The organism is Acinetobacter apis (assembly GCF_900197575.1).
GTDB classification, from domain to species: domain Bacteria; phylum Pseudomonadota; class Gammaproteobacteria; order Pseudomonadales; family Moraxellaceae; genus Acinetobacter; species Acinetobacter apis.
The window spans coordinates 288,357-338,539 of the sequence record NZ_FZLN01000002.1; the positions used below are offsets into that span (position 1 = coordinate 288,357).

At 38.0% G+C, this 50,183-nt stretch carries 53 protein-coding genes and 1 rRNA gene (1 of these 54 only partly in view); 29 read left to right on the forward strand and 25 right to left on the reverse strand.

The features are described 5' to 3' along the window. Positions 1-713 carry the 3' portion of a 4-aminobutyrate--2-oxoglutarate transaminase gene (gene gabT / locus CFY84_RS07885; protein WP_088823669.1) on the forward strand. It extends 547 nt beyond the left edge of the window, so the window shows 713 of its 1,260 coding nt (coding positions 548-1,260); the start codon falls outside the window, past its left edge; its stop codon occupies positions 711-713. Positions 714-759: 46 nt separating this feature from the next. Then, positions 760-2,211 carry an NAD-dependent succinate-semialdehyde dehydrogenase gene (locus CFY84_RS07890; RefSeq protein ID WP_088823670.1) on the forward strand — a complete coding sequence of 484 codons (1,452 nt, stop codon included), beginning with the start codon at positions 760-762 and terminating at the stop codon, positions 2,209-2,211. A gap of 46 nt (positions 2,212-2,257) precedes the next feature. Here the strand turns inward: CFY84_RS07890 and CFY84_RS07895 are convergent, their stop codons facing one another. Together CFY84_RS07895 and CFY84_RS07900 are read right to left on the reverse strand one after the other, a co-directional pair. After that, positions 2,258-2,617: a hypothetical protein gene (locus CFY84_RS07895; protein ID WP_088823671.1), complete on the reverse strand. Its 360-nt coding sequence runs from the start codon at positions 2,615-2,617 to the stop codon at positions 2,258-2,260. A gap of 509 nt (positions 2,618-3,126) precedes the next feature. Then, positions 3,127-3,948, reverse strand: coding sequence for a hypothetical protein (locus CFY84_RS07900; protein ID WP_088823672.1), 822 nt, complete (start codon positions 3,946-3,948; stop codon positions 3,127-3,129). 78 nt (positions 3,949-4,026) lie between these two features. Between CFY84_RS07900 and CFY84_RS07905 the strand changes: the two genes are divergently transcribed. Beyond that, the gene (locus CFY84_RS07905) at positions 4,027-4,578 is read left to right on the forward strand and encodes a TetR/AcrR family transcriptional regulator (protein ID WP_088823673.1); all 552 of its coding nucleotides are present in this window, start codon (positions 4,027-4,029) and stop codon (positions 4,576-4,578) included. A gap of 98 nt (positions 4,579-4,676) precedes the next feature. Then, positions 4,677-5,228 carry a YqcI/YcgG family protein gene (locus tag CFY84_RS07910; RefSeq protein WP_088823674.1) on the forward strand — a complete coding sequence of 184 codons (552 nt, stop codon included), beginning with the start codon at positions 4,677-4,679 and terminating at the stop codon, positions 5,226-5,228. Positions 5,229-5,268: 40 nt separating this feature from the next. Here the strand turns inward: CFY84_RS07910 and pncA are convergent, their stop codons facing one another. Next, positions 5,269-5,901 (reverse strand): bifunctional nicotinamidase/pyrazinamidase, encoded by a 633-nt coding sequence (gene pncA / locus CFY84_RS07915; RefSeq protein WP_088823675.1) that lies wholly within the window; start codon positions 5,899-5,901, stop codon positions 5,269-5,271. Between the two features lie 298 nt (positions 5,902-6,199). Between pncA and dapA the strand changes: the two genes are divergently transcribed. The 4 genes from dapA (at position 6,200) to CFY84_RS07935 (ending at position 9,467) form a co-directional block, all read left to right on the forward strand. Continuing rightward, positions 6,200-7,093 carry a 4-hydroxy-tetrahydrodipicolinate synthase gene (gene dapA / locus CFY84_RS07920; protein ID WP_088823676.1) on the forward strand — a complete coding sequence of 298 codons (894 nt, stop codon included), beginning with the start codon at positions 6,200-6,202 and terminating at the stop codon, positions 7,091-7,093. 12 nt (positions 7,094-7,105) lie between these two features. After that, positions 7,106-7,717, forward strand: a complete 612-nt coding sequence (locus CFY84_RS07925; protein WP_088823677.1) for a lipoprotein-34 precursor (NlpB) — start codon at positions 7,106-7,108, stop codon at positions 7,715-7,717. 34 nt (positions 7,718-7,751) lie between these two features. Then, positions 7,752-8,471, forward strand: coding sequence for a phosphoribosylaminoimidazolesuccinocarboxamide synthase (gene purC, locus CFY84_RS07930; RefSeq protein ID WP_088823678.1), 720 nt, complete (start codon positions 7,752-7,754; stop codon positions 8,469-8,471). 81 nt (positions 8,472-8,552) lie between these two features. Next, positions 8,553-9,467 carry an alpha/beta hydrolase gene (locus CFY84_RS07935; protein ID WP_088823679.1) on the forward strand — a complete coding sequence of 305 codons (915 nt, stop codon included), beginning with the start codon at positions 8,553-8,555 and terminating at the stop codon, positions 9,465-9,467. A gap of 41 nt (positions 9,468-9,508) precedes the next feature. Here CFY84_RS07935 and CFY84_RS07940 read toward each other — a convergent pair whose 3' ends face one another. Further along, positions 9,509-10,795: a replication-associated recombination protein A gene (locus tag CFY84_RS07940; protein WP_088823680.1), complete on the reverse strand. Its 1,287-nt coding sequence runs from the start codon at positions 10,793-10,795 to the stop codon at positions 9,509-9,511. Between the two features lie 79 nt (positions 10,796-10,874). Next, on the reverse strand, positions 10,875-11,315 hold the full coding sequence (locus tag CFY84_RS07945; protein WP_088823681.1) for a MerR family transcriptional regulator: 441 nt from the start codon (positions 11,313-11,315) through the stop codon (positions 10,875-10,877). A gap of 70 nt (positions 11,316-11,385) precedes the next feature. Between CFY84_RS07945 and CFY84_RS07950 the strand changes: the two genes are divergently transcribed. Further along, entirely contained in the window at positions 11,386-12,021 is a 636-nt protein-coding gene (locus CFY84_RS07950) for a cation transporter (RefSeq protein WP_088823682.1), read from the forward strand. Positions 12,022-12,036: 15 nt separating this feature from the next. On the opposite strand, the gene CFY84_RS07955 is transcribed toward CFY84_RS07950, so the two are convergent. After that, the gene (locus CFY84_RS07955) at positions 12,037-12,486 is read right to left on the reverse strand and encodes a YcgN family cysteine cluster protein (protein WP_088823683.1); all 450 of its coding nucleotides are present in this window, start codon (positions 12,484-12,486) and stop codon (positions 12,037-12,039) included. Between the two features lie 200 nt (positions 12,487-12,686). On the opposite strand from CFY84_RS07955, the gene CFY84_RS07960 reads away from it, so the two are divergent. From CFY84_RS07960 to CFY84_RS07990, 7 genes are all read left to right on the forward strand, one after another. After that, complete coding sequence (locus tag CFY84_RS07960) at positions 12,687-12,842, forward strand: DUF1328 family protein (RefSeq protein WP_088823684.1); 156 nt, start codon at positions 12,687-12,689, stop codon at positions 12,840-12,842. 89 nt (positions 12,843-12,931) lie between these two features. After that, the gene (locus CFY84_RS07965) at positions 12,932-13,666 is read left to right on the forward strand and encodes a dienelactone hydrolase family protein (RefSeq protein ID WP_088823685.1); all 735 of its coding nucleotides are present in this window, start codon (positions 12,932-12,934) and stop codon (positions 13,664-13,666) included. A 143-nt stretch (positions 13,667-13,809) separates the two neighbouring features. Then, positions 13,810-14,865, forward strand: coding sequence for an A/G-specific adenine glycosylase (gene mutY, locus CFY84_RS07970; RefSeq protein ID WP_088823686.1), 1,056 nt, complete (start codon positions 13,810-13,812; stop codon positions 14,863-14,865). Positions 14,866-14,927: 62 nt separating this feature from the next. Beyond that, complete coding sequence (locus CFY84_RS07975) at positions 14,928-15,437, forward strand: M23 family metallopeptidase (protein WP_088823687.1); 510 nt, start codon at positions 14,928-14,930, stop codon at positions 15,435-15,437. Then, entirely contained in the window at positions 15,437-15,682 is a 246-nt protein-coding gene (locus CFY84_RS07980; RefSeq protein WP_088823688.1) for a hypothetical protein, read from the forward strand. The genes CFY84_RS07975 and CFY84_RS07980 overlap by 1 nt, the downstream gene beginning before the upstream one ends. A gap of 18 nt (positions 15,683-15,700) precedes the next feature. Continuing rightward, entirely contained in the window at positions 15,701-16,261 is a 561-nt protein-coding gene (locus tag CFY84_RS07985; RefSeq protein ID WP_088823689.1) for a DNA-3-methyladenine glycosylase I, read from the forward strand. A 72-nt stretch (positions 16,262-16,333) separates the two neighbouring features. Beyond that, entirely contained in the window at positions 16,334-16,789 is a 456-nt protein-coding gene (locus CFY84_RS07990) for a GNAT family N-acetyltransferase (RefSeq protein ID WP_088823690.1), read from the forward strand. A gap of 31 nt (positions 16,790-16,820) precedes the next feature. Here the strand turns inward: CFY84_RS07990 and CFY84_RS07995 are convergent, their stop codons facing one another. The 4 genes from CFY84_RS07995 to CFY84_RS08010 form a co-directional block, all read right to left on the reverse strand. After that, a complete protein-coding gene (locus tag CFY84_RS07995) occupies positions 16,821-17,348 on the reverse strand; it encodes a GNAT family N-acetyltransferase (RefSeq protein ID WP_088823691.1) in 528 nt (175 codons plus the stop codon). A gap of 165 nt (positions 17,349-17,513) precedes the next feature. Beyond that, positions 17,514-18,329 carry a 4-hydroxy-tetrahydrodipicolinate reductase gene (gene dapB / locus CFY84_RS08000; RefSeq protein ID WP_088823692.1) on the reverse strand — a complete coding sequence of 272 codons (816 nt, stop codon included), beginning with the start codon at positions 18,327-18,329 and terminating at the stop codon, positions 17,514-17,516. 113 nt (positions 18,330-18,442) lie between these two features. Beyond that, positions 18,443-19,558 carry a molecular chaperone DnaJ gene (dnaJ, locus tag CFY84_RS08005; RefSeq protein ID WP_088823693.1) on the reverse strand — a complete coding sequence of 372 codons (1,116 nt, stop codon included), beginning with the start codon at positions 19,556-19,558 and terminating at the stop codon, positions 18,443-18,445. Positions 19,559-19,661: 103 nt separating this feature from the next. Beyond that, the gene (locus tag CFY84_RS08010) at positions 19,662-20,039 is read right to left on the reverse strand and encodes a hypothetical protein (RefSeq protein ID WP_088823694.1); all 378 of its coding nucleotides are present in this window, start codon (positions 20,037-20,039) and stop codon (positions 19,662-19,664) included. A gap of 372 nt (positions 20,040-20,411) precedes the next feature. On the opposite strand from CFY84_RS08010, the gene ppc reads away from it, so the two are divergent. Then, a complete protein-coding gene (gene ppc / locus CFY84_RS08015) occupies positions 20,412-23,102 on the forward strand; it encodes a phosphoenolpyruvate carboxylase (RefSeq protein ID WP_088823695.1) in 2,691 nt (896 codons plus the stop codon). A gap of 40 nt (positions 23,103-23,142) precedes the next feature. Here the strand turns inward: ppc and CFY84_RS08020 are convergent, their stop codons facing one another. Further along, positions 23,143-23,409, reverse strand: a complete 267-nt coding sequence (locus tag CFY84_RS08020) for a metal/formaldehyde-sensitive transcriptional repressor (protein WP_088823696.1) — start codon at positions 23,407-23,409, stop codon at positions 23,143-23,145. Between the two features lie 62 nt (positions 23,410-23,471). On the opposite strand from CFY84_RS08020, the gene dmeF reads away from it, so the two are divergent. From dmeF to CFY84_RS08035, 3 genes are all read left to right on the forward strand, one after another. Further along, positions 23,472-24,434 carry a CDF family Co(II)/Ni(II) efflux transporter DmeF gene (dmeF, locus tag CFY84_RS08025; protein WP_088823697.1) on the forward strand — a complete coding sequence of 321 codons (963 nt, stop codon included), beginning with the start codon at positions 23,472-23,474 and terminating at the stop codon, positions 24,432-24,434. A 557-nt stretch (positions 24,435-24,991) separates the two neighbouring features. Next, the gene (locus tag CFY84_RS08030) at positions 24,992-26,494 is read left to right on the forward strand and encodes a catalase (protein WP_407640203.1); all 1,503 of its coding nucleotides are present in this window, start codon (positions 24,992-24,994) and stop codon (positions 26,492-26,494) included. A 59-nt stretch (positions 26,495-26,553) separates the two neighbouring features. Next, a complete protein-coding gene (locus CFY84_RS08035; protein ID WP_213062826.1) occupies positions 26,554-27,120 on the forward strand; it encodes an ankyrin repeat domain-containing protein in 567 nt (188 codons plus the stop codon). A gap of 5 nt (positions 27,121-27,125) precedes the next feature. On the opposite strand, the gene CFY84_RS08040 is transcribed toward CFY84_RS08035, so the two are convergent. Then, complete coding sequence (locus CFY84_RS08040; RefSeq protein WP_088823698.1) at positions 27,126-28,409, reverse strand: hypothetical protein; 1,284 nt, start codon at positions 28,407-28,409, stop codon at positions 27,126-27,128. Positions 28,410-28,612: 203 nt separating this feature from the next. Then, entirely contained in the window at positions 28,613-30,445 is a 1,833-nt protein-coding gene (gene ilvD / locus CFY84_RS08045) for a dihydroxy-acid dehydratase (protein WP_088823699.1), read from the reverse strand. A gap of 575 nt (positions 30,446-31,020) precedes the next feature. Here ilvD and CFY84_RS11370 point away from each other — a divergent pair. Further along, a complete protein-coding gene (locus tag CFY84_RS11370) occupies positions 31,021-31,146 on the forward strand; it encodes a VOC family protein (RefSeq protein ID WP_265734648.1) in 126 nt (41 codons plus the stop codon). 752 nt (positions 31,147-31,898) lie between these two features. Here the strand turns inward: CFY84_RS11370 and gap are convergent. From gap to tsx, 4 genes are all read right to left on the reverse strand, one after another. Then, complete coding sequence (gene gap, locus CFY84_RS08055) at positions 31,899-32,900, reverse strand: type I glyceraldehyde-3-phosphate dehydrogenase (RefSeq protein WP_088823700.1); 1,002 nt, start codon at positions 32,898-32,900, stop codon at positions 31,899-31,901. 66 nt (positions 32,901-32,966) lie between these two features. Continuing rightward, the gene (locus CFY84_RS08060; RefSeq protein ID WP_088823701.1) at positions 32,967-33,257 is read right to left on the reverse strand and encodes a hypothetical protein; all 291 of its coding nucleotides are present in this window, start codon (positions 33,255-33,257) and stop codon (positions 32,967-32,969) included. Positions 33,258-33,818: 561 nt separating this feature from the next. Beyond that, entirely contained in the window at positions 33,819-34,535 is a 717-nt protein-coding gene (gene rph, locus CFY84_RS08065) for a ribonuclease PH (RefSeq protein WP_088823702.1), read from the reverse strand. 161 nt (positions 34,536-34,696) lie between these two features. Beyond that, a complete protein-coding gene (gene tsx, locus CFY84_RS08070; protein WP_088823703.1) occupies positions 34,697-35,578 on the reverse strand; it encodes a nucleoside-specific channel-forming protein Tsx in 882 nt (293 codons plus the stop codon). 287 nt (positions 35,579-35,865) lie between these two features. Here tsx and CFY84_RS08075 point away from each other — a divergent pair, with 287 nt between their 5' ends. The 3 genes from CFY84_RS08075 (at position 35,866) to CFY84_RS08085 (ending at position 38,403) form a co-directional block, all read left to right on the forward strand. Beyond that, the gene (locus CFY84_RS08075) at positions 35,866-36,765 is read left to right on the forward strand and encodes a 5'-methylthioadenosine/S-adenosylhomocysteine nucleosidase (protein WP_088823704.1); all 900 of its coding nucleotides are present in this window, start codon (positions 35,866-35,868) and stop codon (positions 36,763-36,765) included. 17 nt (positions 36,766-36,782) lie between these two features. Continuing rightward, positions 36,783-37,622, forward strand: a complete 840-nt coding sequence (locus tag CFY84_RS08080; RefSeq protein ID WP_228149625.1) for a 5'-methylthioadenosine/S-adenosylhomocysteine nucleosidase — start codon at positions 36,783-36,785, stop codon at positions 37,620-37,622. 130 nt (positions 37,623-37,752) lie between these two features. Then, positions 37,753-38,403, forward strand: coding sequence for a TetR family transcriptional regulator (locus tag CFY84_RS08085; RefSeq protein ID WP_171289062.1), 651 nt, complete (start codon positions 37,753-37,755; stop codon positions 38,401-38,403). An 8-nt stretch (positions 38,404-38,411) separates the two neighbouring features. Here the strand turns inward: CFY84_RS08085 and CFY84_RS08090 are convergent, their stop codons facing one another. Next, the gene (locus CFY84_RS08090) at positions 38,412-39,032 is read right to left on the reverse strand and encodes a thiol:disulfide interchange protein DsbA/DsbL (protein ID WP_088823707.1); all 621 of its coding nucleotides are present in this window, start codon (positions 39,030-39,032) and stop codon (positions 38,412-38,414) included. Positions 39,033-39,214: 182 nt separating this feature from the next. Here CFY84_RS08090 and ubiG point away from each other — a divergent pair, with 182 nt between their 5' ends. The 4 genes from ubiG to CFY84_RS08110 all read left to right on the forward strand — a co-directional run bounded on the left by ubiG (position 39,215) and on the right by CFY84_RS08110 (position 41,996). Then, a complete protein-coding gene (gene ubiG / locus CFY84_RS08095; protein WP_088823708.1) occupies positions 39,215-39,931 on the forward strand; it encodes a bifunctional 2-polyprenyl-6-hydroxyphenol methylase/3-demethylubiquinol 3-O-methyltransferase UbiG in 717 nt (238 codons plus the stop codon). Continuing rightward, positions 39,928-40,599, forward strand: a complete 672-nt coding sequence (locus CFY84_RS08100) for an HAD family hydrolase (protein ID WP_088823709.1) — start codon at positions 39,928-39,930, stop codon at positions 40,597-40,599. Before ubiG ends, CFY84_RS08100 begins: the two co-directional genes overlap by 4 nt. Before the next feature lie 32 nt (positions 40,600-40,631). Beyond that, entirely contained in the window at positions 40,632-41,375 is a 744-nt protein-coding gene (locus CFY84_RS08105) for a YciK family oxidoreductase (RefSeq protein ID WP_088823710.1), read from the forward strand. A gap of 207 nt (positions 41,376-41,582) precedes the next feature. Beyond that, complete coding sequence (locus CFY84_RS08110; protein WP_228149621.1) at positions 41,583-41,996, forward strand: RcnB family protein; 414 nt, start codon at positions 41,583-41,585, stop codon at positions 41,994-41,996. A gap of 34 nt (positions 41,997-42,030) precedes the next feature. On the opposite strand, the gene CFY84_RS08115 is transcribed toward CFY84_RS08110, so the two are convergent. The 6 genes from CFY84_RS08115 to argA all read right to left on the reverse strand — a co-directional run bounded on the left by CFY84_RS08115 (position 42,031) and on the right by argA (position 49,171). Further along, the gene (locus CFY84_RS08115; protein ID WP_088823711.1) at positions 42,031-42,513 is read right to left on the reverse strand and encodes an FKBP-type peptidyl-prolyl cis-trans isomerase; all 483 of its coding nucleotides are present in this window, start codon (positions 42,511-42,513) and stop codon (positions 42,031-42,033) included. A 6-nt stretch (positions 42,514-42,519) separates the two neighbouring features. Beyond that, positions 42,520-43,041, reverse strand: a complete 522-nt coding sequence (gene lspA / locus CFY84_RS08120; RefSeq protein WP_088823712.1) for a signal peptidase II — start codon at positions 43,039-43,041, stop codon at positions 42,520-42,522. Continuing rightward, a complete protein-coding gene (gene ileS, locus CFY84_RS08125; protein ID WP_088823713.1) occupies positions 43,034-45,871 on the reverse strand; it encodes an isoleucine--tRNA ligase in 2,838 nt (945 codons plus the stop codon). Before ileS ends, lspA begins: the two co-directional genes overlap by 8 nt. A 61-nt stretch (positions 45,872-45,932) precedes the next feature. After that, on the reverse strand, positions 45,933-46,931 hold the full coding sequence (gene ribF, locus CFY84_RS08130) for a riboflavin biosynthesis protein RibF (RefSeq protein ID WP_088823714.1): 999 nt from the start codon (positions 46,929-46,931) through the stop codon (positions 45,933-45,935). 143 nt (positions 46,932-47,074) lie between these two features. Beyond that, a complete protein-coding gene (locus CFY84_RS08135; RefSeq protein WP_088823715.1) occupies positions 47,075-47,686 on the reverse strand; it encodes a TetR/AcrR family transcriptional regulator in 612 nt (203 codons plus the stop codon). A 132-nt stretch (positions 47,687-47,818) separates the two neighbouring features. After that, positions 47,819-49,171, reverse strand: a complete 1,353-nt coding sequence (gene argA, locus CFY84_RS08140; protein ID WP_088823716.1) for an amino-acid N-acetyltransferase — start codon at positions 49,169-49,171, stop codon at positions 47,819-47,821. Positions 49,172-49,334: 163 nt separating this feature from the next. Between argA and CFY84_RS08145 the strand changes: the two genes are divergently transcribed. Beyond that, positions 49,335-50,006, forward strand: a complete 672-nt coding sequence (locus CFY84_RS08145) for a DUF1345 domain-containing protein (protein WP_088823717.1) — start codon at positions 49,335-49,337, stop codon at positions 50,004-50,006. 90 nt (positions 50,007-50,096) lie between these two features. On the opposite strand, the gene rrf is transcribed toward CFY84_RS08145, so the two are convergent. Further along, positions 50,097-50,183 (reverse strand): 5S ribosomal RNA (gene rrf, locus CFY84_RS08150); the annotation flags it as partial.

Here is a 50,183-nt window from a genome sequence, read left to right on the forward strand (position 1 = left end):
CGGCAATTAATAGTATTCATGACATTTTCAATGAAGATGTTGCTGCACACGATGTGGCTGCGATTGTATTAGAACCTGTACAAGGTGAAGGCGGTTTTCATATTGTTCCTGATGCATTTTTTGTTGAATTACGAAAAATTTGTGATGAGCACGGTATTGTCTTAATTGCAGATGAAGTGCAATCTGGTTTTGCACGTACAGGTAAACTGTTTGCAATGGATCATTATTCAGTTGAACCTGATTTAATCACTATGGCAAAAAGCTTGGCAGGTGGTTTTCCATTGTCAGGTGTTGTTGGTCGTGCAGACATCATGGATGCGCCAAATCCAGGCGGACTTGGTGGGACTTATGCAGGTAATCCAATCTCAATTGCAGCAGCACATGCCGTCTTAGATGCGATCGAAGAAGAGCAATTATGTGAGCGTGCGAATACGCTTGGTAAAGAACTGTTAACGACTTTAACTGATTTAAAATCAAGCCATTCCGATGTGATTACCGATATACGTGCGATTGGCTCAATGATTGCTGTTGAAGTGCAACATGCAGATTTTGCGAAAGCTATACAAAACGAAGCAATGCGACATGGTCTGTTGATACTGACCTGTGGTAAACATGGTAATGTAATTCGCTTCTTGTATCCGTTAACCATTCCTGCGGATCAATTTAAAGAAGGTTTACACATCTTAAAACAAAGTTTTGAAGTACTAAACTAACCATGAATACCGACAACAGCAGACAAAGAAATTCGGAGCAATTCGCATGATTTCAAAGCACCTTCAACACTTATTAGAACATAAAGATATTAGTTTTGAGAAACCACAAAACCCAGACGACTATATTGAAGTCAATGATGCATCTACACAAGAAAGCTTAGGATGGGTAAAAAAGCACGAAAAGGCATCAGTTTTAGAAGTTATTGACCGTTCTGAAAAAGCACAAGCGTCTTGGAAAAATAAAACTGCCCTAGAACGTGCTGATGTTTTATTGGCTTGGTATAAACTGATCCTAGAAAACAAAAAAGACCTTGCTGAAATCCTAACTGCTGAACAAGGGAAACCTGTTGTTGAAGCACAAGGTGAAATTGAATATGCAGCATCATTCTTACGTTGGTTTGCTGAACAAGCGCGCCGTATTGATGGTGACATCATTCCAACAACGCAAAAAGACCAGCGTTTCTTGGTGTTAAAGCAGCCAATTGGTGTAACTGCAGCAATTACGCCATGGAATTTTCCAGCAGCTATGATTACACGTAAAGCAGGCCCTGCAATTGCTGCAGGCTGTTCAATGATTGTAAAACCTGCTGAATTAACGCCACTTTCAGCATATGCGCTTGAAGTATTGGCACGTCGCGCAGGGTTACCTGATGACTTGCTGATTAACATCAGTGGCGCATCATCTGATGTTGGTAAAGTATTGTGTGAAAGCGATACTATTCGTAAGCTGACATTTACAGGTTCAACTGAAATTGGTCGTATCTTAATGCAACAATCAGCACCAACGATTAAAAAATTATCGTTAGAGCTAGGTGGTAATGCACCTGTGATCGTTTTTGATGATGCTGATGTCGACCAAGCAGTTGCAGGAATTATTTCAAGTAAATTCCGTAACAGTGGCCAAACATGTGTATGTCCAAACCGCATTTATGTTCAAGAAGGCGTATATGACGAAGTAAGCAAAAAGCTTGTTGAAGCTGTGTCTAAATTGAAAGTAGGTGATGGTCGTGAAGCAGGCGTAACACAAGGTCCGCTAATCGAGCAAGCAGCTGTAGATAAAGTACTTGAGCATATCAATGATGCAACTAGCAAAGGCGCGAAAGTTGCTGTTGGTGGTAAATCATCAGACAAAGGTAGTGTGTTCTTTGAAGCAACAGTACTGACACATGTAACGCAAGACATGCAAATTGCTAAAGAAGAAACATTTGGCCCAATCGCAGCTTTATTCTCATTTAAAGAAGAAAGCCAAGCTATTGAATATGCCAACGACACAATCTATGGTCTAGCTGCTTATATCTTCACCCAAAGTGTAGGTCGCCAATGGCGTGTTGGTGAAGCATTAGAGTATGGTATGGTCGGTGTGAACACAGGCTCAATCTCAAATGAAGTTGGTCCATTCGGTGGGATTAAGCAATCAGGTCTTGGCCGTGAAGGTTCACAGATCGGTATTGATGACTATTTAGAAACTAAATTCTTAATTGTTGACGTGTCTAAATAATTTAGACTCATCAAAAAAATCGGCTTTCAATGAAAGCCGATTTTTTTTATTTCGTTACAGTCGCCGCTAACTTGAAGCGATGCCCGCATTTTTGACACTGACAATCTAAAAAAATATTACGGTCAATCATTGACCCTGCCCGCTTCCCAAAACGCTTTCCAAAAATTCCGCCGGTTACCCCAACACTAATTGCACCAACAAATGTTCCAATGGTTGCACCTGTAATGATCCCTAACGGCCCCGCTAAAGTACCAATAGCAGCGCCTGTAGATGCGCCTGCGGCTGCCCCACCTACAGCACCAGCTGCAACGCCTGCAGAGCCTAACACTACGCCACCCATGGTATTTAATATTTGATCATGATTACGTGATTTAATCACAGAAGATTGACATTGAGGACAATTCATTTTTCCAACCCAATTGGATGATGTATTCCTCAAATAGTAATAGATTTTAATGATAAGTCTTGTAGCAAAAAATGCCATGTAATGATGTTTATTGCAACATATCTTAAAATTTAGAAGAAAATTTAGACAACCCCTTGAAAAAACAAATGAAAAAATGATTTTTTTACCTTTATTTTTGTTTTTCATTCACTAGACATTAATAATTTTTATTGGAAAAATATATTAAAAGATAACAAATTTTATTTTAAATATTAAAAAAAACTTATTTTAAAAAAGAACACATATTCACTTTAAAATAAATTTATTAAAATAAAATAGTTATTAATTTATTTCCTCATACTATTAAATAAAATACTCCAATCATTTAATACTACTATTTAACAATAATAACATTCATTTAAATTTTTATTATTAAAGATGTAAAAATACAAAACATAAATTCATTTATTTTTATAGATATCACAAAATAAAAAAAGGGAGAATTCTCCCTTTTTTTATTTGATTATGCGTTATGCAGTTTCGTCCATTTTATTCCAAAATGCATTCCATAGATCGCAATAATCAAATGCAATTTGACTGATTTCTTCAAAATCATAAAAATGTAAAGCCTGTGTTAATAGCAACCATAAATCTTGCTCATGAAGATCATCAGCAGCTTCTGTTGTGCCATCATCTGTTGTACCGTGGACATTGTAATAGCCTCTATTTACAGCGATATCCAAGTTAGCAACTGATTCTCTTAATGGTGGAGAGAAGGTAATTACTTGCTGTTCTGCAATTGCGAGTGCTAAAACCACTTTAATATAATCAGAGTAAGTACTTTCTAAAAAGTTTCTTAAGTTGATTGCCTCTTTAGAAAATACAAATGTATCTTGTGTTTCTTTAGAAATGCTTAAGTCATCTAAAACTTTTTTAAATAAACAAAAATGTGAATTTAATGGTGTGTCTTTATAACTATTATGGTCTGAAGATAAACCAAACTCATCATTAATATTAAATGCAATTAAAAAACGAGGATACATTTTAACAGAAGAGAATATTTTATTATCTAACTGCTTTGCTTGGAATTGAGACATTAATAATGCATCAGTAAATATTTCAACAATACTGTGCTGATATTCTAAATGAATACTTTGTATTTTATTTAGAGAAAATGATTTATTTTTAAGACGTGTTATAATATTATGCTCAAACAATGGGTGCTTTAACACTTGTTCTTTGAGCAAATCTAACTTTCTTTGATTCTCGTCCCAGTTTTCTTTTGGAATAGATTGCTTTAACAAGTCTATTGTCGTTTGTCTTGCAGTTTGGTTTTGTGTTGCATTACACATGTGAGCCCCCTTAAGTGATATTTTTTACAGACTAGTCTGTATACCAGTATAATAGTAGAATTATCAAGAGATTTGTAGATGTCAAAAAAGCAAAAAGATATTCTTTATAAAGCAATTGAGCTTTTTAATGAATTCGGCTATTCAAGTGTGGGAATAGATCGCATTATTGCCGAGTCCAAAGTAGCCAAGATGACATTTTATAAGTACTTTCCATCAAAAGATTTTTTGATTACCGAATGTTTAAAAGAGCGTGATCAACTCATTCGAGAAAGCATTTTATTGTCATTAGAACCTATTTCTAAAGAGAATGGTTTTGAACGTTTAAAAGGAATTTTCGATTGGTTTAATCATTGGTTTAACCAAGATAACTTCCATGGCTGCATGTTCATCAAAGCACTTGATGAACTACCTTATAACACCAACTCGCGAAATATTTCTATTTTACACAAAGAATGGACCGTGAGTTTGTTGCAAGAGGTTTTACAATCTATGGGCTTAGAAAACCATCAACAATTGGCTTTTCAAATGCGAATGCTCCTAGATGGTGCAATTATTCATGAAAAAATGTTTAAAGATCAAAGAGCAATCTCTGCTGTCTGGGCATTGGTTCTCCAAATGATTAAAGCATAGTACCCTGTTACAAAAAAAATTAAAATGTACAGACCTGTACGTATATATGTTGTACAATCGTAAGTAACCCACAGTAGATAGGTTAGTGCAGGTCGCTTATGATTTATCAATCTGAAGATCTTTTTTTACACGATGAAGCGTGGAAAGATGATGTTGTCACTCGTTTTAGAAATCCTATGGTACGCCAGAAACTATGTGATGAGTGTCTAGGGGACAGCTTAAAACAAACACACTTTTTTTATAGCTTTTGCCATCAAGAGCATTTCCAAAATCAACATCATCTGCTTACACCACTGCTTATTTACACCAACATTGAGCATCAGCTACAACAAGATGTGATTGAGCAGCCATTCATCATTTTTTTTGATCAACAGCTTAACGACTCAGGTCAAAAATGTACTGAACAATTGGTTTGGGATGCGCTAAGCTATGTACATCAGTCTGATCCATGTACATGGCCAGCATATTTATCAAAACACCCCATGAACCCACATCATTATTATTTTTATTTTAATGGAGTTGCTTTATCTATTCAGCTGGTAAATTGCGCTGACATCATACAACAACCCAATAACCAGCTCATTTTAATTATTCAAAAAACATCAATTCAGCAATATAATCAAAACCAAATAATGAAAAAAGTTAGTTAGTATGTATAGGTGATAGGTACAGCCATGTACCTATCACATGTCATTGATTAATTAAGATTTCATGACTCTGTATACGCACAACACCTAATGCTTTCATTTCTTGCCATGCAATCTCAAGTGAACCATTTAAGTCGATCGCTGCTGTCGCATCTTCTATAACATAGGTGTTAAAACCAAGTTTTGCAGCATCTTTTGCTGTCCATGCCACACAAAAATCTGTTGCAACACCTACAACATAAACGGTGTCTATTCCTCTTTCTTTTAAATAACCATTTAAACCAGTTGGCGTTTGATGATCTGCCTCCAAAAATGCTGAATAACTGTCTATATAACGATGGCAGCCTTTACGAATAATCAGTTGTACTGCGGGAATATCGATATTTAATGCAGGATGAAATGCCGCATCTTCTGACCCTTGTACACAATGACGTGGCCAAAGAATTTGTGGACCATAATCGAGTGTTATCAAATCATAAGGTTGTTTATTTTCATGGTTATCTGCAAATGAAATATGATCACTTGGATGCCAATCTTGGGTCAAAACGACATGATTAAACTGTTTTGTTAACGTATTAATTAAGGGAATAACTTGATCTGCCTGTTCAACAGCCAATTGCCCACCTGGCATAAAGCCATTTTGAATATCAACCACAATCAATGCTGTATTCTTCATCTCATCTCCGCTGTGATTTGCTTTAATCGTTCATTCATTTGGTATTGAACAAACAAAATAAAGTGTATTGTCATGCCTATTTAGTCATACTTTAAACTGAATAACGAGTAAAGGGAGTTGAAAAAAAGTGTATAAGGTTTTATAAACGTAATGAAATAAAGTTGTTCTTCTTTCAGTGATCAGTCATAATTTGCATATACTTTATGCAGTGATTTGAATCTTTCATTGAATTTTTTAAATTTCGAATAAACGACCATCTCATATTGATGAGAGATGGCACAACAGGATTGTTTTTAAAATGACTCAGCTCGTTCAGCACATTCAAGGCTCTATTGTCGCACTCGTCACTCCAATGCTTGAAGATGGCAAGGTAGACTGGAAGGGTCTAGAGAAGCTCGTTGAATGGCATATCGAACAGGGTACCAACGCAATTGTTGCTGTAGGAACAACTGGTGAGTCATCAACGTTAACCATGGATGAACATTCGCAAGTCGTGAAAGAAGTTGTTCGTGTTGCAAATAAACGTATTCCAGTGATTGCAGGAACAGGCGCCAACTCAACACATGAAGCTGTTAAGCTAACTCAAGAAGCATATGAGTTCGGTGCAGATGCCGTATTGTCTGTCGTGCCTTATTACAATAAGCCAAGCCAAGAAGGCTTATATCAACATTTTAAAGCGGTTGCAGAATCTGCTGATATTCCCGTTATTTTATACAATGTTCCAAGCCGTACTATCACTGACCTGCACAATGACACAGTCATGCGTCTTGCTGGCATAAAAAACATTATTGGTATTAAAGATGCCACAGGTGATTTGGAACGTGGCCGAGAGCTGATTGAACGCTTGAATGGCCAAATGGTGGTTTATTCAGGCGATGATGAAACAGCCACTGAACTCATGCTCATGGGCGGAAAAGGCAGTATTTCAGTAACAGCGAATGTTACCCCGAAAAAAGTTAGTGTGCTTTGCCAAGAAGCCATTGCAAATCATGCTGAGCAAGCTCGCCTTCTTGACCGCGAAATTGCAAAATTAAACATTATTTTGTTTTGTGAAGCCAATCCAGTTCCTGTCAAATGGGCGCTTTATGAAATGGGAATGATTGAAAAAGGCATTCGTTTGCCGCTGACGCCATTGGCGGAACAGCATCGTTTACCTTTACGTGAAACTCTCCAAGATATCGGTATTATTTAAGAGCACAATTTTATGCAACTACGTTTAAGTATAGCCATAGCTACGCTTGCAGTCTTCACCATTTCAGGTTGTAGTACGATCAGTACAAAGCTTGCAGTGAATAATGGTTCTTTAGACTATAAAAAAGCAACCACAGTTGAATCTCTTAAATATCCTGAGGGTATTACGGCACGTCCAGCGACTCCGCTCTACCCTGCTCCAATTATTGATCCATTGGCATTAAAAAATGCGCCTGATTTTGAAAATCAAAAAGGCAACCGTTTTGCTATGCCAAGACCTGGTGAAGTGGTAAAAAACCGCTCTAATTCACGTCAAGAAACCTATGTACGTCCAGCAGTATTGTTTGATGCAAAACAAAACCCTTTGCTGAAAGTCACGGGTAAATCTGATACCATTTGGCAGTATACACTTGCAACACTAAGCAGCTTTAACTATAACGTGGTTGAGCAAAGTAATACACGCTATGAAGCGACCATCAAAGTCGATGACAAGCTTTATGTGTTAAAGCTTTCCGTCGCAGGTAAAAACTGTACTTTGGTACTATTCAACCCCGACAATAGTTATGCTGATCCTGCTGCTGCAACCGTGCTATTACAGCAAATTGCTCAAAATTGGCCAGCTTAAACTTAGGCATTAATTATCCAAACAGGTTCATCCCATGTTAAAACAAACCCTGCTCTATACTGGTAAAGCCAAATCTGTTTATGAAACAGATCATCCAGATCATTTAATTTTAGTTTTTCGCGATGATGCTTCGGCATTTAATGGTGAAAAAGTTGCACAGTTAGATCGTAAGGGTAAAGTTAACAACCTGTTTAATGCCTTCATTATGGAAAAGTTGGCTGAAGCTGGCATTGAAACACATTTTGAAAAGCTATTAAATCCAAGCGAAGTTTTGGTTAAACGTTTAGATATGATTCCTGTTGAATGTGTAATTCGTAACTATGCAGCAGGTTCTTTGTGCCGCCGCTTAGGTATTGAAGAAGGCAAACAACTAACTCCACCAACATTTGAACTATTTTATAAAGATGATGGTTTAGGTGATCCAATGGTGAATGAATCACAGTCAATTGCACTTGGTTGGGCCACAGCAGAACAACTTGAGCAAATGAAAAAATTAACTTATCAAGTGAACGATGTATTAACAGCGTTATTCGATCAAGGCGACATGCTATTGGTTGACTTTAAACTTGAATTTGGTGTGTTCCATGGCCGTATTGTGCTTGGTGATGAGTTTTCACCAGATGGCTGCCGTCTTTGGGATAAAAACACCAAAAAGAAATTAGACAAAGATCGTTTCCGTCAAGGGCTTGGTGATGTGGTTGAAGCGTATGAAGAAGTTGCACAGCGCTTAGGTATATCACTTGATTCAATCTAATTCCTACAAATACAAAAGCTGAGCCTAAATGGCTCAGCTTTTTTTATGTTACATTGAATAAAATCTATTCAGTTGATCATTATGAATATCACACATCGCTTGGGTTTATTTTTATTACTTGGCATCAGTCTATTTGCACATGCTGATCAAAGCACGCTTCGCCCCCCAACAATGATTGCTTTATGGCCTCATCTTAAAGCACCAACCATAACACCATCGCAACTTCATCAGAATTTAACCGCTAAAGACCTCCATACCCCATTTATGGCCGAATATTTGCCAAAGCAATCGAACCACATAGCTGTTTTAGTGATTAGCGGAGGTGGTTATGCACATGAAATATTGAATAAAGAAGGCACACCTGCCTCACTTTGGATGCAAAAACAAGGTTTTACGGTATATGAGCTTATTTATCGGCTGCCTAAAAAAGACCATTTAAAAGAGTCAAGAACCTTTCCTTTTGCAGACGGACAACGTGCTTTACGCATCATCAAATCAAAACAACAGCAATTAGGTCTTCGAAGTATTGGCGTGATGGGCTTTTCGGCAGGTGGACATTTGGCAGGTATGCTTACCACACAACCAACTTATCTTTTTTATAATCCACAAGATCCGATCGATCAACTTTCTGCTCGACCAGATTTTGCAGTGTTGTTATATCCTGTGATTAGCATGCAACAACCATTAAATATCACTCATGCCTATAAAAGCTTATTTGGCCAGTCGACAGATGGCGCGTTATTACAACAATATTCTGTCAATGCACAAGTCACATTAAATACAGCACCTGTCTTTTTAGCCCATGCCTTAGATGACAAAATATCACCTATTGAAAATAGCTTACTACTGCATCAAGCCCTTGATGCCAAGCAAGTCAAAAATGAATTGGTGGTCTTCAAGCAAGGTGGCCATGGCTTTGGTCTAGGCAAAGCCAATACTGAAACCACCACATGGCCAAATCAATTTCTCACTTGGCTAAAGAAAAATCAATTTTAACTCAGACGGAGATGCCATACATTTAATGGCATCTCGGTCTATTATTCAGGTGTTTCATGATTTTGTTGCCAACGGCGTTGTTGTAACCGTTCACCTTCAACTTCACGTTTGTTTCTGGCTGATTCATACAGTTTTGTACCCAAAAGCTCAGGTGGTAAATAATCTTGTTTGACAAAGTTTTCAGCATAGTCATGTGGATATAAATAACTGACGCCATAGCCTTGGTTTTTCATAAGTTGTGTAGGTGCATTTCTTAAATGCAATGGTACAGGCAAATTGGCTGTTTTTTCTGCCAAAGCCATGGCACGATTAATTGCCAAATACGTGCTGTTGCTTTTTGCACTTGTGGCTAAATAGACAGCACATTGCCCCAAAATAATACGTGCTTCAGGCATACCAATCACTTGCACAGAACGCAAGCAAGCTTCTGCCAATAATAAAGCATTGGGATTTGAATTACCGATATCTTCTGAAGCTGCAATGAGCATACGGCGTGAGATAAAAATTGGATCCTCACCACCTTTTAACATACGAGCCATCCAATAAAGCGCCGCATCTGGGTCACTCCCGCGAATAGATTTAATAAATGCTGACACCAAGTCATAATGTTGCTCGCCTGATTTGTCATAGCGTGCAATATTTTGCTGGGCAACTTTAACCACTAGCGCATTGGTAATATGGTTTTTTTCTTCACTTTGATCTTCAAATGTACTTGCCACCAAGTCCAATAAATTTAATGCTTTTCTTGCATCCCCTGCTGCAAATTGAATGAGTGCTTCATATTCATTAATAAAAATATTTTTTTCTTTTAAAATTTGATCTGTCTGAATCGCATGCGTTAATAACTGAGTAATCGAATTTTCATCAAGGCTATTTAAGGTATACACTTGGCAACGTGATAAAAGTGCACTGTTCACTTCAAATGAAGGGTTTTCTGTAGTTGCACCAATTAAGGTGATTTTGCCTTTTTCTACAGCCCCCAATAAAGCATCTTGCTGTGATTTATTAAAACGGTGAATTTCATCAATAAAAACGACTGGAGTCAATAAATCACCACTATCGGCAATAATTTCACGTAACTCTTTGACCCCAGTATTTAAAGCAGACAAACTTAAAAATGGACGGTCAACAGCTTGAGCAAGTAACAATGCCACAGTGGTTTTGCCCACGCCAGGTGGACCCCAAAAAATAATAGAAGGCAAATGCCCTTGATCAATCATGAGTTTTAATGGTGCATCGTCACCCAATAAATGACTTTGTCCAATAATTTCTGATAAATCACGCGGTCGTAACCGTTCAGGTAAAGGAATGCTTTGGCGGTCTGTCATTTTGAATCGTCAATATCAACTGTAAATTCATTATAAGGGTCTAAACCACATCCTCATACTGTCTCAACAAAATTTATACTCAGTGAATATTTAGGCGTAAATCAATGATGTCATCTGAACTATCAGGGGCATGAAGTGACTGAATGATTTTACAATTTTGCACCGTTTCATCGTGATCACATAACTGCTTTAAATGCTCTAACTGCTGTTTAAACCTTAGCAATTGATCAATAGTTTGATTCACATGATTAAGATGATTTGCAATCAATTCATTCACTGGCGCACAACCATCTGTTGGATGTTTTAATTGCTCATGCAATGCTTGTATTTCTTTTAATGACATACCAAGTTCTCGGCAATGCCTTATAAATATTAATTGCGACAAACTATTTTCACCATAATAACGATAATTATTGTCTGCACGCTGTGCAGGATCAATCAACGCTTTTTTCTCATAAAAACGAATTGTATCTGCACTTAGCTTTGCTTTTTTTGCCAATTCACCAATCGTATATTTCATGATTTTTGCTTGACCTTGGAGTTGCTCTAAGCTTTTAAATGAGTGTAAATCGATTCAAAGGAAGATTCAAATGGCTAAATGTTGTCATCATGAAGCACCTAAAACAGGCTTTTCACAGCGATTTCGTATGGCGCTTTGGATTGCACTGATTCTAAATGCTTCACTATTTTTAATTGAAGTTATTGGTGGTATGCAGTCTGGTTCTTCAGCACTTTGGGCCGATGCACTTGATTTTGCAGGTGATTCTTTTAATTATATTTTATCATTAATTGCACTTGGCATGAGCTTATATTGGCGTGCAACAGCAGCCTTGGTCAAAGGTATTATGATGCTGAGCTTTGCTGCTGCTATTGTAATTAAAGTGATTTGGTCATATAGCAATGGACAACCGCCTGAAGTAATGACCATGGGCATTATTGGTGGATTGGCTTTAGCTGCTAATATTGTCAGTGCGCTTGTGCTATATGCCTTTAAAGAAGGCGACTCCAATATGCGTTCAGTTTGGTTATGTAGTCGTAACGATGCTATTGGTAATGTCGCTGTGTTAGGTGCTGCACTTGGTGTATTTGGCACACAAAGCGTGCTCCCTGACTTAATTGTTGCTGCAATTATGGCTGGTTTAGGATGGTCAGGTGGTGTACAAATTATTAAAGGGGCACTTGCTGAGCGACAACAAGCAAAACATCACTCACATGCACATTCTTAACAATTACGCTGGGTCTCATCTGACCCAGCGAATTACATATTCATCAATGCGTTCATCATCAATATCAAGCTCTGAAATACACCGACCTGCCACAGATTTTTTTGCGGTAATTACATTTTGGCGTGAACCTGTATTTAAATAATGCCATGCAGGCAACGACTTGCCTTCATACATACGGCGATAAGCACAAGTCTGAGGTAACCAATATGCAATGGTTGAAATTTTCTCGACAGTCAGTTCAATACATTCAGGTACATATTGTTTACGATTCGTATAATCCGAACAGTGCCCTGTACTACAGTCTAATAAATGACATGCCACTTTGGTATATGCCACGTCATGGGTATCATCATCTTCAAGTTTAATCAAACAACACTGCCCACAGCCATCACATAAAGCTTCCCACTCAGGTTGGGTCAACTCATTTAATGAATAATGTTGCCAAAAATTTAAACGTAATGACATCTTTAACAACTCAAGCAATATTCATAACAGCATCATAACATACTCTGATTTTGATCGAAAAATTGCCAATAGATGATTGATCATTTTTCTTTTCACCTTGTTATTTATCACACATATTTCACACAAAAATTCGCTTAATTTACACTTTATCACTGCTAAAATAAGAGCCAATCACAAGAATAAAATATAAGGAAATCATTATGTTTCGTTGGGTAATTATTTTTGCTGTCATTGCCTTGATTGCAAGTTTACTTGGTTTAGGTGGTATTGCTGGATTATCCAAAGAATTTGCGGTAATTTTATTTGTTGTTGCACTCGTTCTTGCGGCAATCGGACTTTATACGCGAGGTCGCTAACAGTGCATCAGCGTCATCCTGTAAACATGCACTAAAATGGTTTCCTCCAACACTTCAAATAACACCAAGATTTTAATAAAAGGTTTCTTATGAGCACAATAATCACACGTGAAATTGAATATACTGCAAATGATGGCAAACAACTCATTGGATTTTTTGCGGCACCCAGCACCAAACATCCTGTGGCAGGTATTTTAGTTGGACCAGAATGGTGGGGTCGTAATGAATATGTTGTACAGCGTGCTAAAGAATTGGCTGAACAAGGCTATGCCACTTTAGCCATTGATATGTATGGTGACAAACAAACCACTGAAAATGCAACTGAAGCATATGATTTAATGATGGAAACTTTTGCAGAACCAAATACATTACTTAACCGTGCTAATGCGGCCTTGGCAACACTTGCTGCACAACCTGAGGTTGATCCTGAACGCCTAGCTGCTGTAGGTTTTTGTTTTGGGGGTAAAATTGCATTGGAGCTTGCACGTGCAGGTGCACCCATTCATGTGGCAGCATCTTTTCATGGGACATTACAAACCAACAATCCAGCCAAAGCCGGTGTAGTTAAAGCTGATGTCTTGGTCTGCCATGGTGCAGATGACAGCATGGTGAGCCTAGATGATGTTGAGCAAATTCGTAAAGAGCTTGAAGATGCACAGGTCAGCCATGAAATTTTGGTTTTAGAACATGCAAAACACGGCTTTACCAATCCAAAATCAGACGAACGTGCTAAAAATGCAGGTGTTGACTTAGCCTATAATGCCGAAGCAGAACACAAAAGCTTTGCAGCATTAGATGCCCTTTTAAAGAAACGCTTGGCTTAATTTATATTTGCGTTTTACCATCTTTATATCGATATGATGTAAAGGTGGTGCTGCCCTTTAATCATTCAAATAATCATACCGCTCTTTACAACAACATTCCTATTTTGAATTATACTTTGCATCTCTTCACGCTTTGAGTTGCTATGCCTTCATTCTCTTTTTCAGATGCACTTTTAACTTGGTTTGATCAACATGGTCGACATGATTTGCCATGGCAAGTCAAAGATAACCCATACCATGTATGGGTATCTGAAATTATGTTACAGCAAACCCAAGTCAAAACTGTGCTGAAATACTTTGATCGTTTTATAACACGCTTCCCGACGGTCGCAGCATTGGGTCAGGCATCATGGGATGATGTTGCTCCTTATTGGGCAGGACTTGGATATTATGCGCGGGCTAGAAATCTACATAAAGCTGCTGTACAAATACATGCACAGAATGATCAATTTCCTGAAACTTTAGACGGATGGATGCGTTTATCAGGCATTGGACGTTCAACTGCAGGGGCAATGATGTCTTTAGGTTTACGTCAATATGGCGTCATTATGGATGGTAATGTCAAACGTGTTTTGTCACGATTTTTAGCCATTGATGATGATTTAAGTCAAACAGCACATGAACGGCACATGTGGCAAATTGCTGAATCATTTTGCCCAACAAAACGTAATGCAGATTACACCCAAGCCATTATGGATTTAGGTGCGACAATCTGTACACCTAAAAAACCATTGTGTCTTTACTGTCCAATGCAAACCCATTGCAAAGCCTATTTACAAGGTATAGAACATTTAATCCCATTCAAAAAAAGTAAAAAACCAACGCCTATACGCACAGGTCATGTTGTGATATTTCAAAATGCTACAGGCCAGTGGCTTTGGCAACAACGCCCATCACTTGGCTTATGGGGTGGCTTATGGTGCTTGCCAATTTTTGAACATGAAGATGATTTACATACCACTTGTCCAAACCTTCCCTTCACTTTGCCAACCAGTGAATTTGAAATTCAACATAGCTTTACGCATTTCACATGGCTTTTAAAAGTTCATTGTATTAGTGTAGATGATACTTTGCTTGAGCATTTACAAGCACAAGACCAACTGTTATGGCAATGGCTATCTACACAAGATGCCATCAATAAAGGTATTCCAACCGCCATGCAAAAACTGATTAAACATACACCATCTTCAAAAATATGAAAATAAATTCAACGCAAATACGTACTGTTCAATCGTTATTATGGATTGGATTGCTCTTGTGCATGACAGCATGTACAACAAAGCGTCCGCTTACCCAAAAAACAACCTCTCCTATCTTGCAACAGCAACGTATTGATTTAAAAAACATACCATTAAGCCCAATTTTACCTCTGCCTGTTGCAGGTGTTTCGCGTCAGCAATTGACAGATACATGGGGTGCAGCACGGAGTGCTGGACGGCGTCACGAAGGTGTAGATATTATGGCTCCACGTGGAACACCCGTATATAGTACGACCGTAGGTATTGTTTCAGGATTACAAAGTAACCCCTTAGGTGGCAATGTGGTGTGGATCCTTGGACCAAGTGGTTCTTGGCATTATTATGCACATTTAGACCGTCACAAACGTGGGTTGGCTGTCGGAGACATGGTAAAAGCAGGCGATTTGATCGGATATGTTGGCAACAGTGGAAATGCCAAGTACACTGCAAGTCATTTACATTACGGTATTTATTTACAAGGTAAAGGTCGTGGTGCAGTCAATCCTTTTCCTTATTTACATGGTGATTTTTAATGTCAGATCATTTAATTGAACGTTTAATTGCATTTGCAGAATCAGGGAATCAGCAAAAAGTGACACTGTCATCGGCAGTACATCAAGGCTGGATTATGGAAGTTGCTGAACAAGGTATTTTACTCAGTACAGGATTTCAAGAAAAAACCGGCAAAGACATGTGGTTTTCCTTTAAGGACTTACAACAAGCAGAACTTGCCTATTGGGATAGCAAAACCAGTCAATGGGTTGCTTTTACGCTTTAGCAATAAGGTTATTTGATCATGTCTCATTCTATTCAGCGCTGCGCATGGTGTACCAATGATCCGATTTACATTGCCTATCACGATGAAGAGTGGGGAAAACCCTTATATGATGAGCAAGCCCTTTTTGAACTGCTATGTTTAGAAGGTCAACAAGCTGGTTTAGCTTGGATCACGGTTTTAAAAAAAAGAGCTTGTTATCGCAAGCACTTTTTTCAATATACTGTTGCTGAAATTGCAGCATTCACAGATCAAGACATAATGGCAAAGCTAACAGATCAGGGATTGATTCGTCATCGGCTTAAATTAATGTCTATTCGGGACAATGCCATTGCATGGCAACAGCTTAAACATCAACATGGTGATATGTCAGCATGGCTTTGGACATTTACACATCAGCCTATTCAAAACAATGATATTCCTGACCATCATCATATTCCAACATCGACCAAAGAAAGTGTTCAGCTTTCCAAACAACTCAAAAAACATGGCTTTAAGTTTGTAGGTCCAACCATTTGTTATGCATTTATGCAAGCATCTGGTATGGTCAATGATCATGAAAACCACTGCCCATTTAAATAAATTCCATCACAGTTTGAATGTCATTGATTTATAATTTATGGTTAATATTCACAACTTATCTCCCCCAACACCATGATCGAACCTGCCCAAATACAAGACTGCGCTGATATTATTTACGTCATTCAAAAAAGTATTTTATCTTGTGTTTTAGATCATCAAAATAACACACAAATCATTGCAGATTGGCTTGCCAATAAAACTGTAGAACAGCTCAGTTCATGGATGCAACACAACCCCTCTTATGTATACCGAGATCAACAGCAGCGTATTATTGCTTTTATTTTATTTTCTAAACAAGGTGACATATTATTAAATTATGTACTGCCTGAAGGCCAACACCAAGGTATTGGCTCACAACTGATTGCGCAGGTCAGATATCACCTACAACAACTTTCTATTACTCAAATATGTGTTGAATCGACATTGACTGCAGCACCTTTTTATCAAAAACAAGGGTTTATTCATGTCGCTAATTTATATGATAATCACGAAATTTATGCTTATAAAATGGTTCAATTTATTTATTAGTATTTAGTAATATACATCAAGGTATTGCAAACTATGCACAAAAACGCTGTGTTACATGGTGAATCTTATAGATTTGTGCATTAAATTTTGAACATACAGTATAACCATTTCTCACACCGCCCAAAGACAATGCAATTTTTTGGCTCGCTAAATTTTCTTCAGCCACCAAATAAGTGAACTGCTCAATTTCTAGCTCTAAAGCTGCCCATTCAATTAAAGCTTGTACAGCCGCTTTACCAAAGCCTTCGCTATGGCGCTCTTCTTTAATCCAAATGCCTACGCGTGGATCAATTGCAATACGATGTAAACCAACTAAACCTAAAAACTCATTGGTTTTACGTTCACGTACTGCAAACACAATTTCTAAGCCTTTTTTTAAATTATCCGCCCAACGTCGATACACTTTTTCAAAGTCATAAACGTCTTTGGGTGGATCCCAACTCATAAATTTTGCAAGGTTTGGGGTGACGGCAGCAAAGGCCTCTTCTACATCATAATCGCTAAACACACGTAACACGACTTGTTCTGATGTAATCTCTACATTATCTCTTAAAATCATAACGACTTGACTATTCTAATTCGGATATGCTCAGACTAAGCTCAAATTATGACAATTCATTGACCACAAGATGATATGATCCAAAATAATATAAACCGTAACAATTGAGATACTTAAATTAATCAAACCCGAAAATAATTTCGGGTTTATGTATATTTTGTAAACTTATATATTGTTTAAATTTAATACATCTTTCATATCGTATTGTTTTGCATCACGTCCGATAACCCATCCTGCAGCACGAATTGCACCTGATGCAAAGTTCATACGGTTAGTGGCTTTATGCGTCACTTCAACACGCTCACCTTCACCAATAAACATCACTGTATGCTCACCAACAATATCACCACCACGAATAGTCTCAAAACCAATAGTTTGGCGATCACGTGGGCCTGTGTGCCCTTCACGACCATAGACTGCCACGTCTTTCAAATTACGTCCCAACGTGTCGGCAACAGCCTCCCCCATCATCAGTGCTGTTCCTGACGGCGCATCAACTTTATGACGATGGTGTGCTTCAATAATTTCTATATCCACTGTATCTGCAAATACTTTAGCAGCCAATTCAAGCAGTTTAATCGATACATTCACACCAACTGAATAATTGGCTGCATACACCACAGGGATATGCTCTGCAGTTTCTGCAAGTAATTGCTTTTGTGCATCAGAAAATCCTGTGGTGCCAATTACCATGGCAACACCTGCTTCACGGCATAATTTCAAATGCTGTTCTGTGGCAACAGGCGATGTAAAATCAACCACGACATCCACATTGGCGAATACATCTTGTAAATGACCTGACACTTGAACACCTACTTTTCCAATACCTGCAAGCTCCCCTGCATCTGTACCAATCAGTGAACTCTCAGGACGCTCTACAGCAGCAGCCAACTCATAGCCTGCTTGCTGAACGGCCTGAATTAAAATACGACCCATACGACCGCCTGCACCTAGAATGCCGATTCTTGGCAAATTTGACATGATTTCTCCGTAGCATTTATTTTACTGAACTTACTATAGCAAAACTCAGACAGATCGTGTTTCTGAAAATAAAAAACCTGCCAATTGAGGCAGGTTTTTGAAAGTACATGCTATTAATCAAAAATACGATCAAAGAATGATTTCTTTTTTTCACTTGAATGCGTTTCGTTGCCATCAATGGTGCTTTGTAGTTCTTTTAACAACTCGCGTTGGCGTGCGGTTAAATTAACTGGTGTTTCAACCACAACACGACACAGCAAATCACCCACCATGCTTGCACGAACAGGACGAACGCCTTTACCACGCAATCTAAACACTTTACCGTTTTGTGTTCCTTCAGGAATCTTCAAGCTTAAACGGCTGTCTAGTGTTGGAATTTCAACTTCTTTACCAAGTGCAGCGTCCACAATATTAATTGGGACATCCATATACAAATCTGCACCATCACGTTGAAAAATTTCATGCTCACGAACAGCCACTTCAACATATAAGTCGCCTGACTGACCGTTACGAATCGCTTCGCCTTTACCATTTAAACGAACACGGTCGCCATTATCTACCCCTGCTGGGATAGTCACTTCAAGCGTTTGCTGACGGTCTTTTACACCTGAGCCATGACATGTTTTACATGGGTTTTTAATGATTTTACCTTGCCCATGACATGTGCTACAAGTTTGCTGTACAGCAAAGAACCCTTGCTGGATACGTACCTGTCCTTGTCCATGACAAGTTTTACAGGTTTCAACATCATTCGGGTTTTCTGAGCCTTTACCATCACAGGTATTACATGGCGCAGGCGCAGTGAAGGTAATGGTTTTTTTCACGCCTTTTACCGCTTCTTCAAGCGATAACTCTAATACATAGCGTAAATCTGCACCTTGGCGTTGTCTTTGTTGTGAACGACCCCCACCACCAAATGCACCACCGAAAATATCGCCAAACTGGCTAAAAATATCATCTGCACTAAAGCCGCCATGACCACCGCCCCCGCCGCCAAAGCCACCTTCGAATGCATTATGACCCATACGGTCATACATGCTGCGCTTTTCTGAATTCGACAGCACTTCGTAAGCTTCAGTGGCTTCTTTAAATTTTTCTTCAGCTTCAGGGTTATCTGGATTGCGGTCAGGATGATACTTCATCGCCAATTTACGATAGGCTTTTTTAATTTCATCATCACTTGCGGTTTTAGCGGTTCCTAAAACTTCATAATAATCTCGTTTAGCCATGGTAGGCGACGCTCCTCACGGAAATTCAAAATACAGTAATTGACGAGTTACGTGGGGGTTTGAAGCTATTTTTACAAGGCTTATTTCAATAAATAATATTTTATTAAAAAACTGCTTTATTTTTCAGGTATTTGAAAAAACCTTTTACAAAAGCATTCAATAAAATCATCCATGCAATGAATAAAAATATAATGCCAACAACTGTACATGCTGTAACCCACTGATATGCATCCCAAGTATAAAAATGCAAAGGAATCAGCCACAGTCCCCCAAAAAGCGTAATACAAATAAATAATAGCACATGGCGCATGACCCATAATGCTTGCGCTTGGATCCAAACTTCTGCATTGGCAGATTGTGCAACTCTTGCTGACATAAAATAAGCAAGGACACCACTGACCACAGTAAACAGTGTTAAAAACATAAAAATATATGCCCATGTCATCAAACGGCGTTGCTGAGCAATATGATTTGTTCCCATATTTTTTTTAACCAAATTTGCTGATTCTGTCTCATGCGAAAAACAGCAAACTTTCCCTTTATTAGATGTTATAAAATCAACCTTCTAGTATAAGAGGTTTTTGTTGTTTTAGCATCTAATTTGCATGAAAAATAAGACAAATAATAGAGAGTTTTATAGGGCAAATGTAAACTTATATTTCTCAAATTTAAGCGATATTCCGCTATGATATAAATTCAGGGACAAGGCAAGATTTGTATGTGTGATGCTAGACCATTGGCTAAAGATTTTTCATTTTATTTTTGCTATGGTTAATCCAATTATTCAGGACTTAATAATTGAATCATCACTGTCTTAATTCGATAAAATCATACTCAAATAAAGGAATTTATTATGGCACAAAGTATCGATGCTCCGTTACGCGATGATGTACGCCTTCTTGGTAACCTGCTTGGAGATAATCTCAAACGGCATGTTGGTGAAGACTTATTTAATCAAGTTGAGCAAATTCGTGCATTAGCAAAAGGCGCTAGCGATGGTGATATCGAAGCAGAAAAACAGCTTGAGCAGTTGTTTTTAAATTTAGAAGATGATGCATTTCTACCGCTTACACGTGCATTTACCCATTTTTTAAATTTTGCCAATATTGCAGAACAATACCACGTGGTTCGTGGCCGTCGTGCAGCAGAGTTTGATGATCAAAAAGCATCACCCAATCCATTGGGACCATTGTTTGACAAACTTCAAGAACATCATATTGATCAGGAGCAAGTCTTTCAGCAAGTTTGCGATTTAAACATTGAGCTGGTATTAACCGCTCACCCGACGGAAGTCAGCCGTCGAACGCTTATTCAAAAATACGACAACATTAACCGTTGCCTTGAAACGCTTGATCAAAAAAAATTAACCCCACAGCAAAAAATTAAAGTCGTTGAAAACTTAAAACATCTAATTTGTTCTGCATGGCATACCGATGAAATTCGTCAGCAACGCCCAACCCCACTCGATGAGGCAAAATGGGGCTTTACTGTCATTGAACAAACATTGTGGAAAGCAGTTCCTCGCTTTATTCGAGAATTAGGCGATTTGGTCGAAGAGAAATTTGGTAAACGGTTGCCAATTGATACAGCACCGATTCGTTTTGCATCATGGATGGGCGGTGACCGCGATGGAAACCCAAATGTAACTCACAAAATCACACAACAAGTATTGTGGTTTTCTCGCTGGCAAGCCACTGACTTATACTTAAGAGATTTAGAAAGTTTAAGATGGGAACTGTCTATTCAAGAATGTACTCCTGAATTAAGACAAGCTTTAGGCAATGACCATGTCGAACCTTATCGTGAATATTTACGAGCAACACGTGAACGCTTATTGGTGACTCGTCAATGGTTGGCTGACCAATTACAAGGTAAAAATCCAAAAGATGACCCACGCCTCATCCGTGATCGAAGTGATCTGCTTGATCCATTGATGTTGTGCTATAACTCGTTGGTAGAATGCAACTTATCTGAAATTGCAGATGGTAATTTATTAGATTTCATCCATCGTGTGCACTGCTTCGGTATCGAATTATTAAAGCTTGATATTCGACAAGAATCAGGTCGTCATCGCCAAGCTATATCAGCAATTACTGAATATTTAGGTTTAGGTAACTTTGAAACTTGGACAGAGCAAGCCAAACAAAACTTCCTATTAAATGAATTACAAAGCAAACGCCCACTTTTGCCACGTTTTATTAATGAAACAGAAGAAACCCTGCTCATTAACCATCCTGATGTAAAAGAAGTTTTTGCAACCATGCGTACTTTGGCAAAACAACCTAAAGAATCTTTAGGTGCGTATGTCATTTCTATGGCTGAATATCCAAGTGATGTACTAGCCGTCTTATTGCTACAAAAAGAAGCAGGTATTCAGCATCCGCTTCGCGTTGTACCTTTGTTTGAAACACTCAAAGATCTAGACGGCGCAGCAAAAACCATGGATGTATTATTTAACATGCAATGGTATAAGCAGCATGTGAATGGCAAACATGAAGTGATGATTGGCTACTCAGACTCCGCCAAAGATGCAGGCTTTATGTCTGCGAATTGGGCACAATACCGTGCACAAGAAGAACTGACTGCAGTTGCAAAACAACATGGTATTCAATTGACATTATTCCATGGTCGTGGCGGTTCAATTAGCCGTGGTGGTGCGCCAACACAGCAAGCACTATATTCACAACCACCTGGTTCTATTTCAGGTGCAATTCGTGTGACTGAACAAGGTGAAATGATCCGATTTAAGTTTGGTGTGGAAGATATTGCGCTGCAAAACCTTGAAATTTACACTGCAGCCACCTTAGAAGCCACCTTACTGCCACCGCCTGTACCAAAACAAAAATGGCGTGACTTAATGGATCAAATGACTGAAACATCAGTTGATTTGTATCGAAAAACAGTTCGTGAAAACCCTTATTTTGTGGAATATTTACGCACAGTCACGCCTGAACTTGAACTGCAAATGCTGCCATTGGGCTCACGTCCTGCAAAACGTAAAGTCAGCGGAGGCATTGAGTCATTGCGTGCTATTCCATGGGTATTTGCATGGACACAAATCCGCCTCATGCTGCCTGCATGGTTAGGCACAGGTGCTGCACTGGATGAAATTTTAGATGAAAACAAAAAAGCCGAGCTTGAAGAAATGCTCGACAATTGGCCGTACTTCAAGACATTGATTGATATGCTTGAAATGGTGTTATCTAAATCAGATGCCGATGTGGCTTTGTATTATGAACGACGACTTACAGACAATGAAAATTTACGTACATTAGGCGATGAGCTTCGAGGGCGTTTACAAGATGCTATCGATACCTTGCTGAAAGTCAAAGGTGAATCTGAATTGCTCAGTCAAAATGAAGTACTTGATCAAGCCATGCGGGTGAGAAAAACCTATCTCATGCCACTGCATTTACTCCAAGCAGAACTGATGCGTCGACGTAGAGACTACTTAACCCATCATCAAGCTGAACATACGCCAATTGATCATGCGCTCATGGTCAGTATTACAGGGATTGCAGCAGGCTTGCGTAACACAGGCTAACCATCATTTAAAGCACATACCATATAGAGAATAGCAAAAGCTATTCTCTATATTTTTTTAAAAGCTTGAAAAACTCATCAAGTTCTTCTGCCTCGTAATTGGCATCATGCAAAACATGATGTTTTAAATGCTCTTCAATTAATTCATTCATCAGACCATTAACTGCCCCTTTAATTGCAGCCACCTGCTGTAATACATCTATGCACGAGGTTTCTTCATCCTGCATTTTCTTATTTACAGCTTGAATTTGACCTTGTAATCGCCCGACACGATTCAAAATTTTTTTGTTTGAATTTAAATGACCCATCTAGACACCTGTACTCATCTCAATATACTATACCTAGTATAGTATATTATGTATTTCATGTTATGAAAAAAGCGACTATATCACAGCAACATCAACATACCTTCCATGAAAGTAATCCATTAGCACAACGTAAAATTTTAATTGCAACTGTAGTGACTGCTGTCATGATGGTTATTGAAATTATTGCTGGGACTGTATTTCAATCCATGGCATTACTTGCAGATGGTTGGCATATGAGTTCTCATGTGATTGCCTTGGGATTGGCTTATCTGTCCTATCGTGCTGCAACACACTATGCAAAAGACCCACGTTTTAATTTTGGTTCATGGAAAATTGAAATTTTAGCGGCATATACAAGTGCCATTTTACTCATGGGCGTGGCGATATTAATGGCGATTGGTTCAATCAATCGTTTATTTCATCCGGTCTCTATTGAATATAATGAAGCTATTTTTGTGGCAACTCTTGGTTTACTCATCAACTTGGTTTGTGCTTGGCTATTAAAAGACCATCATGATCATACACATGAACATCATGGACACCTTCACCATGCACATCATGCCGAAGATCATCATCATGTTCATGAAGATCTCAATCAAAAGGCAGCTTTTTTACATGTAGTTGCAGATGCCACCACATCGGTTTTGGCCATTATTGCACTTATTCTTGGCAAATATTTTGGATGGGATATTTTAGATGCCATACTGGGTCTAGTAGGTTCTGTTTTGGTTGCGCAATGGTCATGGGGTCTACTGAAACAAACTGGCGTAATTTTACTTGATGCTGAAATGCAGCACCCGATTGTCGAGCGTGTATTACATACACTGTCACACAGTACGCTATTGGCTGATGCCGTCTTAACAGATGTGCATTTGTCGCAAGTTAGCAAAAATAAATTTTCATGTATGTTGCAAATTGAATCAGCAAATCAGTTGGTCACTGCTAAAGAAATTCGTCATCTATTGTCTATACATCATGAATTGGTACATACCACCATTGAAATTAATCCGCCTGCACCCGCATAAACAATGATCATTTATTTAAGTTAGGCAAATTCATTGAATTTTCAAAACAATTTAAATGGGTTTGCCTGCTTTTATATTTTTTAATCAAAAGCCTATATTGATTTTTCTTATGGTCTACGACATTTAAATAACTCATTTATATTTAAAAGATTTGATGAATGATTTTAAAGTGAACTATTTGTCTGATTATTTTTTCATATGAGCTTAATTGGTTTTGCCAATACAATTAATCATATCTCATTGAAAAATATAAATTTTAAATTATGATTTTCAACTGTTTAATTTAGCTCTGTTGGTTTTATTTTACACAATCTTTTGCCTGAACATTTTATGATAAAATAAAGTCTCATATCAGACTTAGCTGATTTACTGCCGTCTAAAATATGGATTATTAACGCTTTTACACGATTTTAACAACAACTCATTTATGATCGGAAATAACTATTAAACTTATCATCTTAATCTTATTTAAAGATGGTGAAAAAATGAGTAAAATTAAACCTCAAGTATGGCATGGTGTCCTAGGAAAAATTATGCACTTTAAAAAATCTTTAGCAATCGTCGCATTGATTGCTCCAGCTTTAGTTTCACAACATACCATTGCAGCAGACCCACTTACACGTGATAACGGTGCTCCAGTTGGAGATAACCAAAACTCACAAACAGCAGGCGCTAACGGTCCAACGCTTTTACAAGACGTTCACCTCATTCAAAAATTACAACGCTTTGATCGTGAGCGTATTCCTGAGCGTGTTGTCCATGCACGTGGTACAGGTGTTCATGGTGTATTCACACCATCAGCAAACATTTCAGACTTAACCATTGCACAAGTGTTCAAGCCAGGTACAACAACGCCTGTATTTGTACGTTTCTCATCAGTGGTTCATGGTAACCATTCACCAGAAACTTTACGTGATCCACGTGGCTTTGCAACCAAGTTTTATACTCAGCAAGGTAACTGGGACTTAGTGGGTAACAACTTCCCAACATTCTTTATTCGTGATGCCATCAAGTTCCCAGACATGGTTCATGCATTTAAACCAAGTCCAAAAACAAACCTTGGTGACATGTCACGTACATTTGACTTTTTCCAACATGTTCCTGAGTCAACACGTACGTTAACTGAATTGTTATCAAACAATGGTACGCCTGCAAGCTACCGTTTTATGGATGGTAACGGTGTTCACGCGTACAAATTTGTCAATGCACAAGGTCAAGTACATTACGTTAAATTCCATTGGAAAAGCTTACAAGGCATTAAAAACTTAACGCCAAAAGAAGTTCCTGTGGTTCAAGGCCAAGACTTCAGTCACATGACTGCTGACCTTGTAAACAGCATTAACCGTGGTGACTATCCAAAATGGGATTTATACATCCAAGTATTAACGCCTGAAGATTTGGATAAATTTGACTTTAACCCATTAGACGCAACTAAAATCTGGCCAAATGTACCAGAGCGTAAAATTGGTCAAATGGTGTTAAACAAAAACGTAGACAACTTCTTCCAAGAAACTGAACAAGTTGCTATGGCGCCATCAAATATCGTTCCTGGTATTGAGCCATCAGAAGATAAATTGCTTCAAGGCCGTGTATTCTCTTATGCAGATACACAAATTTATCGTATTGGTACAAATGGTTTAAGCTTACCAATTAACCGTCCTGTAACGCCTGTAAACAATGGCAACCAAGATGGTCAAATGAACATTGGTAACACAAAATCAGATGTCAACTACGAGCCAAGTGCACGTCAACCACGTTCACAAGTTGCTGCTGGCCGTTATAGCCAACTTCCTTTGACAGGTACAACCCAACAAACGAAGATTCAAAAAGAGCAGAACTTCAAACAAGCTGGCGATCTTTACCGTTCATTCTCAGCGTCTGACCGTAAAGACTTGATCCAAAACTTCGGTGGCGCACTTGCTGGTGCTGACGAACAAGCGAAATATAAGATTGCTTCTTTCTTGTATAAAGCTGACCCAGAATACGGTACAGGCGTTGCTAAAGTAGCTAAAGCTGATGTAAACCGTGTGAAAGCGTTAGCTGCACAATTAGAAGACTAATCATTCATATTGATATGCTCCTCAAGGAGCATATCAATTTAATATGAAGTGAGGATGCAATGAAAATACAATATGCGCTATTCATCAGTCTCAGTTTAATTGGCATGGCTTCAACAAGCTTTGCTGCAAACACCGCAAAAACTACGCCTGCCTCTTCTGCTGCACAATCAGAAGACATCAAAAAACAGCTTCGTGAATATTATTTTGATGCTGCACGAACTGGCAACACAAAAATGCTCAATGAATTTATTCAAGCTGGATATAACTTAAACTCACAAGATGAGAAAGGCTATACTGCGCTGATTTTAGCAGCTTATCATGGTCATAAAGCCATGGTCGATCAGTTATTAAAAGCAGGTGCGAATGCCTGTGTACAAGATAAAACTGGAAACACTGCACTGATGGGTGCAATTTTCAAAGGTGAGCTTAAAATTGCAAAAACTTTGATGCAAACCGAATGCTCTCCTGACCAAAAGAATAATGCAGGTCAAACTGCTAGCATGTATGCTGCTTTATTCCAACGTAAAGAAGTTTTAGACAGTTTGGTGAAACAAGGTGCCAACACACAACTTAAAGATGCGCGTGGCAACAGCGTCGATAATTTAAGTCGTGGTGAGTTTAAATAACTTCATCACCGATTTTCTGCTTTATATTTCTTCTCTAATACATTATTGAAAATACTTTCAATCATCCATACACGATATAAACTATTGAAAGTATAAGTTTCTTCATTAATCTTTAAGACCAACACTGGAAAGTCAGGTTGGGCTTTAGACGAACATACTGCGTCATTTTCCTTTAACTGCGCATTGACATCTATCTCTGTCAGATCTGCAATGTGCAGGCTTTTTCGAACCTTTAATGCATGTGGGTGATACGTCAAATCACAGCCTTTAGCCCATACCGACCTTAAAATGGTATAAATCGCATCAATGCGTTCATCTTCTGGTACGCTATAAAATAAACGCGCCATTTCATAAACCCCTTTTTCAGTCGGTCGACAAAACGGGGTGAAATCTACTTGGGCACGCTTAGACAACCTAGTTGCTAAAGACCAATCAAATTGGTCACGACCATGGTAAGTTAAAGGGTGTACACGCAATTGAATATTGTAATAGCCTGCAAGCTCTTCTTTAATATAAGCCAATAGTAGCCAACTGATTGGATCTTCAAGGGCAATGTACAAATCTAGTTCAGGGTGCATCGCTTGAATGTCTGCAAGCTCTTCTGGATCACCCATTAAGTGTTCACGCCATTCAATATGATTGGTCAAGAAGATTGGATTTTCAGTCAATAATTTTTGTTGTTTTAAACGTCGTGTTAACCGTAATAAATTGTCTACAGCATTGTATTTGCGCCCACCAAACTCAAAAAAACTAACCAACAACGGTTCATCATTAAATATGCGTTCTGGATAATTTTTTGGCGTAGCTTGACGACTTGCCATTGTATAGAGGGTGCGCAATTTGCCATATTGTTGTTGCCACAGCATGTGAAATACATTTTCTAATAAATATAGAAACTGCTCATCGCGTAATGGTGTGTTTTTTAAAATTGTTGTAGCTTGTTTTAATGCATCTTCACTTGGCAACTCTGGCTGATCATCATAGCCAAAGCGGTGTTGCTTGGCTAAAATTTTTGCATCATTCAAGGCATATTTACGCCATTTTTCTTCAGTCATCTGATTAGGTGGTTCAGCCGATTGACTTGAAATCACTACTTTTAAGGGTTTAATCGACTCTGTTAAGATCTCGTTTAACTGAATTAATTGCTGCACAATTAAATAGCTGTAAACATCATCTAATCGCAAATGAATTGTCAAACCTTGGTCTGTCGGCAACGTCTCTTGTCGCGAAGGTTGTTTATAAAACAACTTCGATCTCACAGGATCAAACCACCGCCGTAGAAAAGACATTTCTTGAGCCTCTTATTGAACCATTAAATAATAGATAAAAATGAGTATGCTTGAGCAAAGCTTAACTTTGCAATATTTAAGACATTTTAGTTTAACAAAATTTATGTGTAATGACTGTTATATTTAAAAGCTAATTCAGTCTGATTGTTTTTATCACAGATAAAATCTGAGATGCTCACACAGAGCATCTCAGAAAACGATTTTTAATACACAATACGGACAGCGCCTTTGGCTGCGCTGGTTGCATGTGCTGCATAAATTTTTAATGCATTTGATACTTTACGTGGACGGTCTTCTTTTGGCTTCCAACCCAATTGTTCTTGGGCAATACGGCGCTCAGCAAGGACTTCATCTGATACAAGTACATTCATCGTACGGTTTGGAATATCAATTTCAATGGTATCACCGTCTTCAACCAAGCCTATAGCACCACCCTCAGCAGCTTCTGGTGAAATATGGCCAATTGATAAACCTGATGAACCACCTGAGAAACGACCGTCTGTAATTAAAGCACAGTCTTTTCCTAAGCCTTTTGACTTCAAGTAACTCGTTGGGTATAGCATTTCTTGCATGCCTGGCCCACCACGAGGTCCTTCGTAACGAATGACCACCACATCACCTGCTTTAATGTCTAACTTTAAGATGGCATCTACTGCTGCATCTTGGCTTTCAAATACACGAGCTTGACCTGTGAATTTCAAAATCGAGTCATCAACGCCTGCGGTTTTCACAATACAACCATCAAGTGCAATGTTACCAAACAATACCGCTAAACCACCGTCTTGTGAAAAAGCATGTGCTGCATTACGAATTACACCTGTTTCACGGTTGCCATCTAAAGTCGGATATTGACGGCTTTGTGAAAATGCCACTTGTGTTGGAATACCACCTGGTGATGAACGATAAAACTCCATCACGGATTCATCTTCACTGGTAATGATGTCCCATTTATGGATCGCATCTGCCAAGGTTTTTTCATGCACAGTGCTAACCGATGTATCTAACAAGCCTGCACGACCTAACTCGCCAAGAATTGCCATGATCCCACCTGCACGATGCACATCTTCCATATGTACGTCTTGTTTTGCAGGTGCGACTTTACACAACACAGGTACATGACGTGATAAGCGATCAATATCTGCCATTGTAAAGTCAACATTTGCTTCATGCGCTGCAGCCAATAAATGTAGAACCGTATTGGTTGAACCACCCATTGATACATCAAGTGTCATCGCGTTTTCAAAAGCAGCTTTAGTTGCAATTGAACGTGGTAATACACTTTCATCACCTTGCTCATAATAACGCTTAGTAATGTCTACAATCACTTCACCTGCACGTAAAAATAAATTTTTACGATTAGCATGGGTTGCAACAATTGAACCATTGCCGGGTAAAGACAAACCCAAAGCTTCTGTTAAGCAGTTCATTGAATTGGCTGTAAACATGCCTGAACATGAACCACATGTTGGACACGCAGAACGCTCAAAGTCTTGTACTTCTTCATCAGTATAGCTTTCATCTGCTGCAACAATCATTGCATCAACAAGGTCAATGGCTTTTTCATTGCCACGAAATTTTACCTTGCCCGCTTCCATTGGACCGCCTGACACAAAAACCACAGGAATGTTTAAGCGCATTGATGCCATTAACATCCCTGGTGTGATTTTGTCACAGTTTGAAATACAGACTAAGGCATCTGCACAATGCGCATTGGCCATGTATTCCACTGAGTCTGCAATCAAATCACGAGAAGGCAAAGAATACAGCATGCCATCATGACCCATGGCAATCCCATCATCAACAGCAATGGTATTGAATTCTTTGGCCACACCACCTGATGCTTGAATTTGCTCAGCCACCAATTGACCTAAGTCTTTTAGATGCACATGACCTGGCACAAATTGGGTAAATGAGTTGACTACAGCAATGATTGGTTTCCCAAAATCATCATCTTTCATTCCTGTTGCACGCCATAAACCGCGTGCGCCAGCCATATTTCTTCCATGTGTCGATGTTTTTGAACGATAATCAGGCATGTGTTTTTTCCAAATTGATGCTTGAGATGGTAATGCAATGTTGATGAATCATCAGCTTAAATTGCGTGTCATACAAATAAATTTTGTACCATCATAGTTTTTGGTTAACTGTTAATAAACAGCGATCTCGTCTGAGCATGCAAGAACTTTTTTAAGAACATTAAATTAATGGACTAGGTTGATGACCTCATCATAATTTGCATATTTCAGTGATGAATCATGAAAATGTCGCATTTGCGCAGAAGCAATACCTAAATAGATAGGTTGGGTAAGCATTCATCATCGCGCTGGCATTCAGTGGGTTTAACTAAAATGGCGAATTTTCAAAATTAAATTACATATCACGTTAACACGTTATGAACAACAACGTTCACTTTACTGTCATTTTCTATTCTAACCAATAGATTCACATTCTTAAAGAACATTGGAAGAAATATACAATGACCTTGGATGATTAAACTTATATAAAGGTTATATTGACGTTGCTATACCATTTTCATTCAATATAAAACCTTACAAGCTGGATCAAGTCCTTTTTGAGTAAATACATTGGTGGCTTGATCTCGGAGAGAATCATGAAATTAAACCCCTTGGTTCCTGAACTCATGGTGAAAGATTTAAACATTAGTTACCAATTTTGGGTAGATATTCTTGGATTCTCTTTAAAGTATCAAAGAATTGAAGATAAATTATGTACTTAGAGCAAAATGGCATTCAATTTATGCTAGAAGAGTAACAACAGCACTTATGGTTAACAGGACAACTAAACTATCCTTTTGGCTGAGGAATTCACTTTCAAATTGAAATACCACATATCGATTTAATATTAAATCGGCTCAAAGAAAAACAATGGCCTCTTTTTTCTGATCTCAATGAATGCTGGTATCGTCAAAATGATGTTGAACATGGTCAAAGACAGTTTTTAGTACAAGATCCTGATGGTTATTTGCTGAGAATCATTGAAGTGATTGGAGAAAGACTCATTCAAATCTAATGAAAACTCAAATAAAAACAGTTAAATTTAAATTTTTAGATTATATGTTTGTGATAATTTTATTGTTAATCTTTGACGCTACAATCAACTTCAACCACTCAACTCATAGCGAGTCAAAGCTGATTGCAACATCAAAAATCTTTATTATTTTTTGTTTTCCATGAATCCCCAAATTCATAATAAGCATCTTATATGTAATTTTATTCTATGTATGTGATCCACAACCTACATATGTTTAAAATATAAACTAAATTTAAAATATATGTTTAAATTCAACACTTTAATAATTTTAATAATATAAATTTTGTCTAAATAAAACGTGTTTTCACTTGAAAGGTGGATATCAGATATAAAATATCTACCAATACACCCTCATATAACAAGCAATATGTGTGTGATTTTTAAATGCCATAAAAAAAGCCAATGCAAAGCATTGGCTTTTTAAGTATGCGGCTTAAATTATTTAGCAGCAACCACTTGAATGGTATCGATCAAACGGTTAGAGAAGCCCCACTCGTTGTCATACCAACTTGTGATTTTAAGGAATTTACCACCAATCACGTTAGTTAATTGCGCATCAAAAATTGAAGATGATGGGTTTTTAATGATGTCAGAAGATACAATTTCATCTTCAGTATACTGAAGTACACCTTTAAGCTCATTTTCAGCTGCTTTTTTCACAACTGCTTTAACTTCTTCAATAGTCGTTTCTTTGCTTAGATTTAAAGACAAGTCAACAATTGAACCTGTGATAACAGGAACACGGATTGCACCGCCGTCTAATTTGCCTTTTAATTCAGGGATAACAAGACCAATTGCTTTTGCAGCACCTGTAGATGTTGGAACCATGTTTTGTGCAGCAGCACGAGCACGGCGCATATCTTTATGCGGAGAGTCTTGTAAATTTTGATCTTGAGTATAAGCATGGATTGTTGTCATAAATCCATTTTCAATACCAAAGTTGTCATTAATGACTTTCGCAATTGGCGCTAAACAGTTGGTTGTACATGACGCATTTGAAACAATGTGATGGTTCGCTGCGTCATATAAATGATGGTTCACACCATGTACAACTGTTAAGTCAACATCAGATGCTGGTGCAGAAATAACCACTTTCTTTGCGCCTGCTTTAATGTGCTTAGATGCTGCTGGACCGCTAACAAATACACCTGTTGACTCTAGAACCACGTCAACGTCAAGTTCTTTCCAAGGTAAGTTTTCAGGATCTCTTTCTTGGTAAACTGTGATTTTTTTGCCATCAATAAACAGTGCATTGTCTTCAAATTTCACTTCGCCTGGGAAGTTACCGAATGCTGTATCGTATTTTAATAAATGTGCTAGTTGTTTTACAGACCCTAGATCATTGATTGCAACAATGTTAATTTCGGTTTGCTTTGCTTGAAGTGCACGAACGAAACTACGTCCGATACGACCAAATCCATTAATAGCAACATTAATCATTTTATACTCACCTTTTAAATAAAACGTCCGTCTTCTTTACTATATTTTATACACTGAAACTTCTAACTATGGTTTTGATGTTAACCAATCAACAACCTTTTTTTCGAGTCCCCAAGATGCCCAAGGTGACTCATCATTTTTTACTGCTACAACAAATACTTTGTCATCAAAATCGAGTTTTAAATAGTTTTTAATATAATCACGTACTTTTTTAGCGTCAGGATGAATTGTGGTTTTTACAATCCAAAAATTATGTGAAATTTTTTGGCATTCGCCTTTCGAAACAGTATGTATCGCATCTTCAACGCGGCTAAAGTTTGTATCGTCTGTTTCAAACATGATTGCAAAATATGACATATCCACCCACTCCATTAAACCTTTATAAATAGCGCAAGATTAAACCACCACTATTTGAAATTTACATTTTTATCTCACAAAACACCTTATTTATTAATCCCTCTAAATCAAATACTACCTTAGTATAGATTATTGAAAACTGAGTAATAAATTCAGCAAATATGATCGATCATAGTGCATGCTTTATTTCATTAAATTAGCATAGATTTCAGCATACGAGCCAAATGCTTTTGACGATCAGCATCAAAGAAAATTTAGATGTTAAATATAAAAATGTGTGTTGTAGATGAAACGTGATATAAGCGTGAGAGCATTGCGTTGTATTTTGTTTTTAATACTTTTTTCATGTGTACTGTCCCTAAGCTATATAGTCACTGATAACTACAAAATCAACTTCATGTACTGCTTTAATCCATTCAAAGCAGATTGATTACACTTTTATCGTAATCAAATTATAAGCCACATGCAAGCGCTAAATTGGGTCTTTATTTTTCTGTATTTTGCACCCTAAAAATGCATTAAGCCCATTATTCAATGGGCTTAATTGAACTGCAAGTTAACTTACCAACCAAGGGCTTGTTGTTGGTGTTTAATTAAAGCTTGAATTCCTGTTTCTGCAAGCGCTAGCATTTGATTGCTTTGCTCACGAGTAAATGGTTTATCTTCTGCTGTGCCTTGAATTTCAATAAATTCGCCATTTTGTGTCATGACTACATTTAAATCTGTTTGGCAGTTTGAATCTTCTTCATAGCATAAATCAAGCAATGCTTCGTCTTGATAAATACCTACAGAAATCGCAGCAATTAAACCTCTTAATGGATCTTGCTTAATTTTTTTCTTTTCAATTAGTCCATTGACTGCATCAACCAATGCCACCGCTGCCCCTGTAATTGCTGCAGTACGTGTGCCACCATCTGCTTGAATTACATCACAGTCAATCGTAATAGTAAATTCACCCAATTTTTTTAAATCAATCATCGAACGCAAACTGCGCCCAATTAAACGCTGAATTTCTTGGGTACGACCGCTTTGCTTGCCACGGGCTGCTTCACGATCTGAACGGGTATGGGTTGAACGTGGCAACATACCATATTCGGCAGTAACCCACCCTTGGCCTTTACCTTTTAAAAAGCGTGGTACATTTGAATCCACACTGGCAGTACACAGTACTTTTGTATGTCCAAACTCAATCAGTACTGACCCTTCTGCATAGCGTGTATAATTTCTTGTTATTTTTACATCACGTAGCTGATCTGACGCTCGTTGGTCAATACGCATAACTCATCCTTTGCTTCTAAACAAAATATAATATAGGTTACCATCATAGCAGATTCTTTGCCGATTTAGAGGCATATGCTCATGAAAGCTGAATTTGCTCTGATGGTCATATCATACATCTTGCTGTTTACATTCAGATGAATTTTTATAGGCTTATCCGATTAAAATTGATAGCCTAACCCCAAATAATAGCCCCAACCTGTGCTGTCTTGAACAAATTCATTGCCCCAATTATTCAATGCACCATCTTTAAATTGACTGCCATTATGGAAATAACGTCCTGCTGCATAGGCGCGAAAATGCTTGGTGTTATAAGAAAAAATGTGGGTTGAAACAAAAGCTTCATTGGTTCTGGTACTTAAATAATTTCCACCTGCCTGATTGGTTTTGTCGCCTAAATTTGAACCAAAGTCATAATTTGAGAAGGTGAAATAATTCAGTGCAGCCCCGTTTTTAAATTGGTAAATCGGATAGAAAAACTGAACTTGTAAACGTCCACCATCATTTGACTGATAAGCATTGGCTGCACCATAGTTTTCCCATTGCTGACGTGCATATAAATTAACATTCATACCAAGTTTGGTATGGGTATCAATTGTTGTCCCCACACCGTAATACAAAGTATGTTGACGCGTTAATGTGTCATTGCCTGCATCTAAAATCCAATCAGCAGCAATAAACCAATCTTTAAAAATACCAACAGACAGATCTTTTCCTGTTAAGCGGTTAAACGAGAGTTTAGGTTGATGTTCCATAAATAAATAAGAGGTTGCTTCACCACGATCCCATACCCCATTAATATTTTCATTGCCCATAAAATATTTAGGCGCATCGAAATAGCCATACCAATCTATAGGTCCTGTTTGCCCATAGTATTCAATTTCTAAATAAGCATTTTCAACTTTTTTAGGACTAAACTTAATATTATTGCTGTAAATTCCCCACATGGTTGCATTGATACCTGCATGCGCACTTTGAAATCCACAACCTATCACGGCCAAACCAAGCACAGCGCCATAGCGTTGAAGTAATTTTGTCGGCATGGTGAAATTCGCTCCTAAACATCATTTGAAAATAGCCACAAACACGCGATATGAATTATTTGCCAATACAACCTTGTCATTAGCAATTAAAAAAATACCTAATGTTAAAATACGTTGTTATTTTATTAAACTTATATGAGAAACTATATTTTTATTTTAACGAATGCCGACAAGCGTTTTGATTTTAAACAATTTGACTCAAGCATCGGCACATTATGCGATGCAAATGGATAAATCATAAAATATTGTGGTGAAATCCATGCCTTCATTGAAAAGGACTTAACTTGATGAAAACAATTTTAATTGCTGTTCTGAGCTTATTTTTAAGCACAATTTCATGGGCAGGTCCAAAAGCCGATCCTGTTTCACGCATTGCGATTGTGTGTGCCTTTCAACCTGAAATCCCTGTATTACGTGCAGCATTAAAAGATGCCAAGTTACATACCATTCATCGAACTCAATTTTATACTGGAAAAATTGGCAATAAAGATGTGGTGTTATTTTTATCGGGTATGTCGATGGTCAATGCATCAATGACCACCCAAATGGCATTAGATCATTTTAATATTAAAAGTATTGTTTTTTCAGGTATTGCAGGCGGTGTAAACCCAAGCTTGAGCATTGGTGATGTTGCTGTCCCTGATCAATGGGGACAATATCTTGAAAATATTTTAGCACGCCAAGTGAACGGTCAATTTGTTGCACCGGGCTTTTTGAAAACGCCTTACCCAAATTTTGGTATGATGTTCCCGCAAAATGTACAAATTGCCAATGGCGCACAAGCCCCTGAAGAAAAATTTTGGTTTAAAGTGGATGATCATTTAATGGCTCAAGCTAAAAAAATCTTAGTGCAGCCACAACTTGATCGTTGTACAGATCAAGATCACTGCTTAAGTCATACACCAAAAGTGGTCTTCGGTGGTTCAGGTATTTCAGGTCAATCGTTTATGGATAATGCCGAACTGCGTCAATTTGCATTTAATACCTTCCAAGCCAATGTGGTAGATATGGAATCTGCTGCCATTGGTCATGTTGCCTATGTCAACCAAGTGCCATTTATTGTATTTCGTTCATTGTCTGATTTAGCAGGCGGTGGTTCGGGTGAAAATGAAGAAGAAGTCTTTTTCAAATTGGCGGCGAAAAATTCATCAAAACTCGTCATTCAATATGTTAAAGCACTACAGTAGTACGTCAGTCAGGAAAAATTTTCATGTTTAAACTTGTTATGAAATCAGCCATTGCTTCAGGTTTAGTTTTACTTGCCATCCAATCACATGCTGCGGTGAAACAACAGCCTGTCATTATCCAAGGGGCTTTAGATATTGAAACCGATCATATGGTTCAAAAACTAAAAAATGTAAAAACCAAAAAAATGGGGGGTTGGCAGTTTTGGGAAGGCACTTATGAAGGCTATCCAATTGTAATCTCAAGAACACTCATGGGAATGGGCAATGCATCTGCAGCTACAGCACTTGCGATTGAACATTATCATCCTAAAGCAATTATTAACCAAGGTACGGCTGGCGGTCATGATCCAAAATTGCATGTCTTTGATATTGTCATTGGCACATCTTCAATCAACATTGGTGCATTTATCACCCCGAAAAAAGCCGTGGGTGAAGGTTCTAATGCGCTAACATGGAATAAATCATTCAATCTATTGCCTCAGAATAATCGTCCTGAAGAAGAAAGTCGCCGTTTGATTTTTCAAGCAGATGCAAAACTTTTGGCTGCTGCACACCAAAGCCAAAGTCGTTATAACAAAGGCAAAGTGGTTGATGGTGTGATTGGTTCAGCAGATGTATGGAATAATGAATTAGATCGAATTAATTATTTCCACACCAACTATCAAACTTCGATTGAAGAAATGGAAACTGCTTCTGCTGCACAAGTGGCATCGCTCTATCATGTGCCGTTTATTGGGATTCGTGTATTATCAAATAACCTGACTAATCAAGATGGTTATAACCCAAATACAGGTGTAGCTTGCCAAGATTTTGTGCTTGATGTTGCAAAAACATACCTGTCATCAAAAGCAAAATAATGACTTTGATCAGTCTCAATTTTGAATGAAATTGAGACTGATATGATTTGTTTCATATTTCTACCATTTTATGACACATTATTGGTTAAAATAAGCCAACTTTATTTTAATGTGTCTAGGTCAACACGGCATGTCACAACGTTCAGAGCGAAAAAAACAAAACCGCCAAACCATTATTGATACTGTACTGATGCTAAGCCATCAGGGACAATCCTTTCATACCATCAGTTTAAGACAATTGGCTAAAGAAGTGGGTATCGTACCAAGTGCGCTATACCGCTACTTTCAAAATAAAGACATCTTGGCACAAGCCACTATTGATCAAGTCAGCGTGTTAATTAAAAGCACCCTACTTCAATCAAGAACGACTTTCTATAAACATCCAGATTCAATTGAATATCAACTTAACTTATTTTTAGATCAAGTCAGCAAATATGCCATCTATTGGCATTTTTTTGTCTCTGAGCGGTGGGGTGGTTATTCCACGTTAGAAGAAACCATTTATAGCGAAGTGGACAATTTAACGATTGATTTAATGAAAGACTTAAAAAAACTAGAAACTTATCAGCATGCAACTGATGAACAGCTCTATATTTTTTCAGAATTATTATTACAACTGTTACTTGTATGGTCAAAAGAATGGATCAAATTGTCTCAGGCTGGTGCGCCTGCTGAATCTTATAAGCAGTCATTTGTTCAAGGCTGTCAAAAAAAGATTTCTTTTTTAAGACAGCCTATTAAAACGTCAGCAGCCACATTGTCATTGGCTGAAGAACACTGAGTTTACAATTATTTTTTCGCTGCACGTTCTTTATCAAGCAAGTAATTTAGAATTGCAGTAACACGGCCATTTTCGCCTTGAATCATATATTTTCCAGCCACAACAACTGCAGGTACACCTGTCAACTGATATTGCTGTGCCAATTTATTTGATTCAGCCACTTTACTACTGACTGCAAATGAGTTGTATGCGCTATTAAACTTAGCTTCAGGTATACCATATTTGGTAAAAAACTGTGCTGCTGATTTTTGGTCAAAAATTTGCTTATTATCTACATGGATTGCATCCATCAATGGCAAATGTGTTTTTTGACGTACATTCAATAATTCAGATGCAAAATAAGTACGTGCACCTGACTCCCAAACTGGGTTCATCGCTGCAGGCGTACGCACAAAAGTCACGTCTTTTGGCAATGCTTTTAACCAAGTTTGCATATATGGTTCTAATTTAAAACAATGTGGGCAACCATACCAAAAGAACTCACGTACAGAGATTTTATTGCCAACATCAGGCGATGGGTTTTTCAACACAGTATAGTCTTTGTCTGCGACATATTGTTCTGCAGCTGACGCTTGAACTGAGAAAGCCATCATGGTTGCGGCAAAGCCGTACATTAAAATATTTTTCATTAAGAAACTGTTCCTTTTCCTGAGTTAAATCTGAACTAACATAGCATATCTTGCGTTTTAAAAAGTATGGTGCATAAAACGTCATGTTTGTGTGAAGTTTTTTTTAAGGATTATCACTTTTTCTCGCAGACAAGCTACACTAGCTTAAATCACCAATACTTTATAACAAAATGGATAAAAACATGTCAGATACCAATGTTGATTTACAAGAAGTTGCTAAATTTGAAGCACTTGCTGAAAAGTGGTGGGATAAAACTTCCGACTTCAAACCGTTACATGAAATTAATCCGCTCAGATTGAATTGGATTAATGAACATTCAGAAGGACTCAAAGACAAAAAAGTACTTGATGTTGGCTGCGGTGGCGGTATTTTAACTGAAAGCATGGCACGCAAAGGTGCTCATGTATTAGGTATTGATTTAGCAGAAGCACCACTTGGTGTTGGAAAGCTGCATGCTGCCCATGAGAATGTGGAAAATATTGATTATCGACTGGTCTCTGTTGAAGATCTTGCTAAAGAACAGCCTGGACAATATGACGTTGTAACGTGTATGGAAATGCTTGAGCATGTGCCTAACCCTGCATCGATCATTAAAGCGTGCCAAACTTTAGTCAAACCTGGTGGTCATGTATTCTTTTCAACCATCAACCGTAATCCAAAATCTTACTTATTTGCCATTATCGGTGCTGAATATGTGTTAAGACTGCTGCCTACAGGTACGCATGACTATCATAAATTTATTAAACCTTCTGAACTTGCATATGACATTCGTGCCGCTGATCTTGAGTTAAAACATATGATCGGTTTGCACTATAACCCGCTGACAAAACGTTATTGGCTTGCACCTAATGTTGATGTGAACTACATGATTCATACTCAAAATCGAGCAAGCTCATGAAAAAAGCGGTTTTATTTGATTTAGACGGCACTTTAATTGATACCGCACCTGACTTTATCCGCATTGTACAAAACATGTGCCGCGAAGCAGAAATTCCTGTATTAGATGCAGACCTCATCCGTGCACGGGTATCTGAAGGTGCACGTGCAATGGTAAAACTGGTCTATCCATCTCATTTAGATGAAGCAACGTTCTTAAAACATCGCGACCGCTTCTTATCTGAATATCAAGACAATATTGCTGTCGACACACAGCTATTTGATGGGATGGATGAGCTGCTTCAAGATTTAGAGCAACGATCTATTCCTTGGGGTATCGTCACCAATAAACCACGTTATTTAAGTGAAATATTATTAGATGCGCTTGATTTAAAAACACGTTGTGCTGTTTTGGTATGTCCTGATGATGTACACCGTACCAAGCCTGATCCAGAACCGATGTATTTGGCTGCATCACAACTTGATCTTGACGCAGAAGATATTATTTATGTGGGTGATCATCCACGTGATATTGATGCAGGTCGCAGTGCAGACATGCTCACTATTTTAGCAGGCTACGGCTATTTACCACCTGATGCGAAAGATGATTTAGATGCATGGAATGCAGATTATATTGTCCACACGGTAGAGCAATTACATGCTGAAATTGAAGCATTGATCTCACCTTAAAATTGATAATGGCATGAATGGAGGACTTCATCATGAAGTACACAGCATATCAACCGAGAACGGATTTACTCAAAGACAAAGTTATTTTAGTGACTGGCGCAAGTGATGGAATTGGACGAACTGCTGCATTAAGCTATGCATTACATGGTGCAACGGTGGTACTTCATGGTCGAACACTCAATAAGCTTGAAGTCATTTATGATGAAATTGAAAAATTAGGTGCGCCACAACCTGCTATTTTACCTTTACAACTCTCAAGTGCATCAACCTTAGAGTATGAAACGCTGTACAACACGCTTGAAAAACAATTTGGCGGTTTAGACGGTATTTTACACAGTGCTGGGATTTTAGGGTCAAGACTGCCCCTTGCAGACTATCCTATAGAAATATGGGATGAAGTCATGGCTGTCAACTTACGCGCACCACTTTTGATGACCCAAGCGCTGTTACCCTTACTTAAAAAATCACAAAGTGCTTCTGTGATTTTTACAAGTTCAGGGGTTGGGCGGGAAGCACGCGCTTTATGGGGCGCATATGCTGTCTCAAAATTTGGTACAGAAGCGTTGTCAAAAATATTTGCTGAAGAGAATACCGAAGAAAATATTCGCTTTAACTGCATTAATCCTGGCGCAACACGTACAGCAATGCGTGCACAAGCTTATCCTGATGAAGATCCATTAACCTTACCTACATCAGAAGCATTAATGCCAACTTACCTTTACCTCATGGGTGAAGACAGCAAACACTTAAATGGAGAAAGCATTAATGCTCAATGATTTATTTTTAATCTATCATTGAAAAAATACGGTTAAATTACAAAAAAAAATACGTTGTTTATTTTCAATTCATGCTATTTTTATGCTGTTATTTTATGTTCACTTAATAAAATAACAGCGCAATCTTCATACTCTCTCTGCATTTTTTTTATACAGTAGCTCATCTTTTCAACCTGTATGTATTGACCGTCACTTTAGAGATGTGAAATGAAAAAATATCATTTAATTATAATATTTGCATCCATAAGCCCTCATGTCTTTGCTGGTCCCGGTGGTGGTGGGGGTGGCTTTGGTGGTGGAGGTCGTGGCGGCGGTATGGGCGGCGATATGATGATGGGACGTGTCGAAATCAGCCAACGACAAAGCTTTTCACAAAGCCGTGACTTGTTTGATGACTTACAAGAACGGCGCCGTGAACGAGAAGAACGCGGTTTTGAACGCTTAAAGCATATCAAATGGCAAGAAGGTTATACCATGCCACAACATTATCGCAGTGATCGCTATAAAGTTGAGCCGAGTGAATATCAGTTGTCAGCACCCGGCAAAAACCAACAATGGTATAAAATTAACAATGATTTTTTATTGGTTGATACTAACAATGCAATTGTTCGAGTCCAATAATTAAAAAAAGCTCTAAATTTAGAGCTTTTTTTAATTATTGAATTTGAATACCAGACTGCCCAGGCGGAGTGACTTTAAAAATCTCCACCTCAAAGCTAATATTTTTTCCGGCCAAAGGATGATTAAAATCTACCGTAGTTACATTATCATCAACCGATTGCACCACACCAAATAAACTTGATTTGGCTTTGTCTTCAAATTCAGTCAAATGTCCAACAATTGGGCGTTCAGCAAACTTCACTGTATCAAATGTTTGTACATTCTCAGCATTCCACGGACCAAAAGCATCTTCTGGTGGTAAATGCACTGTACGACGGTCACCTGCCCTTAATCCCATTAATGCAGATTCGAAGCCAGGTAATAAACTGCCATCACCCACCACAAGATGAACAGGCTCACCATGCTGACGGGTATTGTCAATTTCCACACCATTTTCTAGTGCCACTGAAAAATGCAATTCCACTGTAGAATTTAATTGAATACGCGTTTCTTCATTGGGCAATATAATGTCAGACATAATCCATTAAACCTGTGTCTTTCTTTTCTTTTCTAAAAAGAAAGTATCAATAAGCAATAAAATTGTACCTAAGGTAATTGCACTGTCTGCAATATTAAATGCAGGAAAGTGATGATCTTGATAATACACATGAATAAAGTCCACCACATATCCAAGTGTGATACGGTCAATCAAATTACCAATCGCACCACCTAACATCAGCGCAATGGCAAGTGGTAAAATAATTAAGCCTTTAGGCATACGCATCAGTATAAATAAAAAAATCACTGACACTACGCTGGCTAGACCGGTAAAAAGATACTGCTGCCAACCACCTGCTTGAGACAGAAAACTAAAAGCTGCGCCATAATTATGTAGCAGCGTCCAATTGAGTGATGGCAAAACATGTTGCGGGTCAGCATAATTTAATGATGTGCTGGCAATATGTTTAGTCCATTGGTCAAGAATAATTGCAAGCAATGGAATACCAAGCCACTTTGCATTAGCAGCTTGGATTTTAGATTGTTTCTCTTTCTGTGGATTAGGCATACTTTCTCTCTTCACCTGTACCATCTACATTCTCAATACAGCGAGAGCATAAACCTGGATGTGCAGCATGTGTATTCACATCAGGTAAAACATGCCAGCATCGTGCACATTTTTCACCTTCTGCAGCCACCACAGCAATACGTAAACCCTCTACATCTGTGGCATCGCCTTGTGACTCATCAAAGGCAAACACTTGAACTTCTGATGTAATCAATACAAAGCGCAATTCATTTTCAAGCTGTTTCAAAATGCGCTCAAGCGAAGGTGTTGCCCAAAGCTGCACTTTTGCCGATAAATTACCACCAATCAATTTTGCATTACGTGCGACTTCAATTTGTTTATTAACAGCTGATTTCACTTGGATTAATTGCTGCCAATCTTCTGCTGAAATGATATTCGATGACACGTTCGGCAAGTCATACCATGTTTGAGTAAACACATAATCTTCATGTTGCTCAGGAATCAGTGGCCATGCCTCTTGAGCGGTAAAACTTAAGATTGGGCTCATCCAACGTACAAAAGCCTGCACAATATGGTATAGCGCTGTTTGTGCAGATAAACGAGCTTGTGAGTCCGCTTTGGTTGTGTACTGACGATCTTTAATAATATCTAAGTAAAAACCACCTAAATCATTAATACAGAAGTTGGTTAATGCACTACATACCGCATGGAAGTTCATATCTGCATATGATTCAATAATGCTTGCTTGTACTTCACCTGCACGCTTTAAAATATACTGATCTAATTCAATTAATGATTCAGCTGCAATTAAGTCACGGCTTGGTTCAAAACCTTTTAGATTGGCTAATAAAAAGCGTAATGTATTACGAATACGGCGATAGCTGTCACTGACACGGTTAAAAATTTCTTTAGATGCGGAAATTTCATAACGGTAATCACTTGATGCAACATAAAGTCGTAAGCCATCTGCACCAAGCTGCTTAATAATATCTTCTAAAGGAATATAGTTGCCTAATGATTTAGATAACTTGCGTCCTTTTTCATCCACTGTGAAACCATGTGTTAACAAGGTTTTATACGGTGCACGATTATGAATTGCAACAGAGGTCAATAATGAAGATTGGAACCAACCACGATGCTGATCTGAACCTTCTAAATACAAATCTGCAGGGCTTTGTAGTTCTTCACGCTGGTCAAGTACTGCATAATGTGTGGTGCCTGAATCAAACCATACATCTAAGGTATCGCGGATTGCACGGTATTCATTTGCATCATCGCCAATGAAATCTTTCGCATCACGGTTAAACCAAGCATCAATACCTTCTTTTTCAATCAATGCAGCAACATCTTCAATCAGCTCTTCAGTACGCGGATGCAACTCATTGGTATCTTTATGCACAAAGAATGGGATAGGTACACCCCAAGTACGCTGTCTTGAAATACACCAATCAGGACGACCATCAATCATTGATTCAATACGGTTTTTACCCCAATTTGGAATAAATTGAATGTCGTTTTCAATCGCATGAAGGGCATTTTGTCTTAACCCTTGCTGATCCATGCTAATGAACCATTGCGGTGTTGCTCTAAAAATAATTGGTGTCTTGTGGCGCCAACAATGTGGATAGCTGTGGCGAATCGGCTCATGAGCCCATAAACTACCGCCTTCTTTTAAAGCATCAATAATTTTTGGATTGGCTTTATAAATGTGCTCGCCTGCAAAAATAGGCGCTGTAGGCAAATAGACCCCATTACCACCAACAGGGTTATCTACAGGTAATCCGTACAATAAGCCAACTTTATAGTCGTCTACACCATGCCCTGTTGCTGTATGTACAGCCCCTGTACCACTGGTGGCAATCACATGCTCACCTAAAATGACAGGCACTTGACGGCTTGCGATCAATGGATGTTGTAATTTCAAGTGCTCTAGAGCTTGACCATTAAAATCTGCAAGTACCACAGGCGACTCTAGCTGGTAACGTTCACATGCTGAAGCAACAAGATCTTTGGCTAAAATTAAATTATGCGCACCACGTACACTATTTACTGCAACCAATTGATATTCAATTTCAGCATGCAATGCAACAGCTTGGTTCGCAGGCAATGTCCATGGTGTGGTTGTCCAAATCACAATATCGGTATCATCAGTAATGCTATGACCGACACGTGTTGATAAATCATTAAGATCAACAACACGAAAACCGACATCAATCGCATCAGATTTTTTATCTTCATACTCAACTTCAGCTTCAGCCAATGCTGAACCACAATCCAAACACCAATTGACTGGTTTTAAACCGGGTTGAATATGACCTTTCTTTTGAATTTCACCTACAGCACGCACAATATTGGCTTCTTGCTGAAAATTCATTGTAAGATAAGGATTGTCCCAATCTCCCAAAATTCCCAACCGTTTAAAGTCTTCACGCTGTATATCCACTTGCTTTAATGCATATTCGCGGCAATGCTGACGAAATTCTGATGCAGTGACTTTCTCACCCACTTTGCCTACTTTTTCTTCTACTTTCAGCTCAATGGGTAAACCGTGGCAGTCCCAACCTGGTACATAAGGCGCATCAAAGCCATCTAATGTTTTGCTTTTAAGAATGATATCTTTTAATACTTTATTCACGACATGGCCCAAATGGATTTGTCCATTGGCATAAGGAGGGCCATCATGCAAAATATATTTTTTCTTGCCAATACGCGCGTTACGAATTCGCTGATAAATGCCGTCTGCATACCAACCATCTAACCATTTCACCTCACGGACTGCTAAGTTTGCTTTCATGGCAAACTCGGTTCCCGGTAAATTTAATGTGGCTTTATAATCTACGACGTTTTCAGGATTTTGCTTATCGCTCATGCAAGTGGCTTCCAATTTCAAAGTATGTTAAGTACTCAGGTATTTCAAAAAAATAAATCAATTAAAAAGGAAAAGTGCTGTTGTTTTGCCTAAATTCAAGCAGTTGTACAACATCATCATGAATTCCCTCTTTTAAAGCATCCAATGAAGCGTAATTTCTTTCGCCATGTAAATAATTTAAAAACGTAACACGCATTAATAAGCCATACAGATTAGCAGAAACTTCAGGAAAGTGAACTTCTAAACGCCATTCTGGTGTGTCTTGTTGAATTGCAGGGCGCGTTCCAACATGGCCTGCACCAAATAAGCTCTGCTCTTGATAGCCTAAAACGCCTGTTAAGGCACTGTCTTTACGAATATGGTCAGTTAACGGCTGTGTTTCACACACCACATCTACCCCATAAATTCCGCTTAAACACGGTTTATGGCGCTTTAAACCAATATTGATGGTTGGAAAACTTAAAGTTCGACCAAGCTTATCGCCATGCTGTACACGACCAATAATACTATAGGGACGACCTAATAATTGATTGGCTAATGCTAAATTACCTTGTTGTAATACGCGTCTGATTCGTGTTGAACTTACACGCTCACCATCTAGAACCACGGTTTTTAAATTATCGACAACAAAACCATAGGTTTTTAAAAACTTGCTGTTACCTTGTCTATTTTTTCCAAAATGAAAATCATCACCTAACACCAAATGCTCTGCATTTAATGTATTTTTTAAAATTGAGGCAAAGTTTTCACGACTCTGATTACGAAATTCAGCATTAAATTTTACAATCACCACATAATCGACGCCTAACGCTGCCAATGCTTCTACTTTTTCGCGTAAAGATGAAATTCTAGGTGGTGCATCATATTGCTTAAAAAACTCAAGCGGCTGTGGCTCAAAGACAATGACTAATGTTTTTAGGTTTTTTTCTAAAGCGACATGTTTTAATTGTTTCACCATGGCCTGATGTCCAAGATGAACACCATCAAAATTGCCAATAGTCACCGCCGTTTTGGGCAGTTGCATATGGGGTGATAATGCATGCAGACGAAGTAATTTCATGGACCAAGCGTAAGGTAATTTATTTATATTTGGCTATTTTGCCATATTATGATCAATTCGTCTTGTATTGTTATTTTCTTTTCAAAACTCAAGTTTGGGCATATTTAAATTGACTAAGCCAAAATAAATAATGCCCAACCTAATTACTTAGTCACTGCGCCATACAGTAACGTGTGTACTGTATTTTGGATTGCTTTTTGATGAAATGCTCGGTTACGCAACGTTTTACCTGTTAATGCATCAAATTGAATATCAAAATCTGCATAACTTTGCGTCAATGACCATAAATTCATGATAAATAATTCAGGAACAATATGTTCAGAGATTTTGCCTTGCTCTTGCCAATCAGAAATCACTTTTACTTTACGCTTAAAGTGTTTTTTAATTGAGCCCTTTAAAATACTGCTGATATAAGGCGCACCTTGAATCACTTCAAGGGCAAATAATTTAGATGCTTTTGGATTCACACGAGAAAACTCAAGCTTATTTTCAATATATTTGGTCAACATTTCCTCAGGATCAGCATCTGCATGTAATACCTGCATCGACTCTAACCATTTTTGTAATACAGAAGTAAGAACTTCAACATAAAGTGCTTCTTTATTAGAAAAATAGTAAAAGATATTTGACTTGTGCATATTGGAAAGTTTAGCAATTTCATCCAAACTTGCGCCAGTAAACCCATAGACTGAAAAGACATCTAAGGCTGCATTTAAAAGTTGGTTCCGCTTTTGCGTACTTTTTTTAAGTTCCATAAGATGTGACAAATTATCAAAAAAATAGATACATAGATTCTAGAACAAATACTCTTATTTGTGCATTGATTTGTTTAAAAAAATGATGAAAAAATCAATTAAATACTATCGTTTTTATCTATCCGCCATTCTTTATAAGATTTTTTTAAAAACCAATGAGTTTCTTTGATAATTATACAGTTGTTGTCTTGCACTTGGTAAGTCGTCCACACTGGCCTGAACAAAGCCATGTTCTAAAAACCAATGTGATGTTTTTGTGGTCAAAACAAACAATGTTTTGATATCTTGTTGACGTGAACGACTCTCTAAAAAGGCAAGAATTTGGCTTCCTCGATTTGACTTTCGGTAACCTGGATGAACAGCAACACATGCAATTTCTGCACACTTGGCTTCTGTATCGACTGTATCAATTGGATATAAAGCTGCACACGCAAGAATTGTTCCATCTCGCTCAATCACTGCAAATTGCTCGATTTCATTCTCGAGACGCTCTCTTGAGCGATACACTAAAATACCTTGCTCTTCTAATGGGCGTAGCAGCGTCATTAGGCCACCTACATCATCAATGCTTGCCATACGTACACCTTCATAATGTGCATCTGTCAGCATCGTTCCAACGCCATCACGTGTAAATAATTCTTGGATTAAGGCACCATCATATGAAAATGGTAGTAAATGCACACGCTGTACACCATGTAATGATGCTTCTTTTGCATGCTTTAACATTAAAGAAAAATATGGCGATGTCTTTTTGTATTGCTCAATATACGGGGTGAGATAGTCAGATGACAATTCACGAATCAATTGCCCACCTGTATTCATAACACCTTGCTCTTCAGTCAAAAAAACCAATTTATCCGCTTTTAAAGCAATTGCTGTTTTGGTTGCCACTTCTTCAGCCAATAAATTAAATACTTCACCTGTGGTCGAATATCCTGTTGGACCCAACAGGACAATATTATTTTGTTTTAATAAGTTTTTAATTGATTCTGTGTCGACTGTACGTACCTCCCCACTCAATTGAAAATCTATGCCCTCATGAATTCCAAATGGTTTGGCTGTAATTAAGTTACCAGAAACCACATCAATTCTAGAGCCAAACATCGGTGAATTGGCAAGTCCCATAGAAAGAAGTGCTTCAATATGCATGCGAGATGCACCAACGGCATTCATCACTTCAGGTAATGACTCTCTTGTGGTCACTCGGCGATCATCATGAATTGGCGTTTTAATATTTTGTTTTGCTAACTGCGCTTCAATTTGATCCCGTGCACCATGTACCAAGACCAACTGAATACCTAAAGAGTGTAGTAAAGCGATATCATGAATAATATGATGAAAATAATCGCTTTTTAATGCAGCACCTTCAAACATAATTACAAAGACTTTATTGCGGTGTGCATTGATATAAGGTGCAGTGTGGCGAAACCAATGTAAGTAATCTTGGGTGGTTGTGCTGGCGATTGACGTATGATTGTCTAGCATATATTTATTACTCAGTACCTTTCCAATTCAAGTGACTTCTCATCTTGTTTAAATCATCAAATTTATTGATTTTAATCATTTCAATATAAACATACTGTGATCTAAAACAATTTTAATTTTATCACTGTACATTAAAAATATATTGACCCGTTAGAGTATTTATATGAGTTTTATTCGAAAAATATATCGTGGCATTAGATATCATCCACGCTTTTATTTTATGCTGCCTTTCGGTTTAATGATTGGGCTCATTTTACACAATTTAACCAGTTGGACATGGTCTACCACAGTCTTAGTCTGTTGGAATTCAGCAATAAGTTTATATCTCTTAACCACCTATTTACTCTTGAAGGATGATGATCATCAAGACATCAGCGGTCGCGCCGAGCGACAAGATGAAGGGAAATGGTTGATATTCATTTTTGTATGCTTTGCTTTAGCAATGTGTTTGTTTGCCATTTTTGTTAATTTATCACATATCCCAAATCAAGCTGATTTAAAGTATGCACATATTGGTTTGTCACTCATCACCATTGGGTTAGCATGGCTGTTGGTGCATACTATTTTTGCTATTCACTATGCACATGATTTTTACATTGAGTTTAATAAAGAACAATCAGGTGGATTAGAGTTTCCAAATACACCGAAACCCCTTTATTCTGATTTTATTTATTTTAGCTATGTAGTCGGTACCGCATCACAAACGGCAGATGTATCTATTAGTTCAAGAAAAATGCGTGTTTTAAATACCTTACATATTTTATTTGCTTTTACTTTTAATACGATTATTTTGGCCATTTGTATCAATATTGCTGCAAGCTTAATCACAAGCTAATTTTATCAGAAAGTTTAAAAATATCTTTTAATAATATAAAAACGCGCATAAAAAAAGCCCCCTCGATTGAGGGGGCTTTTAAGAATAAGATGCTGGCGATGACTTACTCTCACATGGGTAATCCCACACTACCATCAGCGCAAAGAGGTTTCACTTCTGAGTTCGGGAAGGGATCAG

Excerpts from the sequence above, each read along its gene's own strand:
- CFY84_RS07890 (WP_088823670.1), top strand. The coding sequence starts at position 760 with ATGATTTCAAAGCACCTTCAACACTTATTAGAACATAAAGATATTAGT.
- CFY84_RS07895 (WP_088823671.1), bottom strand. The coding sequence starts at position 2,617 with ATGAATTGTCCTCAATGTCAATCTTCTGTGATTAAATCACGTAATCAT.
- CFY84_RS07900 (WP_088823672.1), bottom strand. The coding sequence starts at position 3,948 with ATGTGTAATGCAACACAAAACCAAACTGCAAGACAAACGACAATAGAC.
- CFY84_RS07905 (WP_088823673.1), top strand. The coding sequence starts at position 4,027 with ATGTCAAAAAAGCAAAAAGATATTCTTTATAAAGCAATTGAGCTTTTT.
- CFY84_RS07910 (WP_088823674.1), top strand. The coding sequence starts at position 4,677 with ATGATTTATCAATCTGAAGATCTTTTTTTACACGATGAAGCGTGGAAA.
- pncA (WP_088823675.1), bottom strand. The coding sequence starts at position 5,901 with ATGAAGAATACAGCATTGATTGTGGTTGATATTCAAAATGGCTTTATG.
- dapA (WP_088823676.1), top strand. The coding sequence starts at position 6,200 with ATGACTCAGCTCGTTCAGCACATTCAAGGCTCTATTGTCGCACTCGTC.
- CFY84_RS07925 (WP_088823677.1), top strand. The coding sequence starts at position 7,106 with ATGCAACTACGTTTAAGTATAGCCATAGCTACGCTTGCAGTCTTCACC.
- purC (WP_088823678.1), top strand. The coding sequence starts at position 7,752 with ATGTTAAAACAAACCCTGCTCTATACTGGTAAAGCCAAATCTGTTTAT.
- CFY84_RS07935 (WP_088823679.1), top strand. The coding sequence starts at position 8,553 with ATGAATATCACACATCGCTTGGGTTTATTTTTATTACTTGGCATCAGT.
- CFY84_RS07940 (WP_088823680.1), bottom strand. The coding sequence starts at position 10,795 with ATGACAGACCGCCAAAGCATTCCTTTACCTGAACGGTTACGACCGCGT.
- CFY84_RS07945 (WP_088823681.1), bottom strand. The coding sequence starts at position 11,315 with ATGAAATATACGATTGGTGAATTGGCAAAAAAAGCAAAGCTAAGTGCA.
- CFY84_RS07950 (WP_088823682.1), top strand. The coding sequence starts at position 11,386 with ATGGCTAAATGTTGTCATCATGAAGCACCTAAAACAGGCTTTTCACAG.
- CFY84_RS07955 (WP_088823683.1), bottom strand. The coding sequence starts at position 12,486 with ATGTCATTACGTTTAAATTTTTGGCAACATTATTCATTAAATGAGTTG.
- CFY84_RS07960 (WP_088823684.1), top strand. The coding sequence starts at position 12,687 with ATGTTTCGTTGGGTAATTATTTTTGCTGTCATTGCCTTGATTGCAAGT.
- CFY84_RS07965 (WP_088823685.1), top strand. The coding sequence starts at position 12,932 with ATGAGCACAATAATCACACGTGAAATTGAATATACTGCAAATGATGGC.
- mutY (WP_088823686.1), top strand. The coding sequence starts at position 13,810 with ATGCCTTCATTCTCTTTTTCAGATGCACTTTTAACTTGGTTTGATCAA.
- CFY84_RS07975 (WP_088823687.1), top strand. The coding sequence starts at position 14,928 with ATGACAGCATGTACAACAAAGCGTCCGCTTACCCAAAAAACAACCTCT.
- CFY84_RS07980 (WP_088823688.1), top strand. The coding sequence starts at position 15,437 with ATGTCAGATCATTTAATTGAACGTTTAATTGCATTTGCAGAATCAGGG.
- CFY84_RS07985 (WP_088823689.1), top strand. The coding sequence starts at position 15,701 with ATGTCTCATTCTATTCAGCGCTGCGCATGGTGTACCAATGATCCGATT.
- CFY84_RS07990 (WP_088823690.1), top strand. The coding sequence starts at position 16,334 with ATGATCGAACCTGCCCAAATACAAGACTGCGCTGATATTATTTACGTC.
- CFY84_RS07995 (WP_088823691.1), bottom strand. The coding sequence starts at position 17,348 with ATGATTTTAAGAGATAATGTAGAGATTACATCAGAACAAGTCGTGTTA.
- dapB (WP_088823692.1), bottom strand. The coding sequence starts at position 18,329 with ATGTCAAATTTGCCAAGAATCGGCATTCTAGGTGCAGGCGGTCGTATG.
- dnaJ (WP_088823693.1), bottom strand. The coding sequence starts at position 19,558 with ATGGCTAAACGAGATTATTATGAAGTTTTAGGAACCGCTAAAACCGCA.
- CFY84_RS08010 (WP_088823694.1), bottom strand. The coding sequence starts at position 20,039 with ATGGGAACAAATCATATTGCTCAGCAACGCCGTTTGATGACATGGGCA.
- ppc (WP_088823695.1), top strand. The coding sequence starts at position 20,412 with ATGGCACAAAGTATCGATGCTCCGTTACGCGATGATGTACGCCTTCTT.
- CFY84_RS08020 (WP_088823696.1), bottom strand. The coding sequence starts at position 23,409 with ATGGGTCATTTAAATTCAAACAAAAAAATTTTGAATCGTGTCGGGCGA.
- dmeF (WP_088823697.1), top strand. The coding sequence starts at position 23,472 with ATGAAAAAAGCGACTATATCACAGCAACATCAACATACCTTCCATGAA.
- CFY84_RS08035 (WP_213062826.1), top strand. The coding sequence starts at position 26,554 with ATGAAAATACAATATGCGCTATTCATCAGTCTCAGTTTAATTGGCATG.
- CFY84_RS08040 (WP_088823698.1), bottom strand. The coding sequence starts at position 28,409 with ATGTCTTTTCTACGGCGGTGGTTTGATCCTGTGAGATCGAAGTTGTTT.
- ilvD (WP_088823699.1), bottom strand. The coding sequence starts at position 30,445 with ATGCCTGATTATCGTTCAAAAACATCGACACATGGAAGAAATATGGCT.
- CFY84_RS11370 (WP_265734648.1), top strand. The coding sequence starts at position 31,021 with ATGAAATTAAACCCCTTGGTTCCTGAACTCATGGTGAAAGATTTAAAC.
- gap (WP_088823700.1), bottom strand. The coding sequence starts at position 32,900 with ATGATTAATGTTGCTATTAATGGATTTGGTCGTATCGGACGTAGTTTC.
- CFY84_RS08060 (WP_088823701.1), bottom strand. The coding sequence starts at position 33,257 with ATGTCATATTTTGCAATCATGTTTGAAACAGACGATACAAACTTTAGC.
- rph (WP_088823702.1), bottom strand. The coding sequence starts at position 34,535 with ATGCGTATTGACCAACGAGCGTCAGATCAGCTACGTGATGTAAAAATA.
- tsx (WP_088823703.1), bottom strand. The coding sequence starts at position 35,578 with ATGCCGACAAAATTACTTCAACGCTATGGCGCTGTGCTTGGTTTGGCC.
- CFY84_RS08075 (WP_088823704.1), top strand. The coding sequence starts at position 35,866 with ATGAAAACAATTTTAATTGCTGTTCTGAGCTTATTTTTAAGCACAATT.
- CFY84_RS08085 (WP_171289062.1), top strand. The coding sequence starts at position 37,753 with ATGTCACAACGTTCAGAGCGAAAAAAACAAAACCGCCAAACCATTATT.
- CFY84_RS08090 (WP_088823707.1), bottom strand. The coding sequence starts at position 39,032 with ATGAAAAATATTTTAATGTACGGCTTTGCCGCAACCATGATGGCTTTC.
- ubiG (WP_088823708.1), top strand. The coding sequence starts at position 39,215 with ATGTCAGATACCAATGTTGATTTACAAGAAGTTGCTAAATTTGAAGCA.
- CFY84_RS08100 (WP_088823709.1), top strand. The coding sequence starts at position 39,928 with ATGAAAAAAGCGGTTTTATTTGATTTAGACGGCACTTTAATTGATACC.
- CFY84_RS08105 (WP_088823710.1), top strand. The coding sequence starts at position 40,632 with ATGAAGTACACAGCATATCAACCGAGAACGGATTTACTCAAAGACAAA.
- CFY84_RS08110 (WP_228149621.1), top strand. The coding sequence starts at position 41,583 with ATGAAAAAATATCATTTAATTATAATATTTGCATCCATAAGCCCTCAT.
- CFY84_RS08115 (WP_088823711.1), bottom strand. The coding sequence starts at position 42,513 with ATGTCTGACATTATATTGCCCAATGAAGAAACGCGTATTCAATTAAAT.
- lspA (WP_088823712.1), bottom strand. The coding sequence starts at position 43,041 with ATGCCTAATCCACAGAAAGAGAAACAATCTAAAATCCAAGCTGCTAAT.
- ileS (WP_088823713.1), bottom strand. The coding sequence starts at position 45,871 with ATGAGCGATAAGCAAAATCCTGAAAACGTCGTAGATTATAAAGCCACA.
- ribF (WP_088823714.1), bottom strand. The coding sequence starts at position 46,931 with ATGAAATTACTTCGTCTGCATGCATTATCACCCCATATGCAACTGCCC.
- CFY84_RS08135 (WP_088823715.1), bottom strand. The coding sequence starts at position 47,686 with ATGGAACTTAAAAAAAGTACGCAAAAGCGGAACCAACTTTTAAATGCA.
- argA (WP_088823716.1), bottom strand. The coding sequence starts at position 49,171 with ATGCTAGACAATCATACGTCAATCGCCAGCACAACCACCCAAGATTAC.
- CFY84_RS08145 (WP_088823717.1), top strand. The coding sequence starts at position 49,335 with ATGAGTTTTATTCGAAAAATATATCGTGGCATTAGATATCATCCACGC.